Here is a 57,671-nt window from a genome sequence, read left to right on the forward strand (position 1 = left end):
ACCTGCTATGATCTCCAAACAACAGACTGAGGTCAACACGAAGAATGTATTAATTGAGGAAATAACTCTAAATTAACGGTGTCTTAAAAATGGGAAGGCTACAGCGATGCACCAATTGTATACTTAAATGATAGATCATTTGAAGAAAAATATAATATCACATACTTTGAATCTGGCTGCATAGGTCCAACAGCTAAGTTTGCGGTGGAATATAATAAATATATTTTCGAGTATCTTGATTCGAAGTTTGGCAAAGGATGGAGGAGGGAAATTAGAAAGGACGTTATTGGACTGAAAGAATTTAGACAAAGTCAATAAAGGGTTTATATAGACACATATTTAAGATTTTGTCTACGACTACCAGACTTTTACAATTTATTCCATTAGATATTCTCACAAAAATATGCTTGTAAGCTCAACACGCTTCAAGGAGCTTGGCATAAACCCACAACCCTAAACCCTCAATTCCATTTATTCCACTCCTCCTTGGCTTAGTTGATCTTAAAGCATGATTGTGCTCCATATTAATCAAATAAAGAATATGGAAAGTAAAAACATGAAAGTTGCTGAAGTGCAACTGAGTTACAAGTCGAAAGTAAAAGCATCAGATCGTCCAAAGATCACAGAATCAAAAGATGTCTATTCGATCCTACAGAAACATTGGAACTTTGAGATTATCGAATTTATTGAGGAGTTTAAAATTGTGCTTCTTAACAGAGCCAACAGAGTCTTGGGGATAGTTGACATAAGTGTCGGTGGTACAAGTGGAACTCTGGTAGATCCGAAAGTGGTTTTTGCAGCTGCTTTAAAATCTGCGGCGAGTGGGGTTATATTAGTACATAACCATCCAAGTGGAAATCTGAATCCAAGTGAAGCGGATATTCACTTGACAAGGAAATTAACGGAAGGTGGAAAGATATTAGACACTCAAATCCTAGATCACATCATTCTTACAAAAGATGGTTATCTTAGCTTAGCTGAGGACGGATTTATGTGAAGAAAAACACACAGATTAATGCGTCAACTCAGAGAATTAAAATTATTTATAAACCTGCACAAAAGGCTTAAATAAGCAACGAGGAGGTAGCTCAGGTGTTTATGAGCGCATTCATAACCCTGAGGTCGGCAGTTCGATCCTGCTCCCCGCTACTTGTAAAGCCACCTCTCGGTGGCTTTTTTCGTTATAGCCGATAGCTCATTAATAAGAACACTCGGCCATAACTATCGTATTTCCCCCGATATTGTATCATCACCTCCCGGAGGGTTATCAAATGTTCAAAGTGTACGTACTTTATTCTGCCAGGCATAATAAAATCTATATAGGTTTCACATCTGATCTGCAAAACCGGTTCAAATCTCACAACGAGCTAGGAACAAAAGGCTGGACAATAAAATTCCGGCCCTGGGAACTGGTACTCACAGAGGAATTCCAAACCAAAGCTGAAGCGATGAAAAGAGAGAAAAATTTGAAAGGCGCAAGAGGCAGAGATGAGATTTGGAAAATTATTAAGGGCGGTTGATCCGCCGGGGCGGACGGCTTTCGATGCTGTTTCCTGCTACCGGTAAAGCATTTCAGTTTTTATACTCACTATGATAGTTACATTGGTACTGGTATTGCATTAACTTATTGATAATTTAAATCTACAGTTATGGAAAACAAGAAAATGAGCATGACGCACGGGCATAGCAACCATTATAGAAAACTACTAATTATGGCTGTGCTCTCTTACATTTCTATGTACGTACTTATGTACGCAATGGTTGATACATGGGGCAATGTTATTCCGAACATTAATCAATTTTACATGGCAGCGTTGATGACAGCTTCAATGATTGTTATTGAGTTGGCTGTGATGGGAGGAATGTATGCAAATAAAAAGCTCAATGCAGTGATTATAGCAGGTAGCTTAGTTGTTTTGGCAGGCTCATATATTTGTATCAGACAGCAGGCCGCAGTTTCTGATAGGGAGTTTCTGAAATCGATGATTCCGCATCATGCAGGCGCAATCTTAATGAGTGAAAAAGCTCCCTCAAATGACCCTGAGATCAAGACACTTCAAGCAAAAATAATCGAAAGCCAGCGGGTTGAAATAGCACAGATGAAAGTTAAATTATCACAACTGGACAAATAGCCTGGTATTTATACTTGTTAGCAATCAGTAAGAACCTAAACAAAAGGATTAAATGCTTTTGATCATCATTTTCAGAAAATTGAGATTGTAGGCTTGGTAAACTCTTTTTAAGAGCTAATTTCAAGCTTATACCCTTTCCCGTGAATATTAACAAGTTTAACTGTGGGATCGTTTTCCAGCTTTTTCCTGAGTTTTGATATGAACATATCAAGGCTGCGGCCCACAATTATACCCTCATCTTCCCATATTTCTTTTTGCAACCTACTTCTGTCTATAATTTCATTAGGAGTGCTTGCAAAAATGTATAACAATCTGGACTCTTTATCGGTAAGCTCAATTTGCTCATTATTACCTGTAAGATATTGCTTGTCGTGATAAAAATGATATTTCCCAATCCGGATCGATTTATCCTCCCGGTTCTTGTCGCTGTTGTCTGCTGTGCTTTTCTTTCTATAATAAATCTGTGCTCCTGAAAATAGTAAAACCAACGCAAAGAGGCTTATTCCTGCAGTAAGATACTTATTCGGCAAACCCAGAGGCCGGATATTCTTGAATGATATGGTAATTGAATAGCAGTCTTTAGATTGCTCCCGGAGCAGTCTTTAGATTGCTCCCGGCCTCTGCAGGGAATGATATTAGTCTGTTCAGCTTCCAATATGGCATACCCAAATACTATTTCATTGCTTGCGCACGCTATTACATTTACTATGTAGTCAGAAGGAAGCTGGCTGGCTTTTATCGTTCGGTGTATAATCTTTACAAGGGAATCAGGGTTAAAGGCAAACTGATTAGCAAATTGAATTTGATATTGATTTTCAGCGATCTGCTTTACGGGCAAAACTCTGGACGTACTGTCGCTGGCATGAAGCAGTATTTCATGCCCGATTTTCCTCATAATGATAATTTCTTTCGCCTCCTCAAAATCTGTATCATTTAATTGGCTTCCGCGAACGGCACAAAAAAAGACAAGCAGAGAAGCAGCAATAAAAATTGACAGGTACTTAAAATTCATATATAAAAGTAAGCTATTCTCGCCGATAGCAGATACACTGCAAAGGTATTTTACATTGTTTTACAACTCTTTACACTTTACCGGCGAGGATAGGATGTAGCTTTACTTATCGATTAATAGATAGGTTAATAAACCCAAAAAACATGAAAAAAGTCATCTTTGCGCTGATCTTACCCCTTGTTGTGGTGAGCGGACTAGTATTTGCCGGTCGTGAAATTAAAAATGAAACTTCTCTGAAGCCATCCCCGAAACCGCTTTCTATTGCCGACAGGAAAGCCGGCCTGGAAGCGAGGAAAATATGGGAGAACACTCCTGACGGTATAAAGTTCAAACTATGGGAAGCGTCTCCTGAAGGTAAAAAAGTGCATGCCAGTCATGATAAAATAAGGAAGTACCTGGAGACTTTCAGCGATATGGAGGCCGCGGTAACATCTACTAATTTTCAGCGCAGCGGGAAATCATCAGGGATAAAAGGGCTGATAGTGAGAATCGATGGCGAAGAATACATGATGCAATTTATTCCAAAGGATTTTCAGCTGTTAAATAGCCTGAAAGCCGGCGACAAAATAACTATAAGAAGCCGCAGCGCAGGACGTTCGCCTAATCATCCCTATTTAATTGTATCGGGCGACTATATCGAGCGAAATAGCAAGGTGCTTTTTAAACGTGACTTCAGCAAAAATAGGGGTTGCTGAGGATCAAGGCCTCAGGCGAATCGCTCTTACCCTCTGATTGCGGCTGATAGCTTGCCCCCGCTACCTACCCACCACCCACCTATTAACTACATTATACCTTCCTTCCACCACAACTTTATAAAAATCAGAAGCTGTTTCCTGGCTTAGATCAATATCAAACTTACCCTGTTCTACCGGCACTTCACTCACGAGACGGTACGCATCAGCCTTACCGGTTTGTTTATACTTATTAGTTGTCGCTAGCCAGACTTTCACCTTTCCTTCACTTTCGGCGGGCGCCCAGGTGAGCTTGATCTCGTCAGCAACTTTGGCAGCAGTGAGCCGCGTCAGTGACACCTTCCCGATCAGCGGTATACCGTCGAGTTCACGTTGCCTGTCTGAAGAAAGCTTGATATCGAGAAAACGGGCAATGGTTGGCAGGACATCTACCACGCTGACCAGCTTTGCGTGCCTTGCATGATCGTTAAGCCTGACGTTCGTAACAATCCATGCAGCCCGCTCCCGGTCTGATTGTCCGCCATGCCCCTTGCCGGTTTTTTCGTCACGGCCATGATCAGTAGTTACTATGATCAGCCAGTCCTCCTTGTATTTCTCCTTGCGTTCCTTAATGGCCGCCCAGATCTGGCCAATACGACGGTCCGCCAGCTCAACCGCATCGGTGAACTGTTCGCTGTCGCCATACATATGCCCCATGTCATCTGTAAACTCCAAATAAACCCAGGAAAGATCAGGAGCTGTTTCCCCGATGGCGCTTACGGTAGCATCGGTAACAGCCTGGTCAATATCAGACATAAATTTCCGGGACTTGTCATGCGGGTATTTCACAGTATCCAGTTCAAGGCCGTCGAAATGGTAATCCAGGCGGATGTTGCCAGTTTGGGCAAGGCCTTCACCAACCAGTTTAGTGCGATTATCCAGCCAGCTGGAAAAAATTGCGGTCTTCCTGCCCGGAAACTGGTCTTCAAACAGGCGAAAGATGGTCGGATAGTGATAGTTCGGCGCTTTGATCGCATTGTCAGGCACATTGTGCTTGTTAAACCAGACACCTGTGGCGTCCAGGTTCGGCGTAGCGACTTTTTTGATGACGTCTTTCGACACCCCATCGATGATTATAAATATAGCTTTCTTTTTCTGCGCCGATGCTGTAGCAAGCGCACAAAAAAGAAGGCCTGTGATGATTATTTCTTTCATTAATCTATGATTTATTTAAGGTCGGTAGCTATAAAAATAAGAAAATGCGCCATTGGTTTAAGTTTAGCCCAGCGCTCTTAAATCCTTTCTGGAAAATTAGCACTATCTGATAAAAGGTAGAATCTACCATATGGATTTTGCATGCTTGGGTGATAAAACTTCCGGCTTTGCCGAGGAAGGTCCCATTCCCTCTGTTCTAAGTGTTCCCATGCTTTTAAAATCTAATGGTTAAAAAATCTGTTATGTACCGGTACAACACAAACGTGGATATAAAGCGAAGAACCGCCAAATTTTTGCCGCCAATTGCTGAAACTTGCCGTGAGATTGCCGCGAATTGCCACGAAGGGTTTTGATTGACGGCCTGTGTCAGGCGTGAGGCTACCGTGGACACGCTTCTTTTCAAGCTCTTTTTATCTTCGTTTAATGACCCTGAAGGGGTCAAATGCCTATAGAAAATCATGCTATCCCGTTGTGCCGGCCCCGAAGGCAGTCGTATAATAATGACACTTAACACATGCGACCACCTTCGGGGTCGACCAATCTATCCCAGATCGTTGCCTAATAAACATGTGACCAACCTCGGGGTCAGCTGTAAGACAGAATAGAGCAATAATTATTGTCAATATATATTTATTGTTTAACAATAAATATATATTGCTTATCAAATACTATTTATTACCTTTGAATAAACAAATTCAAAAACAATGAAACTGATCTTGACAATTTTTAAATGGGCAACGGCAATCCTTTGCTGCTTTGTCGTTCTGGTCACCGTGGGTATGACCGTGCGATATGCATCCACACTGTATGAAAATAATCCGGATAGTTATATCACAATACAGGATGATAACATGCGGCATGAATTTATGGGTACGGCAACAGATGAGGCAAGCAGCTTCATCTATTCGCCAGATAAAGCTGCCCGGTATAAACAAAATAAGCCAAATTATTCAGTAGACATCAGGCCAAATTCACCAGTTGGATATTACTACATGGTATCTACCCTCATATTTGTGAGCCTGGGAGCTCTGATCTTAGGAATGTTCTGGCAAATTTTCAGTCAGATTAGCCTTGATGCGCCATTCAACTCACGTGTTGTCAGGTTATTACACACGGCTGCGTATTTATACATCATTTCGGAAGTGCTTGGTTTTATACACTATTTCGTACTTGGTAAACTCCTTAACAATGCCATGCAGCAAAATACCCTTCACCAAATAACCGAAAAAGGAGATAATCTGATCATCGGCCTAATCATCCTGATTATTGCAGTTGTATACAAGCGGGGTCTTGAGATTTATGAAGAACACAGCTTAACCGTTTAATTATGCCGATCATAGTAAACTTAGATGTGATGCTCGCCAAAAGGAAAATGTCCTTGTCGGAAATTGCCGGAAAAATGGATATTACGCTGTCGAACATCTCAATCCTGAAAACAGGCAAAGCGAAGGCCATTCGCTTCTCAACACTTGAAAAGATCTGTGAAATCCTGGATTGTCAGCCGGCAGATATTCTTGAGTACAAAAAATAAAGATCGTTGACACTACACAATTAAGTCGAAGTTTTGACACCCCTTGGATTAAGTTCAGCGAAGCGTTCTTAAATCATTTTGTTCGGGCAAATTGGGAGTCTGATATAAGACTGAAGAAAGACAGGACTAAGACAACTGGAAGACATAAGACACGATCACTACGGCAGGCAGCAAGCTTCATGAACGATAAAAATAAATTATATTCTAATGAAATAGATGATTTTAACTGCCGTTGTAGCGTTATTTGTTACAGGTAGCACATTATATGCTAACAGTGCAGATTGCTGCGCAAAGAAAAACAGCACCTGCTGTGTTAAAGACAGCTGCTGCTGCAAAAAGTAATCAGTAAAACAAAGTCCCCCAACAGCGCAGCGGGCTTTGTTTTTACAACCGCCCCGTTTTTAGAGGCCACTGTATTCTTCAAATATCTTGCGTAAATTGTCTTGCTAATAGACATAAAATGGTCGCTAAAAATAAGACTGCAGAAACCGCCGCCGACGTAAAAGACTTCATCAACTCCTGGGTTGATAACGAACAAAAGAAAGCCGACAGTTTCCAACTGATCGAACTCATGACCCAATGGTCGGGTTTCGAACCCCGCATGTGGGGGCCTACCATCATCGGGTTTGGAAGCTATCATTATAAATATGCCAGCGGCCACGAGGGCGATGCGCCTGTCCTTGGATTTTCACCACGTAAGGCGGAATTTTCACTGTATGTATATGTTCCTACAGATGAAAATAAACGGCTGTTGGAAGAATTGGGGAAATTTAAAATGGGTAAAGCCTGTATTTATGTAAAGAAGCTGGCTGATATCAATATCCCTACCCTGGAAAAGCTGTGCAAAGAGTCGATAGCTTATGTTAATAACCATTATGGGATATAGTACAAACTAGTAAAGCACTCATGAATGTTTCGTCATAAAGGGAAGAGAAGAACGCACATCCACAATCTGCGTTTAGCCTCTACACTCTCCCTCACAGCAGGAATTGTCAACATTACCGGGGTACTATCGTTCGGTATACTCACCACGAACGTTACTGGTCACTTTGCCTATTTTTCTGAAGAGTTCGTTCTGAATAACTATTCCGTTTCCCTGTCCTTTCTCCTGTTTATTTTATTTTTCCTGCTCGGAGCCTTTACTTCAAATGTGCTGATAGAGTTGGTATCCAGGAAAAAACCGGCTGCTTCTCATGCACTTCCAATGCTAATAGAAACTTCCATATTGGTCTTCATAAGCTTCTACCATAACCCGCAGGACCAACCTTTCCAAATAGTTTCCATAGCATGCGCCCTGTTGTTTGCTATGGGAGTGCAAAACTCATTGGTAACCCAGATCTCGGCGTCGAAAGTCAGGACCACCCATTTAACCGGCCTTTTTACCGACCTGGGGATTGAACTTTCTCAACTTATATTTTACCGGAAACCCGCTGAAATTCAACGCCTGTCAGGAAGTATCCGCTTACGGTTAATGATCATTAGCTTTTTCTTTATCGGGTGTGTGGCCGGTGGCTTTCTATTCGGCATATATGGTCTAAAGACCCTTTTGTTTGCAGCCGCTTCCCTGGTTGTTGCTATGTTTTACGATACGATCCGTTATCAGCTGTTTCATATAAGGCGTAAGGTCAAATAGCGAATAATTATTCACTGGCAGACTGCGGGGATTGGAATGTCAGGTACCAGCCCGCCGGGAGACTGAAAAAATATGCATATATATTTGCAGGTTCGGATAATCAATCGTAATATTACGATGTAATGGGAATAAGCAAAACGGAAATTTTTACAGACGAACAGAACAGGCTTGCAGTGCTCTTTAAAGCCCTGGCTCATCCTGCCAGGATTGCCATTCTTCAGCGCATCATTATCGCGAACACCTGCATCTGCGGCGACCTGGTTGGAGAGCTTGGGTTAGCCCAGGCAACTATCTCCCAGCACCTGAAGGAATTGAAAAGCGCCGGAATTATACAAGGTACGATTGAAGGGGTAAGCGTTTGTTACTGTATAGACCCTGAGGCATGGAAGCTAATGGAACGCTACTTTTCTGAATTTATGGCGTCTTACAAACCGACCCCCAGCTGCTGCTAAAAAAATTTGTCAAAATCAAACGTAATATTACGATAATATGGACACGACGCAAACTTTAAACTGGCAGCTCTTCAAGGAAGCGCTGCTGCAAAATCCAGGGCTGGACCTCCAATTCCAATATGCTGAGAACAAATGGGTGGACGCATCCTATCACATCACGGAGATTAAACAGGCGCCTATTGTCTCCGTAGACTGCGGCGGTGTTATGAACAAATGGACAGAGATCATTGTCCAGCTGTGGGAGCCGTCTGAAAATCAACAGGCGCGTTCGATGAAGGTCAGGAAAGCTTTGTCTATCATCGACATCGTCGAGAAGAAGCTTCAGCTCGATCCTGCGGCTGTAGTGAAGATAGAGTTCGGCAATTCACAGTTTGATACCCGCCAGATGTTTCCGGGCAGCATTACCGCTGCGGGTGAAGATCTTATCGTAGACCTGCAGCCTGATCTTACGCAATGCAAAGCTATCGGGCGCGGCGGAAGCTGTGGCACGGATGATAATGGCGCCGAGTGCTGCACACCTGCCGAAAAACCTGAAATTAAATTGAAAAACCTGGCCGTAGCTGCAGATTCCTGTACTCCGGGCTCTGGGTGTTGTTAAAGCGGAACTGAGAAATGAAAAAAATATTAATTCTATGCACAGGCAATAGCTGCAGAAGCCAGATTGCAGAAGGTTATCTAAGACACTTCGCCGGTAACCGTGCAGAAGTTTATAGCGCGGGAGTAGAAACGCACGGCGTAAACCCCCGGGCAATCCGGACTATGGCAGAGGATCACATTGATATTTCCCGGCATACCTCGAACCATGTGGATGAATATATCGATATACCTTTTGATTATGTGATAACGGTGTGCGATAATGCCAATGAGGCCTGCCCCTTCTTTCCGGGAAATGTTCAGCGCTTTCATCACAACTTCCCTGATCCTGCAAAGGCAACCGGCAATGAAGAGGAGATCATGAATGAATTCAGACGGGTCCGGGATATGATCAAGGTGTATGCGGCGGACTTTGTTAAATCGAAGATAAAATAAGACCGGAAACTTAGGCCATTCCCGCGTATGCTACTGAGCTGTATACCCACCGTCAATAACAACCGCCTGACCGGTAACACCGCCGGCACCGGCTAAAAAAAGAGCATAGTCTGCGATCTCCATCGGAGATAACAATCGCTTTTGAGGTACCAGCGGAAAGAGGACTTCTTCAATGACCTTTTCGGATGGAATATTTCTCAATTTCGATAATTCGGAAATTTGATTTCGCACCAGATCTGTATCCACGTATCCGGGACAAAGTGCGTTAGCTGTAATATTAAATTCAGCGCCTTCCAGCGCGGTAACTTTGGTAAGTCCTATGAGGCCGTGCTTGGCACTGTTGTAAGCCGCCTTCCCGGAAAACCCGACCAGGCCATTAATTGAGGCCATGTTGATGATCCGGCCAAATGCCTGCTTTTTCATCCCAGGAAATACTTCTTTGGTGGTGATGAAACTCCCAATAAGCATCACTTTAATGAGCTCCTCAAATTTTTCTAGTGGAAAATCTTCAATAGGTGATATAAACTGTAAACCAGCATTATTAACTAAAATATCGATCCGCTCATAGGTCTTGTATGCTTTTGCAATTGCGGCCTTTATCTGGCTCTCCGAGGTCACATCGCACGTAATCCCTGACACATACAATTTGTCCTGTTTTAATAATGAAACAGCATTTGATACGTCCGTATCATTTAAATCGGCAATGATCACTTTAGCGCCGGCTTTGGCAAATTGCCTTGCAATCTCAAACCCGATTCCCCTGGCCGACCCGGTTAAGAACGCTATCTTGTTATTGATGGGCATAGATTTTTCTTTTCATGTCGAACGTGGCCTCATGTAAGATTCACTAAAAGCAGCACGATTCATCAGGTGTAAAATACGTAAATTCCCGTATTCCCAACCCACCTGATTCACGCGCTCCTTTCATTCATGAATTTGCATCCTATTTGTAACCTCGCTGAAACTGCTGCTTAACGCACCGCCAGAGATACTCTGGCAATAATTACGCTTTCAACGCTTCTGCTACGACTGCAGATAAGCTCGTTGTAGGCCTGCCAATAAGTTTCGAAAGCTGGCGCTCATCATTAAAGAGAGCTCCTTGCGAGGCTGCCTTATCCCATCCGGCGATAGCATGCGAAAGGTCCTCCGGTAAACCGAATCCGGTCAGCGCCCCTGCATAATCAGCTTCCGGCAAATTCTTGTAAGGGATGTTCTTTCCTGTCTGGCGTGAAATTTCCGCTGCCAGATCATTCAGGGTATAGGCCTCATCACCCGCAAGCTCGTAGGTTTTACCTGCATGGCCTTCGCTTGTTAAAACAGCAACGGCGGCTTCGGCAAAATCAGCGCGGGCAGCGGAAGCAATTTTACCTTCACCAGCACTGCCTATAAATGCACCGCCAGCAAGGGCGCCGCCGATGGATCCTGTATAATTTTCGGTATACCAGCCATTTCGAAGGATCGTATGCGGAATTCCCGAAGATCTAAGAAGGGCTTCAGTTGCGCGGTGCTCGTCTGCCAGGCTCAATGCGGATGTGTCTGCGTGCAGCAGGCTGGTATAAACGATCTGTTTGACGGCTGCATTCTTAGCGGCCTCAATAACGTTACTGTGCTGTACAAACCTCTGGCCCACCTCGCTGGATGAGATCAGCAACAGGGCATCTATGCCATTCAACGCAGCGCTGAGTGCCTCAGGACTATTATAATCGGCTTCTCTTACCTCCACACCAAGCCCTGCTGCTTTCGCTGATGAACGTACAACTGCCACGATATCCTTTGCTGATATCTTCTCTTTTAATTTGCTTACTACTAATTGGCCAAGCTGACCAGTAGCACCTGTGATTGCTATTTCCATGTTTTGCTTTTTTATTGTTTATAGATTAATGGCTGCGGGCTTTCTTGTTATCTGCCGGCAATACAAAAGTACAGGCATCAGCCACCCTTTTTCATTGCTTATAAACATGAAAAAACCTTGATCCTGATCAAGGCTTTTCTGAATTCCCCGCTTAAATGGCTGGCCACAAGCAATCACCGGTCCCTTCAGATAAGCTGTTTCGTCTGGTTGTCGCAATTCCCCCTCTTATTTGTCTTTTCCGACCCGCGGAAGGATCAGCTGCCAGCCCTACCTTGGCTTAAGAAATAAACGGCGCTGATCAGCAAATATTTAAACAGAGAATCTGAAATGACTAAACAGCTTTTTGTAATTAAGGAAAAGACTATCAAGGCATCTCCTGAGCAGGTTTGGGAAGTAATTACCACGCCTCAATATTTTAACCAATGGATGTTTGTGCCAGGGCAGGTTGCAGGCAACCGGAAGCTCCGGTCAGGCAGCAAAATTCAATGGATCAATGACGAAGGTAGCACCTATCTCGAAGGTGAAGTAATCGAGTTTATAACCGAAAAGAAACTGGTGATCTCGCTTCGCGATATAAGCTGGCCGCCCACCGTTCCGGAACACAGCGTAACCTACGAGTATCATCTGGAAGAAAACAAGGATGGTACCGCGGTGAAGTTCCATTTAGGCGATCTCTCGGTCGACCCGGAAGCGGAGTCATGGTATAATTCATATAATTCCAGCGATGAGATCGGGGAAATTGAAGGGCTAATCCGTAGCGGCACATTGTCCGGATAATCCCGCGTTGATTGATGCCGGCCCTCTTTTGTTTACTCGGAAAAACAGTTTACCACTTTGTCACATCAGGTGATCAGGACTGTAAGGGTACCAAGATATCTGAGTATTCGCTTTCCTAAAAGGAAATGTTTTGTTACTATTACGACTGAAGACGGGTAGTTTGGATGAATAGACGGGAACGGTAACCTGTGCAAGGGATTTGAAGTTCCCATTTAATAAGAAAAATGCAATCTGTCCTGTCAAAAGCGAACATCCCGGGTTTAACTGACGAACAAGTACTTATTGCCCGCGCTGAAAGCGGGGATAACAAGCTGCGCCTGAAAGAGGAAAACCAGTTTTTGAAAATCATCAGGGCGATCATTCAGGAGCCTATGGTGCTTCTCCTGCTGGCCGCCTCAACGATCTATTTAGTCAGCGGAAATACAGCAGATGCCTTATTCCTTGCTGTGGCAATAATTCTGGTAGCTACTATCTCTTTTTTTCAGGATTCGAGAAGCCGCAATGCGCTTGAAAAACTAAAGCAGTTCACGCAGCCAGTTGCAAAGGTAATACGCAACGGCCGGTTTACAGAGATCAACAGTGATGATCTCGTGCCTGGTGACAACCTTGTACTTGAAGAGGGCACGTTTGTATCCGCTGACGGGCTTATTATTCACTCCAATGATTTTTCGGTGAACGAGTCTGTACTTACCGGTGAATCCATGGCCGTTTTCAAAGACCGCGCGAAAGAGGATAACCGCGTTTATCAGGGGACGACCATCGCAACAGGACTCGCAGTGATCAGGGTTACCGAAACGGGGAATAATACGAAGCTTGGAAAGCTCGGCAAAAGCCTCACTGAAATAAAGGAGGAAAAGACACCGCTGGAATTACAGGTAGGGAGCTTCGTAAAGAAAATGGTGGTGACGGGGGTGATTTTCTTCATATTCGTCTGGCTGATCAATTTCCTGAAATCATATGACCTTCCGGACAGCCTGCTCAAGGCCCTCACGCTTGCTATGAGCATTCTTCCGGAGGAAATACCGGTTGCCTTTACCACCTTTATGGCTTTGGGCGCCTGGCGCCTGATGAAAATGGGTGTTGTGGTCAAACAGATGAAAACGGTAGAAACCCTGGGAAGTGCGTCTGTAATTTGTACTGACAAAACGGGGACCATAACCCAGAACAAAATGGCCCTGGCTAAAGTGTACATCCATTCTGAAAATAAAATTTTCATGGGTTCCGATTCGAGTCCCAGCGTGCGGGCTCTTATAAACGCTGCGATGTGGGCAAGCGAGCCCATCCCTTTCGACCCTATGGAAGTGGCTTTACACGAATCATATGTCAGTAATACACCTCAGGACGAGCGCCACCAGTATTATATGATACACGAGTACCCCCTGGGAGGGAAGCCTCCTATGATGACGCACATCTTTGAAAATGATCAGGGCAAACGTATTATAGCTGCAAAGGGCGCGCCCGAAGCACTTTTAAAAGTTTCAGACCTCTCTGAAGCTGAGAAGGAACAGGTCTCTGATGCGATAAATACACTTGGTGCTGATGGTTATCGGGTACTGGGAGTTGGCACGAGTGCCTGGCCGGGTACCGGCTTCCCTGAACAGCAGCAGGATTTCAGGTTCACATTTAAAGGACTTGTGGCTTTTTACGATCCTCCTAAAGAAAATATACGATCTGTACTTGAGAATTTCTACGCCGCTCAGATCGGAGTAAAGATAATAACCGGCGACAATCCGGTAACGACAGCGGCAATCGCCAATAGTATCGGGTTTAGGGGCAGTGAAAAGAGTATCACAGGCGAGGAATTGATGAAACTCGGCGAAGAAGGCCTGTCCAGGATCGTTTCAGATACAAACATATTCACCCGGATGTTCCCGGAAGCAAAGCTGAGGATAATAAATGCTCTTAAAGCAAAGGGCGAAGTAGTTGCTATGACGGGCGATGGTGTTAACGATGGGCCGGCACTGAAAGCTGCGCATATCGGCATTGCTATGGGCAAGAAAGGGACCGAAATAGCAAAGCAGGCCGCCTCGATGGTTTTGGTCGATGATGACCTTGGCAAGATGGTGGAAGCTGTCCACATGGGCCGCCGCATCTATTCTAATCTTAAAAAAGCTATCCAGTACATTATATCGATTCACATTCCGATCATACTGATCGTGTTCATCCCCTTGGTTCTGGGCTGGGTATATCCTGCTATCTTCTCGCCGGCCCACGTTATTTTCCTGGAGCTCATTATGGGGCCCACCTGCTCAATAATATTTGAAAATGAGCCGGCAGAACGCAATATTATGAGCCAGCCACCGCGCCCTTTAAGCGATACCTTTTTCAGAACGCGCGAACTTGCTACCAGCATTATACAGGGCCTGGCCATCACCACCGGCCTCCTGTTTATGTATCAATACTCAGTGAGCAGTAATGCAGAGGAGAGCCAAACACGAACCATGGTTTTTGCGACGCTGATAGCCGCTAATATTTTTCTGACACTAACCAACCGTTCTTTTTACTACTCTTTTCTCAAAACGCTCGCCTATCATAATAATATGGTCTTTTACATGATATCGATAACGGTAGTCACTACGGGAATGCTGATTTTCGTAAAGCCTTTCGCGCGATTTTTCGAGCTCAGCCCGCTTTCCCTTCCTCAGTTAGCCTTAAGCATCGGTACCGGCTTCCTGTCAGTTATCTGGTACGAAATAGTTAAGTGGAATACCCGGAGACGGTTCAGGCAGACGCATCTTTGTCTACAAACAGAAGCACGTCCTGATTCTGCTGCATAATTTTCACGTGGACCTTAAACGTATCCTGAATCTTAACACGCAAAGCTTCCTGGGCACAAGGTTCGCCATGCACCAGCATCACCTGAGTTGGTCTCTTTTTGAACTTGCCGAGCCAGTGCAGTAATTCCGACTGATCGGCGTGCGCTGAAAGACTGCTGATTTCCTGGACCCGCGCCTTTACCGGGTAATATTGTCCATGGATCTTAATGTCGGGCGATTGGTTCTGAAGCGCCCTGCCACGGGTACCTTCTGCCTGGTATCCCATGAGCAAAACAACATTCCGGCTATCGCCGACGTAGTGCTTCATGTATTCAAGTACACGTCCACCGGATAGCATTCCGCTCGCAGCGATGATGATCTTGGAGCCTTTCTTTTCGATAATGTCCCGCGTATTTCTAAAATCCCGGTTAATAGTGACCTGCTTTTTGACATGAGCCCAGGCATTCTTATCTATTTTAAAAAATTCGGGAAACTGAAGAGTGATATCTGTAGCCTGGGCCGCCATCGGGCTGTCCAGAAAGACCGGGATAGTCTGCGGAATTTTACCGGTCTCTTTTAACTGTGTAACCAGGTACATCAGCTCCTGCGCCCTGCCGACTGCAAAACTCGGGATCAAAATATTACCCCGGAGCGCAATAGTTTCATTGATTATCTCTGCTAACTGTTCAGACGCGTCTTCTGTACTATGTAATTTATCTCCATAAGTTGATTCCATGACTACATAGTCGGCCGACGTAAAATAGTCAGGGCTGTCCAGCACAGGACTGCTAACCCGTCCAATATCTCCGGAAAATACGATGGTCTTGCCAAAACAATTTAACTCAACCGAACAGGCACCCAGAATGTGACCACTTAATTTAAACCTGAAGTTTACAGATTCATCGAGCTGGACGAACTCGTCGTTCCCTATCGTTACAAAGTGTTCGAAAGATCTTTCAGCGTCACTGACAGTATACAAGGCTAAAGCAGGCTTATGTTTTGTATAACGGAATCGGTTAGCCCGTTCAGCATCTTCCTCCTGTATCTTTGCACTATCAAGAAGGATCAGTTTAGTAAGCGCAGAAGTAGGCCGGGTCATGTAGATCTTTCCTTTAAATCCGGACTTTACCAGGAGGGGAATATATCCGCAATGATCCAGGTGGGCATGTGTCAGGATAAGCACATCGATGTCCCGGGCAGGAAGGGGTAGTGATTGCCAGTTTTGCTCCCTCAGAGATTTTATTCCCTGGAAGAGTCCGCAGTCAACTAATATATTTAATCCCGGTGTTTTAAGCAGGTGCTTGGACCCGGTTACGGTTCCGGCTGCACCCAGAGATTGCAGTACGATCATATTATTCATAGGGAAAGTAAGAGAGTCTTTTTCGATCTATTTTGCCAGAACTGCTTCAAGATTGCTTAAAACCACCAGTTCCGACTTATTATTTCCGTGAAATGAGGAGCTAATTGCTTTGGCAGTTTTTAAGATCAGATCGTTTACCTGCTTCGTGAAGAATGAGGGATGATCGCTTTTGAAAGCCTGCAGACTGCTCAAGATACTGCTTGCATTCATCTTTTGGTCGTCAAGCCAGTCGAACACGACTTCGATCTGGAAAGCTGAGTCTGTCCCAAACTCATCCCTTGCCTGATCAACATCAAGCCATTCGGATCTGATAATAGTTCTTAGAACTTCCAGTTCTTCGCTCCTTACTCGCTGATCAGCGGCTGCAACAGCATAGAAGACTTTGCCCAACAGTTGATAAAAGGATATACTTGCTTCTTTTGAATGTGTCATAGCTCCAGGTCTGTTCATCGCCAGCTGGTTGTCCGGCGCACTCAAATTTGCTGTTTATGCAGAACACCAATAGTGATGCAGGTCACATGCAGTAATGATTTTCATCAATAGCACTAAGCCCTACAGTAGATCCTGGAAAAGAACCGCATGAGTTAGAAATCCTTTAACAGTTTAATTTCATTCCGGTAAAGCAGTATCCTTCCGTCGTTCTCCAGTTGCTTGAGCAGCCGGGAAATAACCACCCGGGATGTTGCCATATCGTCAGCGATCGCATAATGAGAAACTCTTATAATACTGGACCCTGACAATCGCTTTTTTTCCTTAAGATAGGAGATGAGGCGTTCATCCAATTTATGAAAAGCTATACTTTCAATAGATTTAAGCAGTTCCAGAAAGCGTTCACTGAAACTTCTCATGATATAGTTCTTCCAACTCGGATATTTGCATAACCATTCATCCAGCTTGGAATGAGGTATAGCTATCAATTCGACGTCGCCTTCAGCAATTGCCTTGACTTCGCTTCGTTTGGCCTGCACACAGCAACTGTATGCCATCGAGCAACTTTCATTGCTCGACAAATAATACAAAAGGATCTCTTTCCCGCTTTCGTCCATACGCAGGACTTTTATTGTTCCTTTTACAATGATGGGCATCATCCTGATGTATTTGCCGTAGTCCATAATGATGTCGCCTTCCCCGAAATATCTTATTTCCCCGTATTCATGAATTTCATCTAACAGAGCGGGTTCAAATGTTGAAGCGAATCCGGGTGCGTTAATCATAAATATCAAATTAAGCTTGTGTTAAATCCGAATTTACTAAAGCCAGACTTAGAATAACCCATGTAAATTAGTCATTATCCCATTGAATTTCTTCGATAAGTATTTTAATGAGGAAGCTGGTTTTTAATCACGCCATATAAATAAGTGCCGACGAGGGCGAAGAAGAAAACAATGATCATTGTTAAAAAGCCGTATCCAACGTTCACAACCATCGGACCCGGACAAGCACCACTCAACGCCCAGCCAAGTCCGAAAATAAAACCACCAGCCAGATATCTGGTCGTTGATTTATCTTTAGGATTAAATAATATAGGGTTACCTTGATAATCGCGTATATTGAACTTTTTGATCAGCGCCACCCCGGCTACACCCAGTATCACGGCTGTGCCAATTATTCCATACATATGAAAGGACTGGAAACGAAACATTTCCTGAATACGAAACCAGGAGATGGCTTCTGACTTCGCCATTAAAATTCCAAACAGGCTGCCGAGCAAAAGAAATTTTATAAACTTCATAGATTAGGGTAAACAAGATTAGAAGATTAAAGGAAAAATAAGAAAGGTCATGACCAGGCCGCCGAGAAAAAAGCCAATTACGGCTATAAGCGAGGGCAACTGCAGGTTTGACAGGCCGCTGATAGCGTGACCGGATGTACAGCCGCCGGCGTAACGGGAACCAAATCCGACCATAAGTCCGCCCAGTGCCAGAATAAGGAATCCCTTTAGTGAAAATGCGGATTCCAGGCTGAATAATTCCGCTGGCTGCAATGATTCGGGCGCGGCAAAACCAAGTTTCTGTAGATCGGAAACAGTCGCCTGTGAAATTTGAACTGGCTCTCCGGAGGACAAGAACTCCTTTGCTATGAATCCTCCTATAATAGCACCTGCTAAAAACACCAGATTCCACGTTTGGCTTTTCCAGTTAAAGTCGAAAAATTTCACCCGCCTGCCAAGCCCGCCTGCCGCACAAATCGTCCGTAAATTTGAAGAGAAACCAAAGTACCGTCCAAAATATAGCAGGAAGAACATAATAGCGGCTATCATAGTTCCGGAAAACCACCAGGTCCATGTCTGTGTAATGAACTCGCTCATGATTTGATACGTGAATTTAAATGAAATGAAATAATGAGAATCTTTAAGCTTTCCATAGCGTTGTTGGCATGATTGGCATCGGCGGATAAGAACTATTTATTTTGATATTTAAACAAGTGTTTCTCCTGCACTAACCCATTCATTGATACTTCCTGAAAAATTGGCCACGTTGGTAAACCCATTCCGGGCAAGTACTGAGTAACCTATTGTAGCCCGGTCGCCGCCCTGGCAGTGAATAATCACTTTTTTATCCTTACTTATCTTATCGATATTTTCAGGCAGGTTCCCTAAAAAGAGATTATTAGCCTGGGCGATATGCCCGGCCTTATATTCTGCGGCTCCTCTCAGATCTATGACCTGTACGTTATTATTATGTATCAGTGTCTTTGTTTCCTGAAGTGAAATAACGTTAGCTTTTTGTAAAACGCCGCCGGTTTCCTCCCATACAGAAGTGCCGGAAACATAACCCTCAATATTATCAAGACCGATCCGCATCAATTTTCGGGTGAGGTCGTCCAGCTGATCCTCGTCCGCCAGGAGCATAAAGCGCTCATTATACTTTAAGAACCAGCCAGCCCAGGTGGAAAAGGAATTATTTCCCTGAATATTGATACTTCCGGGAATAAACCCGGCTGCAAACGCCTTTTTTTCGCGGGCATCAATCAACGTCAATCCCGTTGCCAGGTTAACTCTGAGTTCTTCTGCTGAAAGCGCTTTGAGCTTAGGCACCTTGGCTAACAATGGCCGGTCAACCTTATTGAGCTTTTTCATCATCGCAAAATATTTGGGCGGCTCAGGCTGATCTTCCAGCAAGAAATCAGTAAAACCCTTTTCATCATTTTCAAATCGAAAAGCCCAGTTGCTTAGCTTTTCATATCCCACTGTTGAGCCCGGCACTGCGCCAAGTGATTTTCCACAGGCAGACCCGGCTCCGTGCCCCGGCCAGACCTGGACATAATCAGGTATGTTTTTGAATTTAGCGAGCGAGACATACATTTGCTTAGCCCCCAGCTCCTGCGTTCCGAGCATACCGGCAGCCTTTTCTAATAAATCTGGCCTGCCAATATCACCGACGAACACAAAATCACCCGTAAATAGCATGACCGGTTTATCGATTGCCGGTGTATCGGTTAACAGAAAGCTGATGCTTTCAGGGGTATGCCCGGGAGTATGAAGAACTTCAAGCAAGAGATTGCCGAGGGGGAGCTGATCGCCATCTTTCAGCCCCACATGGGAAAATTCATACTGCCAGGCATCGCCTCCCTCGTCGGATAAATACATGCTGGCACCAGTAAGGCTGGCGAGCTCTCTGGAGCCAGACAAGAAATCGGCATGGATATGGGTTTCCAGAATATGTGTAATTGTCATACTGTTAGCCTTAGCTATCTCCAAATAGGTATCCACGTCTCTTTTAGGGTCAATAACCGCAGCCACTCCGGCTTTCTGGCAACCGATAAAATAACTTGCCTGTGCCAGGCTCTTATCATAAACGCGTTGAAAAAACATAATAATTGGTTTAAAGGGTATTAATTGATGATTAAATGTTTATACAAATCTCCGGGGATTTTCTGCTGGTTTAGGTAACATTAGTTGCATTCAGCCTCTTCCGGCGCGACCTTTTCCGGATCTCACTACCAATCAGCTCGATTTTAAGCAATTACGCGACCCATTAAACTAAGAAAGTTTCCTTTATGATGATATAGATTCCCATTATCAGAACGAACCAGCCAAAGGAGGTCTTAAGTTTCTTACCCGGTATTTTCGCTGATAATAGAATTCCGGCAAAAATACCCGCAGTAGCCAATGTTGTAAATGCACTCAATAGCTTCCAATCGATTGTCTGGCTTGCCTGCAGATCGCCTGCAAAGCCAAATAAAGATTTGGCAGCTATTATAAAAAGCGATGTTCCGACAGCAAGCTTCATGGGCATCTTCGCTAATAAAACAAGCGCCGGAATGATGAGAAATCCGCCACCGGCACCGACTAGTCCGGTAAGTATCCCCACCCCGAATCCTTCCATGAGTATCATTGGATAGTTATACTTCAACTGGATGTTATCGTCACCTGCCGGGCTCTTCTCTTGTTTGATCATGCTGAAAGAAGCCAGGATCATGACAATTGCGAAGAGCAGCATCATTGCTATAGGTTTAGTCACGTCAAATGTTCCGATAGACGCTATATGCTGCGGAATGAACGGAACCAACCATAGCCGGGTAAGGTAAACTGCGACAATCGACGGCGCGCCGAAGATCAGTACCGTTTTAAAGTCAACCTTCTTTTGAACAGCACTTTGAACACCGCCCACCAGGGATGTGATTCCTACTATAAATAGTGAATAAGCTGTTGCTAGGACTGGATCCACTTTCATCACATAAACAAGTATTGGGACTGTCAATATAGAGCCGCCGCTTCCAATTAATCCCAGTGATACTCCAACTACTACTGCCAATACTAAACCTATAATTATCATGTCTAACCGTTATTTGTACAAAGGTCCTAATAGAAGAAATCCGACACGGCTACAAAAGTTACACTCCTCAAAACCAAAATACACTTACAGCATACGGAAACCTCTGTCATTGCCAACAGCAGAAAAATTACACAACAGTGCAAATTAGAGCCTTCTATCAGGCACCGGGTAAACCTGTTTTTTGTAATTTTGAGGCTTTGGGGTTCTGCAAAACTTTCAAGACTCACTGGCATGCGCTTGCAGCTCGTGCCGCAAACTCACATCAGCAGATTGGTTCGGCCCCTGCAACGATAAGATAATACCTGTTAGATATCACTTAAATCAGAAAGATGAAGTTATTAGTTCAATGGACGACAATTATTCCGGTACTGGCCTGGATCTTATTTTTTACAGGCCTTGTATCTGACAGCAGCCTTTTTCAAATAGTAGCAAGCGTACTGCTTATCCTCAGTGTGATGTCGGCCGTTCACCACTCCGAAATAATTGCAGAGCGCGTGGGCGAGCCTTATGGAACCATCATACTGGCTGTCTCTATTACCGTCATCGAGGTGTCGATTATCGTGTCGCTGATGATGTCTGAAGGACCGGCGGCGGCTTCTTTAGCAAGAGACACCGTATTTGCAGCAACAATGCTTATTCTAAATGGTATTATCGGACTATGCCTGCTTATCGGGGGGCTAAAACATTATGAACAGAATTTCTCCGCATCATCTGTAACTATTGCCCTGGTTTCGCTGGTTTCCATCCTGGTGTTTACCCTGGTATTCCCAACTTTTACTGAAAGCGTTTCCGGATCTTATTATTCCATGCCGCAGCTTGTATTCGCTTCCATTGCCTGTCTTATTATTTATTCTGCATTTCTCTTTGCCCAAACCAGAAGGTACCGGCAATACTTCCTGACCATTGGCGCTGATGAGAACGAAGAAGCAGCCGAGCCAATCCAGATCAGCAACAGCGTGTTCATTACCAGCCTGGCCTTCCTTATCATTAGCCTTGGCATAGTTGTACTGCTTGCTAAAACCCTTTCTCCAACCATCGAGAGCATTATAACAAGCTATAGCTTGCCAAAATCATTGGTGGGGGTTGTGATCGCCGCGATCATCCTGCTGCCTGAAGCTATTGCCGCGATTATTGCTGCAAGGAAAAACAGGCTCCAGACAAGTATAAACCTGTCGCTCGGCTCGGCCCTTGCAAGTATCGGCCTGACCATACCTGCCGTAGCAATCGTTTGTCTCCTGATGAACATGCCCGTCATTTTAGGTCTGGATATAAAATCTATCGTTCTTCTCGGTCTTTCTGTATTTATCGTGATGCTGTCGCTAAGCAGCGGGAAATCAAATATTGTTTACGGAGTGGTGTTGCTGGTTAACTTGTTTGCGTTTATATTTTTAATGATATATCCATAAAAGGGATTATGCCCGCCTCGTGCCGGCGGAGGAGGCACTTACTTTTCCCTGCAGCTGGAAAAGTAAGCAAAAGAGCCGCACCTTCCTGATATTTGTTGCAAATCTCAGGAGGGCGAGTTCTGCAACTTGCAGTGACAGAAGATGAATTAATGTTTGTTACCCACCGTAAGTGTATCGGCACTAAAACATACGATGCGAGGCCCGTTTGTATACTCGTATGCCCAGCGGGCCGTAACGCCAGCACCTCTACGCCAGCTCGACGTTAGGTACGTTTCTAAGGCCCAAGCACAGCATCTCCGTTCACCTTTTTCATTCGCATCGGCTGGTGCGGCTTGCACAATTCAGGCCCCAGCTGTGCCGTCCGAAGCAGCAGACGCAGCGCTGGGGTTTTTGCTTACTTTTTGACCTATAGCAAAAAGTAAGTGCCCCTCCGCCGGCACGAGGCGGGAATAGACAAATTATTTCCTTACCTTAATCTATAACTAAACCACCACACTCCTATGGACAACGTAAAACTAACTTTCGACGACAAAGGCTATGGTAAATTTTCCATATCTGAAGGTGATGAACAACTCGCAGAAATGGTGATCAGTATCGCAGGAAGCGATCTGACAGTATATCACACGGAAGTTTCACCTAAAGGCGAAGGCCGGAGTCTGGCTAAAAAGCTCCTGGCGGCGATGGTGGAGCATGCCCGAAAAAACCAGCTTAAAGTAAAGCCGCTCTGTGCTTTTGTTCACGCACAGTTCAAACGCCATCCGGAAGAATATGCGGATTTATGGAAAAGCTAATAGACCGCTAAACGCTCCCTCGTGGTCATTTGACCGGTTCAAAAACGGTTCGTGCATCAGTAGCTTCCATAATTTTCTCCTTGCTGAAGAATGCCGGGAAATACTGATTATTCGCCCATAGCTCAAACAGGTTCTTATAGTATTTACTCTCCGGATCTGCGGATTGACCGGGCGAATTGATCATTAGGGCTTTATCCCAGTCCGACAAGTCAGCGATCAGCCTGAAGCTGGCGCCTGAGGTCTGCCGGTCGGCTGCGCCCGTCGAATTCGGCGTGTGGCCATTGCCGCCCCGGGGCAAGGCTGCAATGTTGTACTTTTCCTTCAAACTAAGCGGGAGAATAGAGTTGAGGGGATGGTTCAGGGCTGCATGCTTATATCTTTCCTGTCCATATTGCCATTTCGAAATATCGTCGCCCAGCTTGGCTTTAAGGTCATTAACCGCCAGCTCAAATGTTTGTGATAAAAAATCATTTCTTCCCTGCTCTGGAGCTGCGCCAAAGCGTTGGTCGGGCGACCTGATCCAGGACAGGGTTTTGCTTAGTTGCACGTTTACCAGGCTCTTTATATCCTGCGGCACAAACCTGGCATTTGATTCTGAATCGATCCGGCGCTCCCACATCGCATAAATTGCGGCAGCTATCGAGCTTCCATCCAGTACAAAATCCCATCCTTTGAACTGCTCTTGTGCGCGCTGCGAGAGTTCCGATTTGAAACGAAGCCCGCTCAGCATGGGCACCAGGGTTCTGGCAGGAATAGAAAGATAGTCGGTTTGAAGGGCTGCAGTTTTATCTACGTCGATCTTATTGTCAGCCGCCAGTACCTCGTTAATACGGTCGCCCCTGAAGGGGTCTGCCCAGGTATAACCTATCCCTTCCCAAATCCGGTATGTATCCGGGGTAACATTCTGGTTGGCAGTGGCAAAAAACCCGCTTTCAGGGTTGTAGGTATGAGGGCGCTTCTTGATATTCAGGTATCCATCCCATTCAAAACGTCCGTCGCCAGGAACAGGCACCAGGCCGCTGAAGTTTTTTCTCAAAGGTGTTATTCCCACCACTTGCCAGCCGATATTGCCCTTTTTATCGGCCCATATCATGTTCTCGCCGGGGAGGTTGCTGTATTTTGTGCCTTTCCGGAACTGGTTCCAGTTCTTAGCCTGGTTGTACCTCAGTGAGGCCAGGTACGGGGCGCCTCCCGGTTCCAGCCAGCCGCACCGGACAGCATAAGCTTTATTGCGTAAAGAGTCGACATAGGTTACCGGACCATGAACTGTAAACAATAGGGCTATAGCCGTATCCGCGCTTCCTTTGACAGGAATCGTTTCATGGATCTCCTCCATATCCCTCCACGTTCCTTTGTATTTATACTGGCCGGGGTTGGCGGGATTCAGATCATAAACCATCAGATCTTCACTGTCGGTCTGGAAGATCGTTAGTCCCCAGGCACCAAAATCATTGTGGCCGATACTTATACCCGGGATAACCGGCTCACCCCCGCCGATAACATTCCAGCCCGGTGCGTTGAGGTGTGCCATATACCGCAGGGATGGCAGGCTGATAGCCCTGTGCGGGTCATTCGCCAGGATGGGGTAGCCACTTTGGGTTTTGCTGCCGCTGACGATCCAGTTATTGCTTCCCTCCGCGCCTTCTTCCAGTGGCTCGATAGCGCTGCCAAATGGCACAGCAAGCTTCAGGGCGGAATAGGGAAATGCACTGTGGAAGCGGTTATAAACTTCCAGGATGTTTGCAGACAGCATCTCTTTGGTGATCGAGGGATCTAAACGCAGATCGGGCTCTTTGGGATGTAACCAAGCCAGCCCTTTTACCTTTTGCTCGCCCACTTTTGCAACCGCCAGGCCCATATCGAGTTCCTTGCTGACATTACCCTTTAAACCCTGATGGCGTGAAACCACTACATCCGGCGTCCATTTACCGGGCTTAATGCCGAGCATCTTAAACTCTTGCGGAAGCAGCTCAGGGTTTTTAACGACCTCATCAATATAACTGTTGACACCATCCGTGTACGCCTCTATAATCGCTTTGCCGTCCTGATGGTAATAGTTCAGCTCTTTATCAAGATCGCCGCGGTACCTGAATAAACGTGCTCCGATATCGCGCTTTAGTTCTGACGGACCTGTAAGCTCAGACACTGTTCCGGTAGCCTGCCTTCTCCATATCTCGAACTGAAACAGCCGGTCTTTTGCCGCCAGGTAGCCCTGAACAAAAAAGAGATCGTGCTGGTTGGATGCATAGATATGGTTTACGCCCCATTTATCACGCAGAACCTCTACGGGTAATTGCAAACCTGGAATGTTTATGGTGCTGCCGGGCTGAGCGTAGACAGACATACCAGCAGCACATAGAAGCGAGAACAGTATTTTAAAACGCGATGTAGGATTACGTACCATTTGCATGAATTTTCAGAAAGGTAATCATCTCAACACTTTCTGCCAATTCCTGCTTCAACTAAAGCGACCCGAAAAGATCAGTCTTACGCAAAGCATCCCGCATCAGACGAACGGATCAGGGAAGCGGCTCGATTTTATAACCCGCTTTCTGCACTGTTTCTATTATTTCCTGCTCGCTGATCCCGTCCGACTTCACAGTAAGGATCTTTTCTTTATCTGCGATGTCCACTTCCCATTTGTCAATCCCGTCTGCATTGTCGAGATGCGGCTTTACGTTGGCAATACAGCCGCCGCAATTGATGTTCGTTTTGAACTTGAAGTTCTGATTGTTATTTTCCATTTTTCTATTTTTTAGTTTTTTTATTTTTTGTTCTGACTGCCGGAGTTCGCTCTGTCATCACTTCTTCCACTTCAACCTCAGGCTATTCGTTACTACGCTGACACTACTCAAAGCCATTGCCGCCCCCGCTATCATCGGATTAAGCAGGAAGCCGTTGACCGGATAAAGAATACCTGCTGCCAGGGGGATACCGATCAGGTTGTATATAAACGCCCAGAACAGGTTCTGCTTAATGGTGGCAACGGTTTGCTTCGATAGCTTGATAGCTTCCGGAATCCTGGACAGATCGGATGAGATGATCGTCATTTTAGCGACATCCATAGCGATATCACTTCCCTTACCCATTGCTATACTCACATCTGCCGTTGCCAGTGCGGTGCTGTCGTTGATCCCGTCACCGACCATGGCTACTGTTTTACCCTGACGCTGCAGTTCCTTTACAAAGTCGGCCTTCTGCTGCGGCAGAACTTCTGCTTTATAATGTTTTAAGCCCGTTTGACTGGCGATAGCTTTGGCTGTGGCTTCATTATCGCCCGTGAGCATATAAAGTTCTATGCCCATTTCGTGCATTTGCCGGATGGCGGCCACTGAGGTTTCCTTGATCTTATCAGAGATTGCAAATACTGCCAGCGCTTCCTTACTATTTGCAAACCAGATAACGGTTTTAGATTCTTTGCCCCACTCATCAGCCTGTTGCTGCAGTTCGGCGGAAACCGTGATATTATTTTCAGCCAGAAGCGCTTTGTTCCCTGCAAAATAACTTTCATCCTGATATGTGGCTTTAGCCCCCTTACCGGTGATGCTATCAAAAGATGACAAAGAAACTATCTCGGCGCCGTCAAGGTTATTTACTATAGCATCAGCCAGAGGATGTTCTGATCGCTTTTCCAGGCTTAAAAGAACGGGTTTTGCGGTATCGTCTCCTCCAAGCCACTTGCTGCCGGCAACTTCCGGCCGGCCTTCGGTAATTGTTCCGGTCTTATCCAAAATAATGACATCGATCTTTTTTGCCAGCTCAAGGCTTTCCGCATCTTTGATCAGGATGCCTTTCTCAGCTCCTTTACCCACGCCCACCATAATAGCGGTCGGAGTGGCAAGCCCCAATGCACAGGGACAGGCAATAACAAGCACGGTGACTGCTGCGAGCAGGCCGTGAACTGTACCGTTGTCGCCTCCCAATATGATCCATAAGATGAGTGTGAGAACAGCAATGCCTATAACCACCGGTACGAAGATACCGGCTATTTTATCGACCAGCTTTTGCACCGGGGCCTTACTCCCCTGTGCATCCTGCACCATTTTAATGATCTGGGCGAGCATGGTTTCCTTACCCACCTTCACGGCCTTGAAGCGGAAACTGCCTTTCTGATTGATGGTTCCTGCAAACACCTTTTCATTTTCAGTTTTCTGCACGGGCAGCGGCTCGCCGCTTAGCATACTTTCGTCAACATAAGAGTCGCCGGAAATGACCATACCATCGACAGCAATCTTCTCGCCCGGTTTAACCAGTATAACATCGCCCTTTTTTACATCCTCAATTGCCGTTTGCTGTTCAATCCCATCAGCCCCGATAACAATAACGGTTTTAGGCTGCAGTCCCATTAACTTTTTGATCGCTGATGAGGTATTTCCTTTGGCCCGTTCCTCGAGCAGTTTACCTAAAAGGATAAATGCAATAATAACAGCTGCTGCTTCAAAATATACGTGGGCATGCAATCCATGCTGGTGCCAGAAATCAGCAAACAGCATATTAAACACACTAAAAACATAAGCTATTCCCGTGCTCAGGGCCACAAGGGTATCCATGTTGGCAGAGCGGTGCTTTGCCTGCTTCCAGGCGTTTACAAAGAAGTCCCTGCCTAACCACAGTACAACGGGGGTAGAGAACAGCCACATAATTTCATTAGCATAAGGAATATCCATAAAGAACATCCCGATAACTACCACCGGAAGAGACAGGATGATTGACCAAATGGTCTTTTGCTTTAATGCGCGGAATTTCTTTTCATGGATCGCTTCCAGGGTTTCCTGCTGTACGGATTCTTCTTCGATCAGCAGATCATAGCCAATAGACTGCAATGCCTTTTGCAGCGCGGCAGCATTAGTCATGTTAGGAAGGTATTCTACCGTGAGGGTTGCATTGGCATAATTAACAGATGCACTGACAACTCCCTCTACAGAGTTTATGGTACTTTCAGCACTTACCGCACAGGAAGCACAGGTCATGTTCAATACGGGGAAAGAATGTTTTACCGTTGTTACCCCATATCCCAAATCCTTGATCGCTTTAATTGCCTGGGGTACAGCATTCGCATCACTCACCGTAATCGCGGCCCGGCGGTTATTCAGCTCGACCTGGTGGGTTTCTATCCCCCCAACCTGTGAAAGCCCCTTGTCTACAATTAATGCGCAATGTTCGCTGTCAACATCTTCCAGCGGAAGGAATATTGTTTGCTTATTGTTAGCTGCCATAATGTATATTTTTATTAATACAAAGATGAGCAGAAAAGAGGGGACAACTTTGCGCTATTCAGCGATTGATTTGTAAGATTTACACTTCGTCCAATGTCTTTCTTTTATTCCGTCCTACCTGCCTGAAGTGGCTTGGAGTAAGCCCGGTAACCTTTTTGAACTGGTTGCTCAGGTAGGCCACACTGGAGTAGTTAAGGCGGAAAGCGATCTCACTCAGAGTAAGCTCATCATAAACCAGCAATTCCTTGACCTTTTCAATCTTCTGGGCGATGAAATATTTCTCGATAGTAGTTCCCTCTACTTCAGAAAAGAGATTGGAAAGATAGTTATAATCATAATGCAGTTCGGCTGACAACACATCGGAGAGATTATTCTTCGCATGATTATCGTGATGGTGGACCTGGTCAATGATCACATTCTTTATCTTTTCGATGATGCGGCTCCGTTTATCATCAATCAGGTCGAAGCCCAATGACTGGAGGCTTTCGAGCAGCTGGTCTTTTACACCGTCGATCGTATCCTCCTTAACCTGGACCTCACCCAACTCCACCGAAACGGGTTCAAGCCCGGCTTTTTCTAATTCAGATTTTACAACCATTTTGCAACGGTTGCATACCATGTTTTTGATATAGAGTTTCATACGTTCGTTTGTAGTTCAGAGAAGCGTGTGCCGATTTTCACCTTTCTCCAAAGCTCTCTCCTCCAAAGTTACAAAATTACCCTGCCAACCCGCATTTCCGGGGCAGCCTGATTTACAAATCCGTGACCAAAAACCTCAATAAAGCGCCGGATTTATCTTATTTTTTTAATATTTTAGCGACAATACGCATATTCCGGGCATTTACCACTAACACAAATACAATACATGGGTCACCTTCCTAACCTGATTGCCGATTTAGCTTTGATATTAATGGCTGGCGCCATCGTCACCCTGATATTTAAGCGTATAAAGCAGCCATTGGTGTTAGGCTATATAATTGCAGGCTTTTTGGTGGGGCCGTATTTTGACCTTGTGCCAACGGTTGCTGACCTTCAAAACATCGACACACTGGCCGAGATAGGGGTTATATTTCTTTTGTTCAGCCTGGGGCTGGAATTCAGTTTTAAAAAGTTAATGGGTGTTGGCGGCACAGCCTCTATAACGGCCACCGTGGAGATTGTCTTCATCACTGTGGCAGGTTATTTCCTGGGGAAATTATTGGGCTGGAGCACGATGGACAGTCTTTTCCTGGGGGGTATGCTGGCCAGTTCTTCAACCACGATTATACTCCGCGCCTTTGACGAACTGGGCGTAAAAACCAGGCGGTACGCGGGGATCGTGTTTGGCGTGCTGATCGTTGAAGATATCGTGGTGATCTTGTTAATGGTGTTGCTATCTACCATGGCTGTTACCAGCCAGTTTGAGGGTACTGAGATGGCTTTCACCGTTTTTAAACTATTATTCTTTTTAGCCATCTGGTTTATAGCCGGAATATTCCTTTTACCTACATTCCTGAGAAAAGCAAAAAAGCTGCTGGATGGAGAAACCCTTCTTATCCTTTCTTTAGGCCTTTGCCTGGGGATGGTGGTGCTGGCCACACAGGTTGGCTTTTCAGCCGAACTTGGAGCCTTTGTTATGGGCTCGATAATAGCAGAAACAACCTCTGCGGAGAAAGTAGAACATCTCATTAAGCCAGTTAAGGACCTTTTTGGAGCAATATTCTTTGTTTCGGTAGGGATGATGATAGATCCCGCTGCGATGGTTGAAAACGCCTGGCCTATTCTGTGGGTGACCTTACTTACCTTGTTCGGAAAATTGTTCAGCACCACCTTAGGAGCTTTACTTTCAGGACAGGCATTGAAGCCCGCAGTGCAGGTGGGAATGAGTATGGCGCAGATTGGCGAGTTCGCTTTTATAGTTGCTACGCTCGGACTGTCGCTGGGCGTGATCTCGCCCTTCCTCTTTCCGATTGCCGTGGGGGCCTCTGCCATCACCACCTTCACCACACCGTACATGATCAAGTATTCGGAGCCCTTTTATAATTTCATTGCCAGGGTACTTCCCGACAAATGGGTTAATAAACTTAACCGGTATTCATCGGGCGCTGAAAGCCTTCAGGCAGAAAGTGATTTTAAAATAGTGATAAAATCTTATACGAATATTGCCCTCACCAATGGTATTCTGATAATAGCGCTGGTGCTGCTTTCTTTAAACTTCGTAGACCCATTTGTCAAGCAGCATGTTGCTGATGACAGGTGGAGAAGCGCAATCGTACTTATTATCTCCTTAGGAGCTGCGGCACCTTTCTTATGGGCTTTCATGACCAAAAGGCCTAATAATATGGCCTATAAAGAACTGTGGCTGGAAAAGAAATATAACCGCGGGCCGCTGCTGATCATCGAGATCGTGCGGGTGCTGTTGGGTGTGCTGATCATAGCCTTCTGGGTTGACAACTTAGTCTCCACGCAGGTCGCCCTCTTAATAATAACGCCTATTATTATCCTGGTGCTGGTACTTTTCTCTAAAAGGATACAAAGCCTGTATCAGCGGATAGAAGGCCGGTTTATTACGAACCTGAATGCCCGGGAAACTGCCGCCGCAACAAATGGCGCCTCGGATACCAATGCAGATCTGCAATCGGACCTGGTGCCCTGGGATGCCCATATTGTAGAAATGGAGGTTAACCCGCATGCTGAATATATTGGTAAATCGCTGATGGAAATCGGGTGGCGCGAACAGTTTGGGGTTAACATCGCTTATATCAAACGCGGCGACAGATTGATGCATGTTCCGGACCGCAACAGCAGGATAATGCCGTTTGACCGTGTAGGGATTATAGCTACCGATGAACAGCTGCCACCATTCAAACTGGTTTTCGATGCGTCTGAAACAAATGGCCTGGACGGAATTGATATTGAAAATATAGTTCTTCAGAAAATATTGGTTAACGAGCATACACAATTGAAAGGAAAGGATATACGCCATTCGGGGCTGCGCGAGCGTACCGACGGTTTGGTGATCGGCATTCAACGCGGAAACGAACGGATTTTAAACCCTGATTCTGCCACTGTACTGGAGTGGGGCGACATTTTATGGGTGGTTGGCCATAAAAAGAAGATCCAGCAGTTGAGCAAACATTAAAGCCTGATCTAACTGTTTATATTCCCGTTTTCGGTTGCTTGCTGTGCTTAGATATATGCTGGGAGAAGGACATGAGGGTATTAATTAAAATCTACCCAGCGTATTAAAGAAAACCTTAAGGAGCAGACAAGTATCTTCAGATTAAAGACAATACCCGGTCCCTGACCAATAAACAGGCGCCCACGAGGCCGCCCTGCTCACCCAATTTTGAGATGACCAGCTGTGTATCATTACTGACCAGGCTTAAAGAATATTTATTCATGGCACTCTTGATGGGCAGCCGGAGGTAATCTCCCGTTAGAGAAAGTCTGCCACCAAGTATGATGATCCCGGGATTAAAAAGGTTAATAAGCAAAGCTATCCCCTTGCCCAGTTTTGTGCCGATCTCGGCAATTAATTCAATTGCCAAAACATCGTCATCTTTTGCCGCCTGAATGATGTCGGCCATGGTAATCTCATCAGGCTTGATCTTCTGCTTCGTAATGAGTGTAGACGAACTTGCTTTAATCTTTTCCCTGAACATCCTGACCAGGGCCCATCCCGAAGCTTCGGTTTCAAGGCAGCCTTTTTTACCGCAATGACAAATGATCTCATTCTCAAAGACGGGCATATGGCCAAACTCCCCGGCGTAACCCGACTTACCGTAGAAAAGTTCCCCGTTCAGTAAAATACCCATACCGATGCCGTAGTCGAGGTTTAGGAAAAGGGCATCATTCGTCTTGCTTAAGCCTCCCTGGTTAAATTCTCCGTAAGCCATCGCCCGGGAATCATTTTCCAGGAAAACAGGAATTCCAATTTGATTTTCTATCAGCACGGTAAGAGGCTGCTCGTCAAAGTAGAAAAAACTATAGCTGTAACCTGTCGAATGATTGATCCTGCCTGATAAATTCACGCCCACTCCTAAAATCTTTTCCTTTGATATACCCAGCCCATTAACAAACTCATTGATGAGAAAACATAAGTTGTCAAGCGACTCCCGGTTATTTGCCAGTGTATAGGGACTCTTTGCCACTTTTAAAATGGTGTTTTTAAAATCAGCGAGCCCCATGTTTATATGAGACTGCTTTACATCAACGCCGATAAAAAAAGCGGAATCAGCCACGAGACCGTAAATGCTCGGCCTTCGTCCTCCTGAGGAATCAACCTTCCCATAGTCCTGCACCAAACCCTCACTAATCAGGTCGCCGATAAGGTTATTTACCTTAGGAATGCTTAGATTCAGTTCTTTGCAAACATCAGCTATGGTTGTATTCCCGTTGTCAGCAAAATAAGAGATGATCAATTTTTTTAAATTAACGTTCTTATATGCGACACCGGTAACTTCCTTGCTGCTTAGTTCTTCGAAAAACGATTTTCCCATGGACACTCTGTTATAATATTAACAAAATTATTATTCTTAGCGTAACTTATTAAAAATATTTAATAAGTTTGATTAAGCGTCTGCAAATTTAAAACGCGCCAGACTGGTTTTTGAAAAGATTAGACTAGAAACAAAAAAATGGAAATAAAGGAATACAGCAGCTTATACAGGAATAACCTTTTGGATGACGTCATTCCATTCTGGATGAAGAACTCTCCTGACAAAGAATTCGGCGGTTATTATACCTGCCTGGACACCACCGGAAAAGTGTTTGACACCGATAAATTTGTCTGGCTGCAGTGCCGTGAAGTATGGTGCTTTGCCATGCTTTATAACCAGGTCGAGAAAAAGCAGGAATGGCTGGATTTCGCTGTTCAGGGTGCTGAATTTTTAAAGAAGCATGGCCGGGATGACGAAGGTAACTGGTATTTTTCGCTTACCCGTGAGGGCAAGCCTCTTATTCAGGCTTATAACATCTTTTCAGATTGCTTTGCTTCCATGGCTTTCGCCCAGCTGGCGAAAGCTTCCGGCAACCAGGAATATGCCGATATAGCAAAGACTACGTTTTTCAACATCCTGTCACGCCAGGACAATCCCAAAGGGAAATATACAAAGGCTTACCCGGGCACCAGGCCTTTGCAAAGCTTTTCTCTCCCAATGATACTTTCAAACCTGGTCCTGGAGATCGAACATATATTGGAACCTCAGCTGGTGGAAACGACCATTTCACAGGGTATCCATACCGTAATGAATGTATTCTACCAGGAAGACAGCGGTCTCTTGCTTGAAAACGTTACTCCTGAAGGAAAATTTTCAGATTCATTCGAAGGCCGGCTGGTCAATCCGGGGCACGGGCTTGAAGCAATGTGGTTTATAATGGCCCTGGCAGAGCGGACGGGCGACGTAAAATTGATACGAAAAGCTACGGATATCAGCCTGAACATTATGGACTTTGGCTGGGACAAGAAAGAAGGCGGTATATTTTATTTCCTTGACATCAAGGGGCACCCGCCGCAGCAACTGGAATGGGATCAGAAGTTATGGTGGGTTCATGCCGAAGCTATCGTTTGTATGCTGAAAGCTTATTACCATACCGGCGACGAGCGCTGCTGGGCGTGGTTTGAGAAACTACATGCATACACCTGGGCACGCTTTCCTGATCAGGAACACGGTGAGTGGTTTGGCTATCTGAACCGGAAGGGTGAGGTTCTTTTACCTCTTAAAGGCGGCAAATGGAAAGGTTGCTTTCATGTTCCGAGATCCTTATACCAGGCATATAAACTGCTGGACATGATCGATAACAAAAAGAAATAAATTAGCGCTTCCCACTTTATAATATGGCTATAGTTCCAACAGGCAACACGGTTGTTGCCAACGATTCCGCATCCGTTCAATACAATTATACGCCGGCGCTTATCGCAATGGCTGTGCTGTATTTCATGATGGGCTTTATTACTGTCCTGAATGATACACTGGTGCCGTTCTTTAAGATGGGCTTCACACTCACCTATGCACAGTCGTCGCTTGTACAGTTCTACTTCTTCTTAACTTATGGAGTGATGTCGATTCCCGCCGGGCGAATAGTTGAAAAAATAGGTTTTAAGCATGGGATGGTTTTGGGCTTTTTCATTGCTGCTATCGGTGCGCTGCTCTTTTTTCCTGCAGCTATATTGAACCAATACTATCTTTTCCTGGGTGCGCTGTTCATCATAGCAATTGGAATTGTTTTGCTTCAGGTTGCAGCGAATCCTTATATAACCGTGTTGGGCCCGGCCCGTACCGCATCTTCACGGTTAACCCTGATACAGGGGATCGGTTCAATAGGCACAACTACTGCTCCTATTTTTGGTGCTTATTTTATACTGGCAGGTTTTAAGGAATCACATGCTTCAAGCGATGCGGTGAAATACCCTTATTTATTCATCGCTTTCTTCCTGCTGTTTATAGCATTTGTTGTCTTCCGGCTCAAACTCCCTGCTATAAAACCTGCATCCGTACCTGGCACGGCCGGCTCTCAAGAGACAAAAAGTATATTCTCATTCCGGAACCTCAAATTCGGTGCCTGGGCCATATTCTTTTATGTAGGTGCGGAAGTAGCTATAGGCACCTTCCTCACAAATTATATCTCAGCTAAGATCAACATCGCCGAAAGCGAAGCTAATACCTATGTTTCTGTATACTGGGGAAGCATGCTTGTGGGACGGTTCATAGGGTCTCTGGTATTGAACTATATTCAGCCATCAAAGGTTCTAACGTTCTGTGCGGTTGCGGCTCTCCTGTTTATCGGTATTTCGATTAATACTACGGGATATCTGTCAGTCTACACCATGCTGGGAGTTGGATTGTGTAATTCTATCATGTTCGCAATTATCTTTTCACTTTCGGTTCAGGGTTTAGGTTCTTATACAACCAAAGCATCCGGGATACTATCCACTGCGATAGTAGGCGGAGCTATCATATCTTATATTCAGGGTGTATTGATCGACGAGTATTCGTGGGAGATAGCTTTTGCCTTGCCTTTGATATGTTATGCCTACATTTTATTTTATGGGATCAACGGCTATAAGGGAAAACTGAAGGAAGAGCAGGGGTAATATAATCCAAATCTTTATTCGCACGAATAAAGAATTATTACCTTCGTAATTGCACCCTTTATCAGACCGGTTTATGTACGAATCATTCTTTCGAAATTTCAACAGCAAGGTGGCGCTTACGGCTGAAGAGGAAGCATTGATCAAAAACTACCTCAGCCCTAAGAAAATTCGTAAAAAGCAATACCTGCTGCAGGATGGAGATATTTGTAAAAACATTGCGTTCATCGAAAAGGGCGCGCTGAAATCGTACTCTGTTGACGACAATGGCAATGAACACATTATTCAGTTTGCCCTGGAAGGCTGGATCATTGCCGATCTCTACAGCTTCCTGACAGGGGAGCCTGCTACTTATAATATCGACGCCATAGAGGATTCTGAATTAGTGCTTATAAACAAAGCTGCACACGAAGAGCTATTGGTGAAATTTCCTAAATATGAAACCTTTACCAGGCTGAACATTACAAATGCATATCTTGCTATGCAAAGGCGGCTGACGTCTATAATCAGTTCACCTATTGAAGAACGCTATTCAAATTTCATAGCAATCTATCCTGACATTGTGCAACGTGTGCCACAGCACATGATCGCCTCTTACATGGGGCTCACTCCGGAAACACTGAGCCGCATCAGGCGCAGGATCCTCTCGAAATAAATAGGCTTCCGGTACCGGATCGTTGACCAAAGTCAATGGTTTTTCTTGCCTGGAAGCAAGGGCCCGGCTTCCTGCCCGGCGTAACTTTGTTTATTACTTATAAGCAAACGACAGCGGTGTCCGGTAGGATACACGCCCCAGTCAAAAACTGAAAAAAGATGGAAGAAAATAAAATAAACCCAATGACATGTGATACTGAGACTGGCCTATGCGAAATTCCAGTATCGGAAAACACCACCCAGTCAACCGACATTTCTGCTACAGCGGATAAAATCAGGTTACTGTATTTTACAGACCCGATATGTTCGTCTTGCTGGGGCATTGAACCACAGTTACGAAAACTTAAGCTGGAGTATGGTGACTACTTTGAGATAGACTACCGTACCGGCGGCCTCCTTAAAAGCTGGGACAGCTATGGCGGGAGCGATGTAGGCAACCCTGCAGACGTGGCGGTGCATTGGGACGAGGCAAGTGATTATTACGAAATGCCTATTGACGGAGACCTCTGGCTGGAAGACCCCCTGGATTCTTCTTACCCTCCGTCTATTGCTTTCAAAGCGGCTCAGATGCAGGGGACAGACAAAGCAGATGACTTCTTGAGAAAAATAAAAGAGATGGTTTTTCTGGAAAAGAAAAATATTTCAAGATGGGAGCACTTGCGGGAAGCAGCCATAGTCAGTGGATTGGATATTACCCAATTTAAAACTGATTTCGACGGGGCAGCAAATACGGCGTTTGAAGACGACCTTGATTTGGGACGTCAACTGGGTGTAAGAGGGTTTCCGACCATCTTCTTTACCGATAAAGATGACAACCGGTTTAAAGTGTACGGATCGAAGCCCTATGAGGTTTATGAACAAGCATTGCTAAAACTAATCCCTGAGGCCGTTAAAAAGAGTGTCGACACTTCGATCAGCAGTTTGTTCGGGTATTATCCAACATTAACCACGAAAGAAGCTGCAGTGCTAAGTGCTCAATCATTGACGGAAGCTGAAGCATCTCTAACAGAACTACACAAACAAAATAAGATTTCCAGGTACGATTCGAAAAAAGGCAGTCTGTGGAGTAAAATTGAAGAACATGAATAAATTATTTTCTTACGCAGCCAGCCTGCAAAATACCGGAATACATTTAACCCGTTGGGGAATTGTCATAGTACTGCTTTGGATCGGCGGCCTGAAAGCATTCAGATATGAAGCGGTAGGGATCGTTCCTTTTGTGGCCAATAGTCCCACAATGAACTTTTTCTATAAATATGATGCTCCGGAATATAAAAAGCACATGAACAAAGAAGGTGAATATAAGCCGGAAAATATTCAATGGCATAAGGACAACAATACCTATGCTTTCTCCTACGGCCTGGGGGCATATATAGTTCTGATCGGCATCCTGATCGCACTATATCCAATATCCCCTGCCTTGTCTGCCATAGGCAGTTTCCTGGCATTTATCATGTCATTGGTTACGCTTTCTTTCCTTGTTACCACCCCGGAAACCTGGGTGCCTGCACTCGGAGATACAGAGCATGGAGTTCCGTATCTGAGCGCCGGAGGACGGCTTGTCATAAAAGACGTAATTATGATGGGAGCTTCGGTAGCAACCATGGCGCATGCTGCAAAAATGCACTTGCAGCTGAAAAGCAGTGGGAAGTTTAATGCCTGATGCCGGTTTCGGAAACCGCAGGTAAGTTCCATATCTACCTGCCGGTGCTAAACTCTTTTGATGAGGCTGCGACGGGAAGATAAAAGCTTCTTGCGTGTAGCTGCTAAGTGCAATAATACATCGAAGCATTGACTGAAATCAATGCTTTTTCTTGTTTACAGGCAATGGACTGGAGCCGGCTGCCGGGGTACCTTTGTATATCAAAAAACAAGAAATGAAAACGAAACAAACTGTAGCAGTAATAGGTGCAACGGGCAATATGGGCTCAGCCATTGCAAAGAGCCTTTCTAAAGGAAATTACCGTTTGCTGTTAAAATCCAATAAGCAGGATGAGCTCGACGCCCTGGTGAAAGAGATCAAATCCAGGAACGGAAACGCCGATATAGAAGCGGCTGTATGCCCTGTAGAAGCCGGATGGGAGGCCGATATTATAATCCTTGCGATTCCCTACGAGGCCGAAAAAGAAGCGGCTGAAAGGATCAGGGAGGTTGCTAATCAAAAAATTGTAGTGTCAATTGCTAATCCGCTAAACGGTACTTTCGACGGATTGCTGACCACACCAGATACCAGCGCTGCAGAGGAATTGCAAAAGTTATTGCCAAACTCAAAGGTAATTAAAGCGTTCAACACCACCTTCGCTGCCGATTTTTCCACACCTGTGATCGATGGTAAACAAGTCGATGCTTTTATTGCCGGAAACGATGAAGATGCCCTGCAAATAGTTTCTGAACTGGTTGCAACAGCAGGCTTCCGCCCAATTATTGCAGGCGACCTGCATGTTAGCCGGACACTGGAAAACATGCAGCTATTACTCATCCGGCTAGGCATGAAATACAACTACAACTGGCTGGCAGGCTGGAAGATCCTGCATAATTAATAAACTTAAAGACTAATCGAATAGACAACTGTTCCCAGCTCATGCAAGCTCATCCACTAAAAAATAATTATACACTGATGAAAAAAATAATAAACGTAAGCACCGCCCCTGCAATTAATGATATAGCCTTGCTGATAGCAAGAGCCGGAATTGCAATACTAATGTTAACACACGGTATACCCAAAATGATGATGCTGTTTTCCGGAGTACCTGTACAGTTCCCGGCAGTAGTGGGTTTAAGCCCGGAGCTTTCACTGGCTCTCGCAGTTTTCGCAGAGGTGGCTTGTTCGATTTTACTTTTCGCAGGTCTTGCAACAAGATTGGCGGTAGTTCCTCTGATCATAACCATGTTAGTGGCAGCTTTATTAGTTCATGGTGCAGATCCATTTGTCAAGCAGGAATCGGCTTTTCAGTACTTGCTGGTATATGTGGTTCTTTTGTTTATGGGCAGCGGCAAATACTCGGTCGACTACCTCCTTCAGGGACGTCTAAGGAGAGTTCCTTCGGAAGTCAGGCCTGAGCAGAACTCCCGGACACTTAACAAATAAGACCACGGCACATCAGCCATGAAAAGGAATCAATTTATTAAAACCATCATTACAGGAGCAACAGGTATGACAACATTAGCAGCATTTAAAAGCTTTACAAGCAACTTAGACGGGCAGGAACAAACAATGCCTGCCCTGTTTATCGGACACGGCTCGCCAATGAACGGTATTGAAGACACGGAGTTCAGCCGCAGATGGACAAAAATGGCCGGGGAAATACCTACGCCGAAGGCAGTGCTTGTGGTATCAGCACATTGGTTTACCAAAGGCACGAAAATAACTGCTATGGATTTCCCGGAAACTATTCATGATTTCGGAGGGTTTCCAAAGGAGTTATTTGCAGTGCAGTACCCGGCACCGGGCAATCCGGCTCTGGCGAAAGAAACGGTCAGCTTACTGCATTCGGCCAGCGTCGAATTAGATCACGACTGGGGCCTGGACCACGGAACGTGGACTGTGGTAAGGCACATGTATCCTGAGGCAAATATCCCGGTCTTGCAACTCAGTATTGACTATACTAAAGGACCGCAATATCACTACGACCTGGCTAAAGAATTACATGCTTTAAGGAAAAAAGGTGTGCTCATAATCGGCAGCGGCAACATGGTACATAATCTGCGGATGGTTGCATGGGATAAAATGAACGATGCTGACTACGGCTACGATTGGGCGAAACAGATGAATAATACCTTCAAGGAACTGATCTCAAGTGACAATCATAAGCCGCTGATCAATTACAGCAGCCTGGGCCGGGAAGCCATGCTTGCGATTCCTACGCCAGAACATTATTTGCCGCTGATGTACACCTTAGGCTTGAAAAGCGGGAAAGACGAAGTTTCATTTTTCAATGACACAGCCGTAGGAGGTTCATTGACGATGACATCGGTAAAACTGGGGTAATTTCTATTTCAAACGGAACGGGATATCTAAAATGAAGCAGACTTCCTCCGGGGAATTGATGTAACTTATACAGAAGGCAAATAATAGGGTATTGTTTGCTAAAATGGGCCAGGTGATGGCCATATGTAATTCGAACAAGGCACGCTCAACTGATAATTGACAGCTAGCACCAAAGGTGGTATATTAGTTGTATTATTGATGATGGTTATAACCTGATATGGAAAATAAAGACGGAACTGAGCCAGCATTCTTTTGCGTGCCGGATATTACAGGTTTCACTAAGTTCATCGCTACAACTGATGTTAATTTCTCGAGGGAAGTTATTCCCGCATTACTTCGAAAGCTGATCGATTGCAACGTCCTCAAAATGAAGATCGGTGAAATAGAAGGTGACGCGATATTTTTCTACAAAACAGGGAGATTACCCGCGGTAGGCCGGGTAGCGGCGCAGTGTAAAGCGCTTTATAAAACCTTTTCCGACTTTATTCGCTCCGTTAAGGAGAATGATCCTGAGAATTATGAGCTTTACCTTGCCGACAGCCAGCTTGGTTTAAAAATCATTATCCACTATGGGGATATAAGTATTGCCAATATTAAAGGCAGGATAAAATTATTGGGACAGGATGTAATTATAGCGCATAAACTTTTGAAGAATAAAGTTGAGGACTACAATTATATCCTACTCACAGAGAAATACCTGTCTAAGATTAAGGACAGGGAAAACCTGCAGCAATGGTTCCACTGGGAAAATATCCGGACAGGGAGCGAAACTTATGAATTTATAGGCGAAGTAGGCTATCGTTACATCACCCTGGATGAAATGGAATATCTGCTGGAAGAGGAAATTTCGCTTATGCTGAAACCTAGTAAGAAAACAGCATTATAATTACAAATCCGACCGCACAGATCACCATTCCGAACATAAAGATATTGTACGACCAGCTCAGGTAATTATATTTCTTGATCAACACGCTTCCAAGATAGTAAATGTCGATAGACATACTGTCATACAACTCTTCTTTCGCCTGTTTCAGCTCCTTGATCTTCTCAACAAATTCTCTTAGCTGAAGTTGGGCGAAGTTTCCGAAAAAGAGAATACTGCTGTCTTTCTTGCTAAGCTCATATTTCTCTTTAGTTGTTACTGTAGGCCGGGCAGAAAGGATAGCAAATACAACTGCAAGGAGACTGGTAAGCAGCAGGAATGCCATCGGAAATACGAACCTGACACTGGCGAACTCACTCTGGCTTGAGAACGTGAAGCCCGTTCCGAAGAGGGTGATCACGATAGAAATAATGATCGTATTAATACTGATCATCATATTAGCCTTATTATCAGCAATGGAGGTCAGATTGATGTGATAGTCGTAAACCGAGCGATAAAGTGTTTCGATTCCGCGTCCGTCTTTAACTGGCTTTGCCTTAACCTTCTGTTCAGCTTTGGCAGTGGCCTTGATGTAGTCGTCGATTTTACTCCTTTGCTTAAGGATATTCAGCTCCTTCTGCTCGTTATATTTAAGGACTGCATCTTCGGTTTTAAATTGAGTATCCAGCAAAAACTGAAGCTGGATCTGCGCCCACTCTTCTTCGCTGTAAGTTTTCTGAAGTATTCTTTCCCATTCAATACGCAAAAGGTCGGCCCGGTGGTCGAATGTTTTACTGCCAAGGTTTATATAATCCGCGTCGTGAAGAATTTCCTGTAGCGAGCCATCAGGTGAGTTCCTGTATTTAGTAGAAAGTATCAAGTCTTCTATTTCCTTGATATCATCGTCCGGATAATTACCCTGCAGATATTCCTTCATGAATTTAACGCTTTCCTCTTCATGATGCTCGTAGGCAGAAATATATCCGGTATCATGAAAGATCGCTGCCAGCAACAGAACCTCGTAATCCCGGCTGGTTAAGTTATAAGATTTTGAGAGCTTCTTGCAGGCTTTAACTGTTTCCGCTGTGTGGTTGTAGTTATGATAAACATAGTCTCCGGGAAGCTTATCCTTAAATAAATTAAAAACGTACTCCGACGCATCTTTAACAATTGTATTACTTTTCATGGAAGTTCTGTTAATTCTTATTCTTATAAGTAAAAACTATGCCATCATCTGTTAAGAATATTATTTTATGGGGACTGTTTTGGTATGATTATAGCAAATCACTGGTACTGAAATTAATAAATTATGGCAATAATTCGTACTATACTGTTTATTATTCTCCTGACTTCATGCAATAACCCTTTTGCAGACCCTAATTCGGCAAAAATTAATCAGAACGAAAAACTTGTCAAGTCGGCAAAAAAAGATATTCATGAACTGCCATTAGAATTAGCTGAAATTTCAGGGATCACATTTTTAAATGATAGTGTATTGGTTGCCATACAGGATGAAAGAGGTATGCTGTATTACTATAACATCGCACAGGGCAAAATAATTAAAAAACAAAGCTTTGCCGGACAAGGCGATTATGAAGACCTGGTTAAAGTCGGCAATGACGTCTATGTCATAAACAGTGAGGGAATAATTTCGCAAATAAAAGATTTTGAGTCATCTAACCCGGTCTTAAAGACGTTTACTACTCCACTCGGGAAAGACAACGACATCGAGGGTCTGGGTTACGATTCCAAAACCAACAGGCTCTTAATTGCACCTAAAGAGTATGGAATTACTAAAGATAAAACAAGCAAGCATATTTATGGTTTTGATTTAGCAACCATGACATTTCAAAAAAAACCTGTATACACCCTTAAACTGTCTGAAATTGAAAAGCAATTCGAAGGTGATGCATTGGAAGAAAGTTCTAAAAAATTCCTGAAGGCACTAGGTAATGAGAATATGAACAAAGTTTTTCGATCATCTGCAATTACCGTAAACGAGAAGGTTGGCGATATATATATTCTTTCATCCATTAATGGGCTGATAGTGATCTTATCCCCTGAAGGTACAATCAAGAGAATTATACAATTGAACGGGCCTGAATATAAGCAACCTGAAGGTATGGCATTTTCTCCGAACGGTAAGCTGTATGTTTCAAATGAAGGGGGTAAATCGGGCATTGGGAATATTTTAGAAATAATACATGAAAAATAATTTTTGTATAGCCGTACTTGTTCTTGCAGGACTGATTACCATTCAGGCATGTACCAGCCTGAAACCTTATTACGATAAAACCCAGTTAAATTGGCAAACTGCCAATAGCCCCGATACGCTCAAGCTAAAATATTCTGTGTGGCTATTTGGCGATGGAGGAGTTCCTGACAAAGACCGGCAGGAGCCCGTGCTTAAACTCTTGCAATCGCAGGTATTTCATCATGACACTTCAAAGGTGTACACTTCGACTGATACTGGTGCAGTCAATAACTCCCGCAAAGAAGATGTAGTGATCTTCCTGGGCGACAACATCTATGAAACTGGAATGCCCGAGCCTGACGACGCAGACCGGGAGGAGAAAGAGCGCCGGATCAATGAGCAAATGAACGTCGTTAAAAACTTCAAGGGGCGAAAAATATTCTTACCTGGCAATCATGACTGGAATGAAGGGCGTTCGGGCGGCCTGGCTGCCATTAACCGCCAGGAACAATACATTGAACAGTATCTGAATTCCGGCGACGTACTGATGCCCAGTAATGGCTGCGGCGGCCCGGTAGAAGTCCAGCTAAACAAAGATCTTGTCGTTATTGCTATTGATTCTGAGTGGTGGCTGAGCAAACATGAGAAATCTATGGCGCCAGACAATGGCTGCACGGTTTCTAGCAGGTTAGAGATCATCCAGCAGGTGGAGGATATAATTCTCCGCAATAAAGGCAAGCACATTATTATTGCGCAACACCATCCTCTATTCAGCAATGGCCGTCATGGTGGCTACTATACGCTTAAGGACTACCTGTTCCCTCTTACCCTGGTACGGGACAACTATTACATACCGCTTCCTATAATCGGGGCTATTTATCCATTAATGCGGCAATATGGGATATCCCGCCAAGACCTTTCGAATAAAGACTACCAGCAATTAAAGAGAGGCCTCCTTTCCATACTGGAAGATGAAAAGAACATCGTGTTAGCCACAGGCCATGAACATGCTTTACAGTTCAACAAGTACAATGACATAAACCACATTATTAGCGGTGCAGGTTCAAAGTCATCCTCCATGATCAAAGGTAATGATGCTTTGTTCTCCTATGGCGGGGGAAGTATGCAGGGTTTTGCCAGGCTGAATTACTACGACAACGGGCAGGCATGGCTCGAATTCTGGGAGCCTGTGGGTGATGGCTCGAAGGGCCGGATTTCGTACCGGACTCCGTTGTATGCTATCCCATCGAACACGGAAGAAAAAACCGCTGAAGAAAAGATAATAAGTTACAAAGACAGTGTCAAAACCGTTATTGCCGGAGACGCATTTACCGCCGGGCCGTTGAAACGACAGCTATTTGGTGAACATTACAGAGATACCTGGGCGATTCCTATAAAAGTGAAATACTTAGATCTTAATACGTTCGGTGGTGGGCTGACTCCCGTAAAACTTGGTGGGGGTAAACAAACCACCAGCCTGCAGATGGAAGGCAAGGATAAAAACCTTTATCAGTTCCGTACCGTAGCAAAAAATCCGGCGGCTTTATTGCCTGAAGGTTTCCTAAAAACCTTTGCCGAAGATCTTATTCAGGATCAGATCTCGTCTGCCCATCCCTACGGCGCGCTTATGATTCCTGATATGGCTAAAGCCGTTGGTATTTATCACACAAACCCCGAGTTGGTTTATATGCCCTACTCCACCTTGCTTGGCCCTTATATACAGCAGGTAGGTGGCAAGCTGGGTATTATTGAAGTAAGGCCGGATGAAGATCTCTCAGATTTCAGCTCTTTTGGTAATGCTAAAAACGCTGTGGGCACCCCTAAAATGTACGAAGAGTTAAAGGATGACAATGACAACGAAGTAGACCAGGAAATGTTCCTGAAATCTCGCTTATTTGACATTCTGATAGGCGACTGGGACCGTCATGAAGATCAGTGGAGATGGGCCGAATTCAAGAAGCAGCATGGAGTTATCTTCCGCCCAATTCCACGCGACCGCGACCAGGCATTCACCAAATTTGACGGGCTGATTCCGAGATTTGTTAGTAAAGTACTGCCCGATATTCAATCGTTCGAAATGACTATAGGAAAGCCAGCGGACCTTTCTATCGCAGCCCGGAACCTTGACCGGAATTTGCTTACTGAACTAACGAGGGAGGACTGGCAGCGCATAGCGGTGCAAATGCAGTCTGACCTTACTGATGCGATCATTGAAGGTGCGGTGAAGAAAATGCCCGTAGAAGTATATAGCGAGGCTGGTCAGGAAATTATAGACAAACTTAAGTCGCGGCGCGCACAACTCGCCGCAGTAGCAGATGAATATTATCGCATACTCGCCAAAGAAGTAACCGTTACAGGCTCAGATAAGAAGGAGTTTTTCAGAATCGAACGCTTCGGGAATACAACGCGCCTTACTGTTCACAAAATTGATTCTAACGAAAATGTAACTCGTCCCCTGTACAACCGCACCTTTGTTAATGCCGACACCAGGGAACTAAATATCTTCGCCCTTAGCGGGCGCGACAGCATACTGATAGACGGCCAGTCTGATAATCCGATTAAAATCCGTGTTGTTGGTGGTGAGAAGAGAGACGCCATTACAGATCTTTCAACAGAAAGAACCATATATTATGACCTTAAATCGGACAGTAATTCAGTGGTGGGAAATCCAGCGGCCAGGCTATCAAATGACGGCGATATCAATAGCTATGAGCTTAATTCATTTAATTACGATAACAAAGGATTCAGGCCCTCTTTTGATTTTAACGCAGATGACAGGCTTTTTATAGGCGGAGGCTTCGGCGTTAAGCATTATGGCTTCAGGAAATTCCCTGCCAGCTATGATATGAGCCTGACAGGCAACTATGCACCTAAAACAGGTGCTTACACGATCCGGTACAAGGCTGACATCTATTCCATTTTCGGGAAAAATAATGATGTCCTCTTCAGAGCCAGCTTTAATGGGCCGAAATATACTTTTAACTACTATGGCCAGGGCAACTCATCTCTTAATATTGGCGACGATATCGAATATTTCAGGGTGAGAACAAAAAACCTGAGCCTTGCTGCTTTTTACCAACACCGTTTCACTAAGGTTTTCAGCGTCGGCATCGGCCCGGGCTATGAGTACTTCCGTGTTGAAAAGCCAGGCGACAGGTATGTAAGCTCTCCGGTTTTCCCTGAAAGAGCAGAGATAGCTGCCCCTTCAAAATACGGAAGCATCCGGTCTTTCGCCAATATTGACTTTGTGGATGATAAATTGTTCCCGGGCTCCGGAGTAAGATGGTTTAATCAAATTAACTATTTCAATGAGTTTACTAACACAAAACAAAAATATCTGCAGCTAAAGAGTGATATTTCCTTTTATGCTACACCGAACTTTAGTTTTCCGGTAACCGCCGCAGTCCGGTTTGGTGCCGCAATAAATATTGGCGATTATAAATTCTTTCAGGCAAACTCCTTAGGTAGCAATACCAACTTAAGGGGCTTTAGAAATAACCGCTTCTCAGGAAGATCCTACCTGTATCAAAACACAGAAATAAGGTTCAAGGCAGCTCATTTTAGAAACTACATATTTACCGGCGACTTCGGGCTATTTGGCTTTTTTGATTCAGGGCGCGTGTACTCAGACCTTCCTGACACCAGTAAATGGCATAAAGGATACGGGCCTGGCATATGGCTTAATCTCTATAATAAATTCCTGGTATCGAGCGGATACGGTTTTTCAAAGGAGGGTCACTATCTGACACTCAAAAGCGGCTTATCGTTCTGACAGTGCATAAAAAAAGGGGTCCGTTACCGGCGCCCCTCTTTCTTAAAATGTTATTCTATTATTTGGATTTAACAGCAGCAGTGGAATTGGTTTTTTCGGCCAGTAACAAAGCATTATAAGCGTTTACAACACCACCAGATACCGATATCTCACTCAACGCAACCTTTTTTGAAGTACCTTCTTCTCTGATCTTAACCTTCTGCTCAACCTTAGTAACCGAGTTCATGATTATTTCCTTAACCTGCACAGCTGTGAACTGAGGGTAATACGAGCGGATCAGCGCGGCTAAGCCAGCAACGACCGGTGATGCCATACTTGTACCGTCATTTTCTTTATATTTGGAATCCGGCATTGTCGAATTGATCTTAACACCGGGTGCAAATACATCAACTGTTTTGCCACCGTAGTTTGAAAATGAAGCAACCAGGTCTTCATCGTTCTTCCAGCTGGATGCACCTACCTCGATCCATCCTTCCGCTGTGCCCATTGTGACACCGGTACTGTCGACATAAAACCTGTTCGGCACGTTATCTTCTTTCTCCGTGTTCTTAGCCTCGTTCCCAGCGGCATGCACTAAAAGAACATCTTTAGAAACAGCATATTTCACAGCCTCATCCACCACCTTCTTATCCCAGGAGTAACCTTTACCAAAACTCATATTGATAATTTTCGCCCCGTTATCAACTGCATATCTGATAGAATTAGCCACGTCCTTATCACGCTCGTCACCGTCAGGAACAGTACGGATGGCCATTATCTTTACGTTACCCGCAACGCCCTTAATACCGGTATTATTTGTCCGAACTGCTCCGATAATTCCGGCTACATGCGACCCATGTTCAGCATCTGGTCCTGTAATGTCGTTATTGCCGTAATACCGTTCGCTACTGTCGGCATAATTATCTCCGACAGAATCTTTTCTGGGATCAAATTCAAGATTCAAGTGATACTTAACCTGCGTGTCGTAATGCTTCTTACCGTCCTCCAGTTCCTGCCTGAATTCTTTGTAGGAAGTCTTTTTTATCTCAGGCTTCAGGAACTTAACAACCTGCGGCTCGATGTCGCCCTCGGGCTTATATGCATTAAAGTCATCGATCGTCGGGTCAGTCTTATTCATTTTAACCAGGATCTCGTCAAGATATTTGAGAATCATCGTTGTGTTTTGGAGACCCATTTGAGCCTGTTGAAGCTTGGCCATATAGTCCGTAACCAATTTCTTATATAGCTGGAACTCTTTACGCTCAGCCTCGGTAAAGGGAGTCGAATTCAATGCAGCAGCATATTTAGGCTGAAGCTTATTGATCAATCTCACAACTTCCATATTATCGTGGTGAACATTTGTTCCCTTAGCCGACCCTATGAAATTCCAGCCGTGTATATCATCTATATAGCCATTCTTGTCATCGTCTATACCATTTGCAGGTATCTCCTTTGCGTTTACCCACATAACTTGTTTCAGATCCTCGTGGTTCTCATCAATGCCGCCATCGATAACCGCTACCACCACTGGCTTCGAGCTCTTATTTTTCAATAATTCAGTGTAAGCTTTCTCTGTGCTAATGCCGAAAACACCATCCTTTACTAAGTCCAGGTTCTGCCAATTTTCCTTTGGCTTTTCATCAGGGCTGCCCTGTGCAAAGGAAGTTAAGGGCAATGCAAAGACCGCCGCAGTGTATAATAGTCTTTTAATAAAATTCATTCTGTTTATTTTTTCAATGTATGTTCAAGATAACGAATATTCAGACCAACGAGTATGCCAAATATATTGAATCCGGGTTTTACACATATATACGAATATCCGGAAGATATAGTTCTGTATCAATGTCAAAGTGACAGAATATTTTAAAGAATTTTAAAGACTGATGAGTAAGCGCAAGGAACAAAGAATAAGGACAAACTGCACATTCAGAAACATTCCATGATCATGCAGGTAATGCACCAGCTGCTCTTCGTTCCATATTCCAAACACATCGGTCAGGAGGGAATTATCTTCCACAAAAAACCCCGATCGTTCGAAAGGGGCTTGTTTAATCCCGATAGCTATCGGGATGGGCACCGCGACCTACCCCATACCTATCGGGACTCCCATCCGCCCCGGGCGGACAGTACCATTGGCGCTGATGGACTCCCATAGAAACCTTCGCCCACAAAAAAAGCCCTCATTCCATCAGGAACAAGGGCTTGTTTAAAATTGGGCACCGACCTACTCTCCCACCTGTTACGGCAGTACCATTGGCTCTGGCGGGCTTAACTTCTCTGTTCGGAATGGGAAGAGGTGGACACCACCGATATAGGCACCTGAAGACTTTGGGAGTTGTACGTTGTACGTGATAAGTTCTACGTCTTGCAACACTTGACTTATCCGTTTTGCAACGTATTACGTAAAACGTATTACGTTTAACTCCGCTAATATCTTAACATACAGGAAAAAGTACTTGAATAAGAAAACAACAGCATTATTAGCTACTACAAGTAGTAGTCTATCTGCCTTGCACTCCAGTTAATGGAGCGCGAAGAAAGCTTCGGGCAATTAGTATTACTCGGCTATGATGTCGCCACCTTTACACCTGTAACCTATCAACGTAGTCATCTTCTACGACCCTCAATGGAAGTCTCATCTTGTGGCTAGTTTCGCACTTAGATGCTTTCAGCGCTTATCTATTCCAAACGTAGCTACTCTGCAGTACAGCTGGCGCCATAACAGATTCACTAGCGGTTTGTCCATCCCGGTCCTCTCGTACTAAGGACAGCCCCACTCAAACTTCCAACGCCCACAACAGATAGGGACCGAACTGTCTCGCGACGTTCTGAACCCAGCTCGCGTGCCACTTTAATCGGCGAACAGCCGAACCCTTGGGACCTTCTCCAGCCCCAGGATGTGACGAGCCGACATCGAGGTGCCAAACCTCCCCGTCGATATGAGCTCTTGGGGGAGATCAGCCTGTTATCCCCAGCGTACCTTTTATCCTTTGAGCGACGGCCCTTCCATGCAGAACCGCCGGATCACTATATCCGTCTTTCGACCCAGATCGACTTGTCTGTCTCACTGTCAAGCAAGCTTATGCTATTGCACTCCCCGTACGGTTACCAAGCGTACTGAGCTTACCTTTGAAAGCCTCCGTTACTCTTTTGGAGGCGACCACCCCAGTCAAACTACCCACCAAACAATGTCTCCGACTTAGCCGGATTAGACACCGTATACAGAAAGGGTGGTATTTCAAGGTTGTTTCCACGACTCCTGGCGAAGCCGCTTCACTAACTCCCACCTATCCTACACATCCTGTATCCAATATCAATGTTAAGTTGTAGTGAAGGTGCATGGGGTCTTTCCGTCCCGTTGCGGGTAACCGGCGTCTTCACCGATACCACAATTTCACCGAGCTCATGGCTGAGACAGCGCCCAGATCGTTACACCATTCGTGCAGGTCGGAACTTACCCGACAAGGAATTTCGCTACCTTAGGACCGTTATAGTTACGGCCGCCGTTTACTGGGGCTTCGATTCAATGCTTCGCCTTGCGACTAACATCCCCTCTTAACCTTCCAGCACCGGGCAGGTGTCAGGCCTTATACCTCATCTTTCGATTTTGCAAAGCCATGTGTTTTTGTTAAACAGTCGCCTGGGCCTTTTCACTGCGGCTGCCATTGCTGACAGCGCCCCTTCTCCCGAAGTTACAGGGCCATTTTGCCGAGTTCCTTAGCCATGATTCACTCGAGCACCTTAGGATTCTCTCCTCGACTACCTGTGTCGGTTTACGGTACGGGTTTTTATAACCTGAAGTTTAGCGGGTTTTCTTGGAAGTCTGATTACCTGTTCTATCTACGCCCCCGAAGGTTTGCAGTACTATTGGGTTTCAGCAATAATCACGGATTTGCCTATGATTACTATACCTACGCCTTTTAACGATCTATTCCGTCAGATCGCGACAGTGTCACTACTCCGTCACCGCGTCACAGTTATAAAAAGTATGGGAATATTAACCCATTGTCCATCGGCTTCCCCCTTCGGGTACACCTTAGGCCCCGACTAACCCTGATCCGATTAGCGTTGATCAGGAAACCTTAGTCTTTCGGTGGGCGGGTTTCTCTCCCGCCTTATCGTTACTTATGCCTACATTTGCTTTTCTGATCTCTCCACCACCGCTGACGCGTATAGCTTCACTGATATCAGAATGCTCCCCTACCACTCTTTCGAGTCCATAGCTTCGGTGATACACTTAATGCCCGTTTATTATCCATGCCCGATCGCTCGACTAGTGAGCTGTTACGCACTCTTTAAATGAATGGCTGCTTCCAAGCCAACATCCTAGCTGTCTGTGCAATCGGACCTCGTTAGTTCAACTTAGCGTATACTTGGGGACCTTAGCTGATGGTCTGGGTTCTTTCCCTCTCGGCGCGTGACCTTAGCACCCCGCGCCTCACTGCCAGTCATATTTCATTAGCATTCGGAGTTCGTCTGGATTTGGTAGGATTTGACTCCCCCGCACCCAATCGGTAGCTCTACCTCTATGAAACTTAATACTGACGCTGTTCCTAAAAACATTTCGGGGAGTACGAGCTATTTCCCAGTTTGATTAGCCTTTCACCCCTACCCACAAGTCATCCGGAAACTTTTCAACGTTTATCGGTTCGGTCCTCCAGTACGTGTTACCGCACCTTCAACCTGCTCATGGGTAGATCACAAGGTTTCGCGTCTACCCCCTCTGACTATACGCCCTATTCAGACTCGCTTTCGCTTCGGCTTCGTGACTTAATCACTTAACCTTGCCAGAGAGGAGTAACTCGTAGGCTCATTATGCAAAAGGCACGCCGTCACAGAACAAGTCTGCTCCGACCGCTTGTAAGCACACGGTTTCAGGTTCTATTTCACTCCGCTATTCGCGGTTCTTTTCACCTTTCCCTCACGGTACTAGTTCACTATCGGTCTCTCAGGAGTATTTAGCCTTAGCGGATGGTGCCGCTAGATTCCCACAAGGCGTCTCCGACCTCGCGGTACTCAGGATCCTACTAGGTTACTATCGCTTACGTGTACGGGATTCTCACCCTCTATGATTGGCTTTCCCAAGCCATTCCACTTCACTTTAATATACCACATCGTAGTCCTACAACCCCGGAATTGCCGTAACAATCCCGGTTTGGGCTCTTTCCCTTTCGCTCGCCACTACTCAGGAAATCACTATTGTTTTCTCTTCCTCCGCTTACTTAGATGTTTCAGTTCAGCGGGTTTGCGCATGTTTGCAACTAGTCTTCAACTAGTTAGGTTTCCCCATTCGGAAATCTTCGGATCAAGTCATATTTGCTAATCCCCGAAGCTTATCGCAGCTTATCACGTCCTTCATCGCCTCTGAGAGCCTAGGCATCCCCCGTGTGCCCTTTCTTACTTTCTTCTTCTAACTGCCTTTTGCTCAGTTAGAATGCTTTTTTGGTCTGCTGCCTTCCGGATCAAGGAACAACGATCAAGGATCAAAGACACTTGCGCATCTTTGCTCTTTTTTCTTTGCTCTTTACTCCTTCCAACAACTTCCCTACTGTTGTCTTCTCTTTCAATTACTTTTTTCCAATATGTCAAAGAACGTTTGCTCCCTATTATGAAGCAGCGTGGAGAATAACGGATTCGAACCGTTGACCCCCTGCGTGCAAGGCAGGTGCTCTAGCCAGCTGAGCTAATCCCCCTTCAAAATGAGTTGAACGTCTTAAGTTTTACGTTATACGTTTCTGTGTGTAGTTATCAAGTTATGGTCGCTAGGTTTAACGTAAAACGTATCACTTATAACGTATAACTCAAAGTAGTCCCGAGCAGTCCCGATAGCTATCGGGATGAACTGCGGACCTGGTAGTCCCGAGCAGATTTGAACTGCTGACCCCTACATTATCAGTGTAGTGCTCTAACCAAACTGAGCTACGGGACTCTGTTAATGAGTATTGAGTAGTGAGTATCAAGTAGTGAGATCTCCTCAACGCTGTACCCCACATCTTCAAGCCCGTCTCAAATTGGAGCACTTCTTAATGGCTCATCTTTTGGGTTGTCTTTTGTTTTTTAATAAAGAAAATCAAAGAAGTATAACAAGAGCAGTTAAAGCGCTCTAGAAAGGAGGTATTCCAGCCGCACCTTCCGGTACGGCTACCTTGTTACGACTTAGCCCCAGTTATCGGTTTTACCCTAGGACGCTCCTTGCGGTTACGTACTTCAGGTACCCCCAACTTCCATGGCTTGACGGGCGGTGTGTACAAGGCCCGGGAACGTATTCACCGCAGCATTGCTGATCTGCGATTACTAGCGAATCCAACTTCAAGAGGTCGAGTTGCAGACCTCTATCCGAACTGTGAATGGCTTTTTGAGATTGGCATCCTGTTACCAGGTAGCGGCCCTCTGTACCATCCATTGTAGCACGTGTGTAGCCCCGGACGTAAGGGCCATGATGACTTGACGTCGTCCCCTCCTTCCTCTCTGTTTGCACAGGCAGTCTGTTTAGAGTCCCCACCATAACATGCTGGCAACTAAACATAGGGGTTGCGCTCGTTGCGGGACTTAACCCAACACCTCACGGCACGAGCTGACGACAGCCATGCAGCACCTAGTTTCCTGTCCTTGCGGACTGACTCATCTCTGAATCATTCAGTAACTTTCAAGCCCGGGTAAGGTTCCTCGCGTATCATCGAATTAAACCACATGCTCCTCCGCTTGTGCGGGCCCCCGTCAATTCCTTTGAGTTTCACCCTTGCGGGCGTACTCCCCAGGTGGAATACTTAACGCTTTCGCTTTGACGCTAACTGTATATCGCTAACATCGAGTATTCATCGTTTAGGGCGTGGACTACCAGGGTATCTAATCCTGTTTGATCCCCACGCTTTCGTGCCTCAGCGTCATTGACACCTTAGTAAGCTGCCTTCGCAATTGGTGTTCTGTGACATATCTATGCATTTCACCGCTACTTGTCACATTCCGCCTACCTCAAGTGTAATCAAGCCCATCAGTATCAAGGGCACTGCGATGGTTGAGCCACCGTCTTTCACCCCTGACTTAATAGGCCGCCTACGCACCCTTTAAACCCAATAAATCCGGATAACGCTTGGATCCTCCGTATTACCGCGGCTGCTGGCACGGAGTTAGCCGATCCTTATTCTTACAGTACATTCAGCTCACTACACGTAGTGAGGTTTATTCCCGTATAAAAGCAGTTTACAACCCGTAGGGCCGTCTTCCTGCACGCGGCATGGCTGGTTCAGAGTTGCCTCCATTGACCAATATTCCTTACTGCTGCCTCCCGTAGGAGTCTGGTCCGTGTCTCAGTACCAGTGTGGGGGGTCATCCTCTCAGATCCCCTAGTCATCGTGGTCTTGGTGAGCCGTTACCTCACCAACTAACTAATGACACGCATGCCCATCTTAATCCTATAAATATTTGATCATCTCCCGATGCCGGAAGGTGATTTTATGCGGTGTTAATCTCTCTTTCGAGAGGCTATCCCCCTGATTAAGGTAGGTTGCATACGCGTTACGCACCCGTGCGCCACTTTCACCAGGAGCAAGCCCCTGGATCTCGTTCGACTTGCATGTATTAGGCCTGCCGCTAGCGTTCATCCTGAGCCAGGATCAAACTCTCCATTGTAAAATGTGAATCTGTCCTAGCCCTATTATATCTCAAATAGAACTAGTTATTATTGTATTCTATTCTCGCTTTAACTTCAAGACCAAATGGTCTCTTCTCGTTATACTTCTATTGACATTTCTTTAAAGAACTTTGCGCCTTTCCCATCACGGTGCCGGCTTATATTTTCGTGGTATTGCTACCCCTCAAATCTTTCATCTTTTGTCGCTTTCAGCATCGCGCCGGCCGCTTGTTTTTATCTCCCCTTTTGTTTGGGACTGCAAAGGTAGGATTCTTTCTGACCTTCGCAAAATTTATTTTAAAGTTTTTTTGATCCCCCTGCATATCAACCCCTTCAATCCGAATCACGCCCACAGGCCCCTAACAACCCTACACCACTAAACTCCAAAACCGCTCAAAAAACAACCCGCTTCTCTTACTTGCGGGATGCAAAGGTAACAACTTTCCAACTCCCCTGCAACAGCAATCCCCTTTTAATTGATAACTTTCTCTTAACTACCTGTTAACGAAGAGGAAAAAATGAATGACCAAAGCGGGTCAGTACACACCCTCCCGAAATACCTCTCTCTCACAAACCCCGCAAGCAGATTCCAGGATACAAAAAGACAGAGGCAGGACAGTATAGTAGTGAGGCTAGACTGGATAAGGCCATAGTGGGCTATCAATGGCAGATCCTTCGTTCAAAATGCCCTTTGAACGAAGGATCTACGAACAAGAACCCTATCAGACCATGGTCAGAACAACCCCATGGCGAAGTAAAAAATGCCTGAGAGAGACCCGATCTGCGCAAATCACCTATTAACCGGTACATTTTAAATATCTTTGACAACACGTATACCTCTACCGCAGGCGGGCGTACACGTAAAACGTATAACTCCCTATGAGCAATAAACTCCCTTCTGCATTTATCAGGTCCCTAATAGAGAATTATAATATCGAGGGGGAAGAGTTTATAAAATCCCACGAAAGTGGTGAACAACTCACGTCCGTCAGGCTGAATAACTATAAGCCTTCTGATGTATACGCTGATAATGAGGTGATCCCATGGTGTACAACAGGCCGTTACCTTAAAGAACGTCCTTCTTTTACTGCCGATCCTTTATTCCATGCTGGTTGCTACTATGTTCAGGAGGCATCTTCCATGTTTCTGGAGCAAGTGCTTGAACATTCATCTGATCTTTCTTCAGCGAACAGGGTATTAGATCTCTGTGCCGCGCCGGGAGGAAAAAGTACACTGATCAGTTCTTTGATCAATGAGGAAAGCCTCCTGCTGTCTAATGAGATCATTAAAACCCGCGTACCTGTCCTGGCAGATAACCTGATAAAATGGGGGCCTTCTAATACATTTGTTAGCAATAACGATCCTCGTGACTTCAAGAGATTAAATGCCTATTTCGATATTGTTGTGGTTGATGCACCATGCTCCGGATCGGGAATGTTCAGAAAGGATCCCGATGCGATCAATGAATGGTCTGAAAGCGCGGTTCTGCTATGCAGCCAAAGACAGCAGCGAATACTGGCCGATATTTATCCTGCCATTAAAGAGAACGGAACGCTTATATATTCTACCTGCTCATATTCAAAGCAAGAGAACGAAGACATATCCGACTGGCTATGTGATACGTTCAATGTGCAACCGATACAGATCCCCCTACAGCCGGAATGGAGGATAGAGGAGACCCGCTCTGATAAACACCAATGTTATGGCTATCGCTTTTATCCTCATAAAGTGAAAGGCGAGGGCTTTTTCATTGCTGCCTTTAAGAAAACCGAAGCGGCACCCGAGGCGCAGGTAAAACGTGCGAAGGAAACAAGGATCAATCAAAATGGTGAAGCTATTATCCGGGAATGGCTAGCGGGGGCGGATGACCTTAGAATTTTGGGCTTCCAGGACGACTTCTTTGCAATACATAAAAACCATGAAGCCGATCTGCAGTTTCTGCAATCTCACCTATACCTTAAAAAATCAGGGGTAAGGATAGGTAAGGTAATGGGCAAAGACCTGGTACCCAATCATGAGCTGGCTTTGAGCCTTATATTAAATGAAAATGTCCAGCGCGTTGATGTTACCCGGGAGCAGGCGATATCTTATTTGAAACGCGATGAACTGAAACTGGAAACAGATATTCGGGGATGGGCATTGATCTGTTATCAGGGACATGCCCTGGGATGGGCGAAAATGCTGGGTAATAGGATGAATAATTATTTCCCGAAAGAAATGAGGATCGTGAACCAGAATATAAGGTAAGAGGGAGATTAATACTGTCCGGTAGACAACATCACCAGTGTGCAGGCCTCTAACGTTTCAATGCCGTTCTGCTCCGCCAGTTCTTCCAGCACCGGATTCTCTGTTCCGGGGTTAAAGATAATACGCTTAGGTTTTGATTCAATGATGTAATCATAATATTGAGGCTGGTTGTGGGGACCTACATACAGGGTAATGGTGTCTATATCTTCATACACCTGGCCGGCCTTCTCGATTTCAACGCCGCCGGCCTGGCCAGACTTTATGCCGATATTAACAATAGGGTGCCCGTGTGAAACAAGACGGTTCGCTGCAAGATTAGCATATCGTGATGGATTATCGGTTGCTCCTAAAATTAATGTCCTCTTTTTCATATCTCTATTCAATGTATTTAAATACAGCGTCTGCACAGTTCATGCCATCAATTGCCGCCGAAACAATTCCGCCCGCGTAACCTGCGCCTTCACCACATGGGAAGAGTCCTGCCATTCGGGTATGCTGCAGCGTTTCTTTGTCCCTTGGGATCCTCACTGGCGACGAAGTCCGGGACTCTACTCCTACCAGAATAGCTTCGTTTGTAAAATAGCCCTTCATTTTTTTTCCAAAGGCAGGGAGTGCCTGTCTGAGCCGTTTATGAATAAAAGGCGGCAGTACTGTACTTAGGT

At 45.1% G+C, this 57,671-nt stretch carries 49 protein-coding genes, 2 tRNA genes and 3 rRNA genes (1 of these 54 running past the window's edge); 28 read left to right on the forward strand and 26 right to left on the reverse strand.

The genetic code is table 11. The features are described from left to right. Nucleotides 1-541 precede the first annotated feature (541 nt). The 3 genes from P2W76_RS00005 (at nucleotide 542) to P2W76_RS00015 (ending at nucleotide 2,132) form a co-directional block, all read left to right on the forward strand. Nucleotides 542-997, forward strand: a complete 456-nt coding sequence (locus P2W76_RS00005; protein ID WP_276345374.1) for a JAB domain-containing protein — start codon at nucleotides 542-544, stop codon at nucleotides 995-997. Nucleotides 998-1,271: 274 nt separating this feature from the next. Further along, nucleotides 1,272-1,520, forward strand: a complete 249-nt coding sequence (locus tag P2W76_RS00010; RefSeq protein ID WP_276345375.1) for a GIY-YIG nuclease family protein — start codon at nucleotides 1,272-1,274, stop codon at nucleotides 1,518-1,520. Nucleotides 1,521-1,649: 129 nt separating this feature from the next. After that, nucleotides 1,650-2,132, forward strand: coding sequence for a DUF305 domain-containing protein (locus P2W76_RS00015; protein WP_276345376.1), 483 nt, complete (start codon nucleotides 1,650-1,652; stop codon nucleotides 2,130-2,132). Nucleotides 2,133-2,239: 107 nt separating this feature from the next. On the opposite strand, the gene P2W76_RS00020 is transcribed toward P2W76_RS00015, so the two are convergent. Both P2W76_RS00020 and P2W76_RS00025 read right to left on the reverse strand, forming a co-directional pair. Then, nucleotides 2,240-2,620: a winged helix-turn-helix domain-containing protein gene (locus P2W76_RS00020; RefSeq protein ID WP_276345377.1), complete on the reverse strand. Its 381-nt coding sequence runs from the start codon at nucleotides 2,618-2,620 to the stop codon at nucleotides 2,240-2,242. Nucleotides 2,621-2,631: 11 nt separating this feature from the next. Further along, nucleotides 2,632-3,144, reverse strand: a complete 513-nt coding sequence (locus P2W76_RS00025) for a hypothetical protein (RefSeq protein ID WP_276345378.1) — start codon at nucleotides 3,142-3,144, stop codon at nucleotides 2,632-2,634. 143 nt (nucleotides 3,145-3,287) lie between these two features. Here P2W76_RS00025 and P2W76_RS00030 point away from each other — a divergent pair, with 143 nt between their 5' ends. After that, nucleotides 3,288-3,839 (forward strand): hypothetical protein, encoded by a 552-nt coding sequence (locus P2W76_RS00030; protein WP_276345379.1) that lies wholly within the window; start codon nucleotides 3,288-3,290, stop codon nucleotides 3,837-3,839. Nucleotides 3,840-3,899: 60 nt separating this feature from the next. Here P2W76_RS00030 and P2W76_RS00035 read toward each other — a convergent pair whose 3' ends face one another. Next, nucleotides 3,900-5,030, reverse strand: a complete 1,131-nt coding sequence (locus P2W76_RS00035; protein WP_276345380.1) for an alkaline phosphatase family protein — start codon at nucleotides 5,028-5,030, stop codon at nucleotides 3,900-3,902. 704 nt (nucleotides 5,031-5,734) lie between these two features. On the opposite strand from P2W76_RS00035, the gene P2W76_RS00040 reads away from it, so the two are divergent. The 7 genes from P2W76_RS00040 to P2W76_RS00070 all read left to right on the forward strand — a co-directional run bounded on the left by P2W76_RS00040 (nucleotide 5,735) and on the right by P2W76_RS00070 (nucleotide 9,675). Then, entirely contained in the window at nucleotides 5,735-6,355 is a 621-nt protein-coding gene (locus P2W76_RS00040; RefSeq protein ID WP_276345382.1) for a DUF2975 domain-containing protein, read from the forward strand. Nucleotides 6,356-6,357: 2 nt separating this feature from the next. Next, a complete protein-coding gene (locus P2W76_RS00045) occupies nucleotides 6,358-6,561 on the forward strand; it encodes a helix-turn-helix transcriptional regulator (protein WP_276345383.1) in 204 nt (67 codons plus the stop codon). 460 nt (nucleotides 6,562-7,021) lie between these two features. Further along, nucleotides 7,022-7,447, forward strand: a complete 426-nt coding sequence (locus P2W76_RS00050) for a DUF1801 domain-containing protein (RefSeq protein WP_276345384.1) — start codon at nucleotides 7,022-7,024, stop codon at nucleotides 7,445-7,447. 24 nt (nucleotides 7,448-7,471) lie between these two features. Next, the gene (locus tag P2W76_RS00055; protein WP_276345385.1) at nucleotides 7,472-8,194 is read left to right on the forward strand and encodes a YoaK family protein; all 723 of its coding nucleotides are present in this window, start codon (nucleotides 7,472-7,474) and stop codon (nucleotides 8,192-8,194) included. Between the two features lie 122 nt (nucleotides 8,195-8,316). Then, on the forward strand, nucleotides 8,317-8,646 hold the full coding sequence (locus P2W76_RS00060) for a metalloregulator ArsR/SmtB family transcription factor (protein WP_276345386.1): 330 nt from the start codon (nucleotides 8,317-8,319) through the stop codon (nucleotides 8,644-8,646). 37 nt (nucleotides 8,647-8,683) lie between these two features. Continuing rightward, entirely contained in the window at nucleotides 8,684-9,244 is a 561-nt protein-coding gene (locus tag P2W76_RS00065; protein WP_276345387.1) for a DUF6428 family protein, read from the forward strand. Between the two features lie 14 nt (nucleotides 9,245-9,258). Further along, nucleotides 9,259-9,675, forward strand: coding sequence for an arsenate reductase ArsC (locus tag P2W76_RS00070; RefSeq protein WP_276345388.1), 417 nt, complete (start codon nucleotides 9,259-9,261; stop codon nucleotides 9,673-9,675). 30 nt (nucleotides 9,676-9,705) lie between these two features. Here the strand turns inward: P2W76_RS00070 and P2W76_RS00075 are convergent, their stop codons facing one another. Together P2W76_RS00075 and P2W76_RS00080 are read right to left on the reverse strand one after the other, a co-directional pair. Continuing rightward, nucleotides 9,706-10,479 carry a 3-hydroxybutyrate dehydrogenase gene (locus P2W76_RS00075; RefSeq protein ID WP_276345389.1) on the reverse strand — a complete coding sequence of 258 codons (774 nt, stop codon included), beginning with the start codon at nucleotides 10,477-10,479 and terminating at the stop codon, nucleotides 9,706-9,708. A 199-nt stretch (nucleotides 10,480-10,678) separates the two neighbouring features. Further along, the gene (locus tag P2W76_RS00080) at nucleotides 10,679-11,527 is read right to left on the reverse strand and encodes an SDR family oxidoreductase (protein WP_276345390.1); all 849 of its coding nucleotides are present in this window, start codon (nucleotides 11,525-11,527) and stop codon (nucleotides 10,679-10,681) included. A 327-nt stretch (nucleotides 11,528-11,854) separates the two neighbouring features. Here P2W76_RS00080 and P2W76_RS00085 point away from each other — a divergent pair, with 327 nt between their 5' ends. Both P2W76_RS00085 and P2W76_RS00090 read left to right on the forward strand, forming a co-directional pair. Then, complete coding sequence (locus P2W76_RS00085; RefSeq protein ID WP_276345391.1) at nucleotides 11,855-12,304, forward strand: SRPBCC domain-containing protein; 450 nt, start codon at nucleotides 11,855-11,857, stop codon at nucleotides 12,302-12,304. A 224-nt stretch (nucleotides 12,305-12,528) separates the two neighbouring features. Continuing rightward, nucleotides 12,529-15,081 carry a cation-translocating P-type ATPase gene (locus P2W76_RS00090; RefSeq protein WP_276345392.1) on the forward strand — a complete coding sequence of 851 codons (2,553 nt, stop codon included), beginning with the start codon at nucleotides 12,529-12,531 and terminating at the stop codon, nucleotides 15,079-15,081. On the opposite strand, the gene P2W76_RS00095 is transcribed toward P2W76_RS00090, so the two are convergent. The 7 genes from P2W76_RS00095 to P2W76_RS00125 all read right to left on the reverse strand — a co-directional run bounded on the left by P2W76_RS00095 (nucleotide 15,026) and on the right by P2W76_RS00125 (nucleotide 21,198). Beyond that, complete coding sequence (locus P2W76_RS00095; RefSeq protein ID WP_276345393.1) at nucleotides 15,026-16,420, reverse strand: MBL fold metallo-hydrolase; 1,395 nt, start codon at nucleotides 16,418-16,420, stop codon at nucleotides 15,026-15,028. The two genes, P2W76_RS00090 and P2W76_RS00095, sit on opposite strands and share 56 nt — an antisense overlap. A gap of 27 nt (nucleotides 16,421-16,447) precedes the next feature. Further along, nucleotides 16,448-16,870, reverse strand: coding sequence for a hypothetical protein (locus P2W76_RS00100; RefSeq protein ID WP_276345394.1), 423 nt, complete (start codon nucleotides 16,868-16,870; stop codon nucleotides 16,448-16,450). Nucleotides 16,871-17,004: 134 nt separating this feature from the next. Continuing rightward, the gene (locus tag P2W76_RS00105) at nucleotides 17,005-17,634 is read right to left on the reverse strand and encodes a Crp/Fnr family transcriptional regulator (protein WP_276345395.1); all 630 of its coding nucleotides are present in this window, start codon (nucleotides 17,632-17,634) and stop codon (nucleotides 17,005-17,007) included. Nucleotides 17,635-17,738: 104 nt separating this feature from the next. Continuing rightward, nucleotides 17,739-18,152, reverse strand: coding sequence for a DUF6691 family protein (locus P2W76_RS00110; protein WP_276345396.1), 414 nt, complete (start codon nucleotides 18,150-18,152; stop codon nucleotides 17,739-17,741). Nucleotides 18,153-18,170: 18 nt separating this feature from the next. Further along, complete coding sequence (locus tag P2W76_RS00115; protein ID WP_276345397.1) at nucleotides 18,171-18,728, reverse strand: YeeE/YedE thiosulfate transporter family protein; 558 nt, start codon at nucleotides 18,726-18,728, stop codon at nucleotides 18,171-18,173. Between the two features lie 108 nt (nucleotides 18,729-18,836). Continuing rightward, nucleotides 18,837-20,234: a rhodanese-like domain-containing protein gene (locus P2W76_RS00120; RefSeq protein WP_276345399.1), complete on the reverse strand. Its 1,398-nt coding sequence runs from the start codon at nucleotides 20,232-20,234 to the stop codon at nucleotides 18,837-18,839. A gap of 163 nt (nucleotides 20,235-20,397) precedes the next feature. Beyond that, on the reverse strand, nucleotides 20,398-21,198 hold the full coding sequence (locus P2W76_RS00125; protein WP_276345400.1) for a sulfite exporter TauE/SafE family protein: 801 nt from the start codon (nucleotides 21,196-21,198) through the stop codon (nucleotides 20,398-20,400). Between the two features lie 329 nt (nucleotides 21,199-21,527). Here P2W76_RS00125 and P2W76_RS00130 point away from each other — a divergent pair, with 329 nt between their 5' ends. Together P2W76_RS00130 and P2W76_RS00135 are read left to right on the forward strand one after the other, a co-directional pair. After that, nucleotides 21,528-22,604 carry an ionic transporter y4hA gene (locus P2W76_RS00130; protein WP_276345401.1) on the forward strand — a complete coding sequence of 359 codons (1,077 nt, stop codon included), beginning with the start codon at nucleotides 21,528-21,530 and terminating at the stop codon, nucleotides 22,602-22,604. 500 nt (nucleotides 22,605-23,104) lie between these two features. Then, the gene (locus P2W76_RS00135; protein ID WP_276345402.1) at nucleotides 23,105-23,395 is read left to right on the forward strand and encodes a GNAT family N-acetyltransferase; all 291 of its coding nucleotides are present in this window, start codon (nucleotides 23,105-23,107) and stop codon (nucleotides 23,393-23,395) included. A 25-nt stretch (nucleotides 23,396-23,420) separates the two neighbouring features. On the opposite strand, the gene P2W76_RS00140 is transcribed toward P2W76_RS00135, so the two are convergent. The 4 genes from P2W76_RS00140 to P2W76_RS00155 all read right to left on the reverse strand — a co-directional run bounded on the left by P2W76_RS00140 (nucleotide 23,421) and on the right by P2W76_RS00155 (nucleotide 29,251). Next, entirely contained in the window at nucleotides 23,421-25,799 is a 2,379-nt protein-coding gene (locus P2W76_RS00140) for a penicillin acylase family protein (RefSeq protein WP_276345403.1), read from the reverse strand. Between the two features lie 115 nt (nucleotides 25,800-25,914). Next, a complete protein-coding gene (locus P2W76_RS00145) occupies nucleotides 25,915-26,139 on the reverse strand; it encodes a heavy-metal-associated domain-containing protein (protein WP_276345405.1) in 225 nt (74 codons plus the stop codon). Nucleotides 26,140-26,196: 57 nt separating this feature from the next. Next, the gene (locus tag P2W76_RS00150) at nucleotides 26,197-28,611 is read right to left on the reverse strand and encodes a heavy metal translocating P-type ATPase (protein WP_276345406.1); all 2,415 of its coding nucleotides are present in this window, start codon (nucleotides 28,609-28,611) and stop codon (nucleotides 26,197-26,199) included. Between the two features lie 79 nt (nucleotides 28,612-28,690). Then, complete coding sequence (locus P2W76_RS00155; protein WP_276345407.1) at nucleotides 28,691-29,251, reverse strand: helix-turn-helix domain-containing protein; 561 nt, start codon at nucleotides 29,249-29,251, stop codon at nucleotides 28,691-28,693. A gap of 225 nt (nucleotides 29,252-29,476) precedes the next feature. Between P2W76_RS00155 and P2W76_RS00160 the strand changes: the two genes are divergently transcribed. Beyond that, nucleotides 29,477-31,732 carry a cation:proton antiporter gene (locus P2W76_RS00160; protein ID WP_276345409.1) on the forward strand — a complete coding sequence of 752 codons (2,256 nt, stop codon included), beginning with the start codon at nucleotides 29,477-29,479 and terminating at the stop codon, nucleotides 31,730-31,732. Between the two features lie 136 nt (nucleotides 31,733-31,868). Here the strand turns inward: P2W76_RS00160 and P2W76_RS00165 are convergent, their stop codons facing one another. Then, nucleotides 31,869-33,092, reverse strand: coding sequence for an ROK family transcriptional regulator (locus tag P2W76_RS00165; protein WP_276345411.1), 1,224 nt, complete (start codon nucleotides 33,090-33,092; stop codon nucleotides 31,869-31,871). Between the two features lie 138 nt (nucleotides 33,093-33,230). Between P2W76_RS00165 and P2W76_RS00170 the strand changes: the two genes are divergently transcribed. The 9 genes from P2W76_RS00170 to P2W76_RS00210 all read left to right on the forward strand — a co-directional run bounded on the left by P2W76_RS00170 (nucleotide 33,231) and on the right by P2W76_RS00210 (nucleotide 41,211). Beyond that, complete coding sequence (locus P2W76_RS00170; protein WP_276345412.1) at nucleotides 33,231-34,406, forward strand: AGE family epimerase/isomerase; 1,176 nt, start codon at nucleotides 33,231-33,233, stop codon at nucleotides 34,404-34,406. A 23-nt stretch (nucleotides 34,407-34,429) separates the two neighbouring features. Next, the gene (locus P2W76_RS00175; RefSeq protein ID WP_276345413.1) at nucleotides 34,430-35,686 is read left to right on the forward strand and encodes a sugar MFS transporter; all 1,257 of its coding nucleotides are present in this window, start codon (nucleotides 34,430-34,432) and stop codon (nucleotides 35,684-35,686) included. 73 nt (nucleotides 35,687-35,759) lie between these two features. Next, complete coding sequence (locus P2W76_RS00180) at nucleotides 35,760-36,338, forward strand: Crp/Fnr family transcriptional regulator (protein WP_276345414.1); 579 nt, start codon at nucleotides 35,760-35,762, stop codon at nucleotides 36,336-36,338. A gap of 158 nt (nucleotides 36,339-36,496) precedes the next feature. Beyond that, nucleotides 36,497-37,426, forward strand: coding sequence for a ClpXP adapter SpxH family protein (locus P2W76_RS00185; protein WP_276345415.1), 930 nt, complete (start codon nucleotides 36,497-36,499; stop codon nucleotides 37,424-37,426). Then, nucleotides 37,419-38,000, forward strand: coding sequence for a DUF417 family protein (locus P2W76_RS00190; RefSeq protein WP_276345416.1), 582 nt, complete (start codon nucleotides 37,419-37,421; stop codon nucleotides 37,998-38,000). The genes P2W76_RS00185 and P2W76_RS00190 overlap by 8 nt, the downstream gene beginning before the upstream one ends. Nucleotides 38,001-38,214: 214 nt before the next feature. Further along, entirely contained in the window at nucleotides 38,215-38,877 is a 663-nt protein-coding gene (locus P2W76_RS00195; RefSeq protein ID WP_276345417.1) for an NAD(P)-binding domain-containing protein, read from the forward strand. A 77-nt stretch (nucleotides 38,878-38,954) separates the two neighbouring features. Next, on the forward strand, nucleotides 38,955-39,425 hold the full coding sequence (locus P2W76_RS00200; protein ID WP_276345418.1) for a DoxX family protein: 471 nt from the start codon (nucleotides 38,955-38,957) through the stop codon (nucleotides 39,423-39,425). 18 nt (nucleotides 39,426-39,443) lie between these two features. Then, a complete protein-coding gene (gene ygiD / locus P2W76_RS00205) occupies nucleotides 39,444-40,325 on the forward strand; it encodes a 4,5-DOPA dioxygenase extradiol (RefSeq protein ID WP_346429817.1) in 882 nt (293 codons plus the stop codon). A 217-nt stretch (nucleotides 40,326-40,542) separates the two neighbouring features. Next, nucleotides 40,543-41,211: a DUF2652 domain-containing protein gene (locus P2W76_RS00210; protein WP_276345419.1), complete on the forward strand. Its 669-nt coding sequence runs from the start codon at nucleotides 40,543-40,545 to the stop codon at nucleotides 41,209-41,211. Here P2W76_RS00210 and P2W76_RS00215 read toward each other — a convergent pair. Beyond that, entirely contained in the window at nucleotides 41,189-42,373 is a 1,185-nt protein-coding gene (locus P2W76_RS00215; RefSeq protein WP_276345420.1) for a Pycsar system effector family protein, read from the reverse strand. The genes P2W76_RS00210 and P2W76_RS00215 overlap by 23 nt on opposite strands. A 123-nt stretch (nucleotides 42,374-42,496) precedes the next feature. Here P2W76_RS00215 and P2W76_RS00220 point away from each other — a divergent pair, with 123 nt between their 5' ends. Both P2W76_RS00220 and P2W76_RS00225 read left to right on the forward strand, forming a co-directional pair. Further along, nucleotides 42,497-43,402 (forward strand): SdiA-regulated domain-containing protein, encoded by a 906-nt coding sequence (locus tag P2W76_RS00220; RefSeq protein WP_276345422.1) that lies wholly within the window; start codon nucleotides 42,497-42,499, stop codon nucleotides 43,400-43,402. After that, entirely contained in the window at nucleotides 43,392-47,153 is a 3,762-nt protein-coding gene (locus P2W76_RS00225) for a metallophosphoesterase (protein ID WP_276345423.1), read from the forward strand. Before P2W76_RS00220 ends, P2W76_RS00225 begins: the two co-directional genes overlap by 11 nt. Before the next feature lie 58 nt (nucleotides 47,154-47,211). Here P2W76_RS00225 and P2W76_RS00230 read toward each other — a convergent pair whose 3' ends face one another. The 6 genes from P2W76_RS00230 to P2W76_RS00255 form a co-directional block, all read right to left on the reverse strand. Then, nucleotides 47,212-48,852, reverse strand: a complete 1,641-nt coding sequence (locus P2W76_RS00230; protein ID WP_276345425.1) for a S8 family peptidase — start codon at nucleotides 48,850-48,852, stop codon at nucleotides 47,212-47,214. Between the two features lie 491 nt (nucleotides 48,853-49,343). Continuing rightward, nucleotides 49,344-49,455: ribosomal RNA gene (rrf, locus tag P2W76_RS00235) — 5S ribosomal RNA — on the reverse strand. Between the two features lie 208 nt (nucleotides 49,456-49,663). After that, nucleotides 49,664-52,540, reverse strand: a 23S ribosomal RNA gene (locus P2W76_RS00240). A gap of 211 nt (nucleotides 52,541-52,751) precedes the next feature. Beyond that, nucleotides 52,752-52,825 (reverse strand) — tRNA-Ala (locus P2W76_RS00245). A gap of 158 nt (nucleotides 52,826-52,983) precedes the next feature. Beyond that, nucleotides 52,984-53,061: transfer RNA gene (locus tag P2W76_RS00250), tRNA-Ile, on the reverse strand. A 178-nt stretch (nucleotides 53,062-53,239) separates the two neighbouring features. Continuing rightward, nucleotides 53,240-54,761, reverse strand: a 16S ribosomal RNA gene (locus tag P2W76_RS00255). The 16S, 23S and 5S rRNA genes sit together here with 2 tRNA genes alongside, the layout of an rRNA operon. 880 nt (nucleotides 54,762-55,641) lie before the next feature. Here P2W76_RS00255 and P2W76_RS00260 point away from each other — a divergent pair. Then, entirely contained in the window at nucleotides 55,642-57,009 is a 1,368-nt protein-coding gene (locus P2W76_RS00260) for an RNA methyltransferase (protein ID WP_276345426.1), read from the forward strand. A gap of 8 nt (nucleotides 57,010-57,017) precedes the next feature. On the opposite strand, the gene P2W76_RS00265 is transcribed toward P2W76_RS00260, so the two are convergent. Next, the gene (locus tag P2W76_RS00265) at nucleotides 57,018-57,380 is read right to left on the reverse strand and encodes a CoA-binding protein (RefSeq protein ID WP_276345427.1); all 363 of its coding nucleotides are present in this window, start codon (nucleotides 57,378-57,380) and stop codon (nucleotides 57,018-57,020) included. A 4-nt stretch (nucleotides 57,381-57,384) separates the two neighbouring features. After that, nucleotides 57,385-57,671, reverse strand: the final stretch of a protein-coding gene (locus P2W76_RS00270) for an FAD-dependent protein (protein ID WP_276345428.1). The gene runs 1,261 nt beyond the window's last position; 287 of the gene's 1,548 nt are visible here — the last part of the coding sequence; the start codon falls outside the window, past its right edge — the gene reads right to left on this strand; it ends in the stop codon at nucleotides 57,385-57,387.

It is taken from the genome of Daejeonella sp. JGW-45, from assembly GCF_029360805.1.
GTDB lineage: Bacteria > Bacteroidota > Bacteroidia > Sphingobacteriales > Sphingobacteriaceae > Daejeonella.

What these genes read in the sequence shown, in the direction of transcription:
- P2W76_RS00160 (WP_276345409.1), top strand. Translation starts at nt 29,477, where the DNA reads ATGGGTCACCTTCCTAACCTGATTGCCGATTTAGCTTTGATATTAATG.
- P2W76_RS00035 (WP_276345380.1), bottom strand. Translation starts at nt 5,030, where the DNA reads ATGAAAGAAATAATCATCACAGGCCTTCTTTTTTGTGCGCTTGCTACA.
- P2W76_RS00080 (WP_276345390.1), bottom strand. Translation starts at nt 11,527, where the DNA reads ATGGAAATAGCAATCACAGGTGCTACTGGTCAGCTTGGCCAATTAGTA.
- P2W76_RS00180 (WP_276345414.1), top strand. Translation starts at nt 35,760, where the DNA reads ATGTACGAATCATTCTTTCGAAATTTCAACAGCAAGGTGGCGCTTACG.
- P2W76_RS00070 (WP_276345388.1), top strand. Translation starts at nt 9,259, where the DNA reads ATGAAAAAAATATTAATTCTATGCACAGGCAATAGCTGCAGAAGCCAG.
- P2W76_RS00165 (WP_276345411.1), bottom strand. Translation starts at nt 33,092, where the DNA reads ATGGGAAAATCGTTTTTCGAAGAACTAAGCAGCAAGGAAGTTACCGGT.
- P2W76_RS00050 (WP_276345384.1), top strand. Translation starts at nt 7,022, where the DNA reads ATGGTCGCTAAAAATAAGACTGCAGAAACCGCCGCCGACGTAAAAGAC.
- P2W76_RS00130 (WP_276345401.1), top strand. Translation starts at nt 21,528, where the DNA reads ATGAAGTTATTAGTTCAATGGACGACAATTATTCCGGTACTGGCCTGG.
- P2W76_RS00090 (WP_276345392.1), top strand. Translation starts at nt 12,529, where the DNA reads ATGCAATCTGTCCTGTCAAAAGCGAACATCCCGGGTTTAACTGACGAA.
- ygiD (WP_346429817.1), top strand. Translation starts at nt 39,444, where the DNA reads ATGAAAAGGAATCAATTTATTAAAACCATCATTACAGGAGCAACAGGT.
- P2W76_RS00155 (WP_276345407.1), bottom strand. Translation starts at nt 29,251, where the DNA reads ATGAAACTCTATATCAAAAACATGGTATGCAACCGTTGCAAAATGGTT.
- P2W76_RS00220 (WP_276345422.1), top strand. Translation starts at nt 42,497, where the DNA reads ATGGCAATAATTCGTACTATACTGTTTATTATTCTCCTGACTTCATGC.
- P2W76_RS00260 (WP_276345426.1), top strand. Translation starts at nt 55,642, where the DNA reads ATGAGCAATAAACTCCCTTCTGCATTTATCAGGTCCCTAATAGAGAAT.
- P2W76_RS00230 (WP_276345425.1), bottom strand. Translation starts at nt 48,852, where the DNA reads ATGAATTTTATTAAAAGACTATTATACACTGCGGCGGTCTTTGCATTG.
- P2W76_RS00170 (WP_276345412.1), top strand. Translation starts at nt 33,231, where the DNA reads ATGGAAATAAAGGAATACAGCAGCTTATACAGGAATAACCTTTTGGAT.
- P2W76_RS00190 (WP_276345416.1), top strand. Translation starts at nt 37,419, where the DNA reads ATGAATAAATTATTTTCTTACGCAGCCAGCCTGCAAAATACCGGAATA.
- P2W76_RS00225 (WP_276345423.1), top strand. Translation starts at nt 43,392, where the DNA reads ATGAAAAATAATTTTTGTATAGCCGTACTTGTTCTTGCAGGACTGATT.
- P2W76_RS00120 (WP_276345399.1), bottom strand. Translation starts at nt 20,234, where the DNA reads ATGTTTTTTCAACGCGTTTATGATAAGAGCCTGGCACAGGCAAGTTAT.
- P2W76_RS00095 (WP_276345393.1), bottom strand. Translation starts at nt 16,420, where the DNA reads ATGAATAATATGATCGTACTGCAATCTCTGGGTGCAGCCGGAACCGTA.
- P2W76_RS00045 (WP_276345383.1), top strand. Translation starts at nt 6,358, where the DNA reads ATGCCGATCATAGTAAACTTAGATGTGATGCTCGCCAAAAGGAAAATG.
- P2W76_RS00075 (WP_276345389.1), bottom strand. Translation starts at nt 10,479, where the DNA reads ATGCCCATCAATAACAAGATAGCGTTCTTAACCGGGTCGGCCAGGGGA.
- P2W76_RS00150 (WP_276345406.1), bottom strand. Translation starts at nt 28,611, where the DNA reads ATGGCAGCTAACAATAAGCAAACAATATTCCTTCCGCTGGAAGATGTT.
- P2W76_RS00060 (WP_276345386.1), top strand. Translation starts at nt 8,317, where the DNA reads ATGGGAATAAGCAAAACGGAAATTTTTACAGACGAACAGAACAGGCTT.
- P2W76_RS00185 (WP_276345415.1), top strand. Translation starts at nt 36,497, where the DNA reads ATGGAAGAAAATAAAATAAACCCAATGACATGTGATACTGAGACTGGC.
- P2W76_RS00030 (WP_276345379.1), top strand. Translation starts at nt 3,288, where the DNA reads ATGAAAAAAGTCATCTTTGCGCTGATCTTACCCCTTGTTGTGGTGAGC.
- P2W76_RS00005 (WP_276345374.1), top strand. Translation starts at nt 542, where the DNA reads ATGGAAAGTAAAAACATGAAAGTTGCTGAAGTGCAACTGAGTTACAAG.
- P2W76_RS00140 (WP_276345403.1), bottom strand. Translation starts at nt 25,799, where the DNA reads ATGGTACGTAATCCTACATCGCGTTTTAAAATACTGTTCTCGCTTCTA.
- P2W76_RS00210 (WP_276345419.1), top strand. Translation starts at nt 40,543, where the DNA reads ATGGAAAATAAAGACGGAACTGAGCCAGCATTCTTTTGCGTGCCGGAT.
- P2W76_RS00175 (WP_276345413.1), top strand. Translation starts at nt 34,430, where the DNA reads ATGGCTATAGTTCCAACAGGCAACACGGTTGTTGCCAACGATTCCGCA.
- P2W76_RS00010 (WP_276345375.1), top strand. Translation starts at nt 1,272, where the DNA reads ATGTTCAAAGTGTACGTACTTTATTCTGCCAGGCATAATAAAATCTAT.
- P2W76_RS00105 (WP_276345395.1), bottom strand. Translation starts at nt 17,634, where the DNA reads ATGATTAACGCACCCGGATTCGCTTCAACATTTGAACCCGCTCTGTTA.
- P2W76_RS00195 (WP_276345417.1), top strand. Translation starts at nt 38,215, where the DNA reads ATGAAAACGAAACAAACTGTAGCAGTAATAGGTGCAACGGGCAATATG.
- P2W76_RS00135 (WP_276345402.1), top strand. Translation starts at nt 23,105, where the DNA reads ATGGACAACGTAAAACTAACTTTCGACGACAAAGGCTATGGTAAATTT.
- P2W76_RS00015 (WP_276345376.1), top strand. Translation starts at nt 1,650, where the DNA reads ATGGAAAACAAGAAAATGAGCATGACGCACGGGCATAGCAACCATTAT.
- P2W76_RS00215 (WP_276345420.1), bottom strand. Translation starts at nt 42,373, where the DNA reads ATGAAAAGTAATACAATTGTTAAAGATGCGTCGGAGTACGTTTTTAAT.
- P2W76_RS00100 (WP_276345394.1), bottom strand. Translation starts at nt 16,870, where the DNA reads ATGAACAGACCTGGAGCTATGACACATTCAAAAGAAGCAAGTATATCC.
- P2W76_RS00040 (WP_276345382.1), top strand. Translation starts at nt 5,735, where the DNA reads ATGAAACTGATCTTGACAATTTTTAAATGGGCAACGGCAATCCTTTGC.
- P2W76_RS00125 (WP_276345400.1), bottom strand. Translation starts at nt 21,198, where the DNA reads ATGATAATTATAGGTTTAGTATTGGCAGTAGTAGTTGGAGTATCACTG.
- P2W76_RS00200 (WP_276345418.1), top strand. Translation starts at nt 38,955, where the DNA reads ATGAAAAAAATAATAAACGTAAGCACCGCCCCTGCAATTAATGATATA.
- P2W76_RS00055 (WP_276345385.1), top strand. Translation starts at nt 7,472, where the DNA reads ATGTTTCGTCATAAAGGGAAGAGAAGAACGCACATCCACAATCTGCGT.
- P2W76_RS00145 (WP_276345405.1), bottom strand. Translation starts at nt 26,139, where the DNA reads ATGGAAAATAACAATCAGAACTTCAAGTTCAAAACGAACATCAATTGC.
- P2W76_RS00025 (WP_276345378.1), bottom strand. Translation starts at nt 3,144, where the DNA reads ATGAATTTTAAGTACCTGTCAATTTTTATTGCTGCTTCTCTGCTTGTC.
- P2W76_RS00265 (WP_276345427.1), bottom strand. Translation starts at nt 57,380, where the DNA reads ATGAAAAAGAGGACATTAATTTTAGGAGCAACCGATAATCCATCACGA.
- P2W76_RS00110 (WP_276345396.1), bottom strand. Translation starts at nt 18,152, where the DNA reads ATGAAGTTTATAAAATTTCTTTTGCTCGGCAGCCTGTTTGGAATTTTA.
- P2W76_RS00115 (WP_276345397.1), bottom strand. Translation starts at nt 18,728, where the DNA reads ATGAGCGAGTTCATTACACAGACATGGACCTGGTGGTTTTCCGGAACT.
- P2W76_RS00065 (WP_276345387.1), top strand. Translation starts at nt 8,684, where the DNA reads ATGGACACGACGCAAACTTTAAACTGGCAGCTCTTCAAGGAAGCGCTG.
- P2W76_RS00085 (WP_276345391.1), top strand. Translation starts at nt 11,855, where the DNA reads ATGACTAAACAGCTTTTTGTAATTAAGGAAAAGACTATCAAGGCATCT.